General features: G+C 71.6%; 51 protein-coding genes (1 of these 51 cut by a window edge). 37 read left to right on the plus strand and 14 right to left on the minus strand.

Annotated elements, in window-relative coordinates; all coding sequences use genetic code 11:
* From ACIQNU_RS37030 to truA, 3 genes are all read left to right on the plus strand, one after another.
* Positions 1-453: DNA-directed RNA polymerase subunit alpha C-terminal domain-containing protein (locus ACIQNU_RS37030; RefSeq protein ID WP_351334669.1), on the plus strand; the 453-nt coding region annotated here is incomplete at its 5' end.
* Positions 454-611: 158 nt separating this feature from the next.
* Positions 612-1,133: a 50S ribosomal protein L17 gene (gene rplQ / locus ACIQNU_RS37035; RefSeq protein WP_401375032.1), complete on the plus strand. Its 522-nt coding sequence runs from the start codon at positions 612-614 to the stop codon at positions 1,131-1,133.
* Positions 1,134-1,219: 86 nt separating this feature from the next.
* Entirely contained in the window at positions 1,220-2,062 is an 843-nt protein-coding gene (gene truA, locus ACIQNU_RS37040; protein WP_401375034.1) for a tRNA pseudouridine(38-40) synthase TruA, read from the plus strand.
* A gap of 34 nt (positions 2,063-2,096) precedes the next feature.
* On the opposite strand, the gene ACIQNU_RS37045 is transcribed toward truA, so the two are convergent.
* Positions 2,097-2,981 (minus strand): hypothetical protein, encoded by an 885-nt coding sequence (locus ACIQNU_RS37045; RefSeq protein ID WP_401375037.1) that lies wholly within the window; start codon positions 2,979-2,981, stop codon positions 2,097-2,099.
* Positions 2,982-3,104: 123 nt separating this feature from the next.
* Here ACIQNU_RS37045 and ACIQNU_RS37050 point away from each other — a divergent pair, with 123 nt between their 5' ends.
* The 4 genes from ACIQNU_RS37050 to glmM all read left to right on the plus strand — a co-directional run bounded on the left by ACIQNU_RS37050 (position 3,105) and on the right by glmM (position 7,362).
* Positions 3,105-4,361 carry a glycosyltransferase family 87 protein gene (locus ACIQNU_RS37050; RefSeq protein WP_401375039.1) on the plus strand — a complete coding sequence of 419 codons (1,257 nt, stop codon included), beginning with the start codon at positions 3,105-3,107 and terminating at the stop codon, positions 4,359-4,361.
* Between the two features lie 313 nt (positions 4,362-4,674).
* Positions 4,675-5,118, plus strand: coding sequence for a 50S ribosomal protein L13 (gene rplM, locus ACIQNU_RS37055; protein ID WP_389880120.1), 444 nt, complete (start codon positions 4,675-4,677; stop codon positions 5,116-5,118).
* Positions 5,119-5,160: 42 nt separating this feature from the next.
* Positions 5,161-5,694 (plus strand): 30S ribosomal protein S9, encoded by a 534-nt coding sequence (rpsI, locus tag ACIQNU_RS37060; RefSeq protein WP_401375042.1) that lies wholly within the window; start codon positions 5,161-5,163, stop codon positions 5,692-5,694.
* Positions 5,695-5,994: 300 nt separating this feature from the next.
* Positions 5,995-7,362, plus strand: coding sequence for a phosphoglucosamine mutase (gene glmM, locus ACIQNU_RS37065; RefSeq protein WP_401375044.1), 1,368 nt, complete (start codon positions 5,995-5,997; stop codon positions 7,360-7,362).
* Positions 7,363-7,441: 79 nt separating this feature from the next.
* On the opposite strand, the gene ACIQNU_RS37070 is transcribed toward glmM, so the two are convergent.
* Complete coding sequence (locus ACIQNU_RS37070; RefSeq protein ID WP_401375047.1) at positions 7,442-8,386, minus strand: DUF389 domain-containing protein; 945 nt, start codon at positions 8,384-8,386, stop codon at positions 7,442-7,444.
* 88 nt (positions 8,387-8,474) lie between these two features.
* Positions 8,475-9,464, minus strand: coding sequence for a type I pantothenate kinase (gene coaA, locus ACIQNU_RS37075; protein ID WP_401375049.1), 990 nt, complete (start codon positions 9,462-9,464; stop codon positions 8,475-8,477).
* A 245-nt stretch (positions 9,465-9,709) separates the two neighbouring features.
* Between coaA and ACIQNU_RS37080 the strand changes: the two genes are divergently transcribed.
* From ACIQNU_RS37080 to ACIQNU_RS37115, 8 genes are all read left to right on the plus strand, one after another.
* Positions 9,710-9,946: a hypothetical protein gene (locus ACIQNU_RS37080; RefSeq protein ID WP_401375052.1), complete on the plus strand. Its 237-nt coding sequence runs from the start codon at positions 9,710-9,712 to the stop codon at positions 9,944-9,946.
* Between the two features lie 22 nt (positions 9,947-9,968).
* Positions 9,969-11,816 carry a glutamine--fructose-6-phosphate transaminase (isomerizing) gene (gene glmS / locus ACIQNU_RS37085; RefSeq protein ID WP_401375054.1) on the plus strand — a complete coding sequence of 616 codons (1,848 nt, stop codon included), beginning with the start codon at positions 9,969-9,971 and terminating at the stop codon, positions 11,814-11,816.
* Positions 11,817-11,820: 4 nt separating this feature from the next.
* Entirely contained in the window at positions 11,821-12,189 is a 369-nt protein-coding gene (locus ACIQNU_RS37090) for a holo-ACP synthase (protein ID WP_401375056.1), read from the plus strand.
* 53 nt (positions 12,190-12,242) lie between these two features.
* Positions 12,243-13,670 (plus strand): NAD(P)H-hydrate dehydratase, encoded by a 1,428-nt coding sequence (locus ACIQNU_RS37095; RefSeq protein WP_401375058.1) that lies wholly within the window; start codon positions 12,243-12,245, stop codon positions 13,668-13,670.
* Between the two features lie 358 nt (positions 13,671-14,028).
* Complete coding sequence (alr, locus tag ACIQNU_RS37100) at positions 14,029-15,225, plus strand: alanine racemase (protein WP_401375060.1); 1,197 nt, start codon at positions 14,029-14,031, stop codon at positions 15,223-15,225.
* A complete protein-coding gene (locus ACIQNU_RS37105; RefSeq protein WP_401375062.1) occupies positions 15,222-16,442 on the plus strand; it encodes an alpha/beta fold hydrolase in 1,221 nt (406 codons plus the stop codon). Before alr ends, ACIQNU_RS37105 begins: the two co-directional genes overlap by 4 nt.
* Positions 16,411-16,983: a tRNA (adenosine(37)-N6)-threonylcarbamoyltransferase complex ATPase subunit type 1 TsaE gene (tsaE, locus tag ACIQNU_RS37110; protein WP_401375065.1), complete on the plus strand. Its 573-nt coding sequence runs from the start codon at positions 16,411-16,413 to the stop codon at positions 16,981-16,983. Before ACIQNU_RS37105 ends, tsaE begins: the two co-directional genes overlap by 32 nt.
* A gap of 147 nt (positions 16,984-17,130) precedes the next feature.
* Complete coding sequence (locus ACIQNU_RS37115) at positions 17,131-17,301, plus strand: hypothetical protein (RefSeq protein ID WP_401375067.1); 171 nt, start codon at positions 17,131-17,133, stop codon at positions 17,299-17,301.
* Between the two features lie 67 nt (positions 17,302-17,368).
* On the opposite strand, the gene ACIQNU_RS37120 is transcribed toward ACIQNU_RS37115, so the two are convergent.
* The gene (locus ACIQNU_RS37120) at positions 17,369-17,923 is read right to left on the minus strand and encodes a hypothetical protein (RefSeq protein ID WP_401375069.1); all 555 of its coding nucleotides are present in this window, start codon (positions 17,921-17,923) and stop codon (positions 17,369-17,371) included.
* Positions 17,924-18,045: 122 nt separating this feature from the next.
* Here ACIQNU_RS37120 and tsaB point away from each other — a divergent pair, with 122 nt between their 5' ends.
* From tsaB to ACIQNU_RS37140, 4 genes are read left to right on the plus strand one after another with little or no spacing between them, the layout of a single operon-like run.
* Positions 18,046-18,708 carry a tRNA (adenosine(37)-N6)-threonylcarbamoyltransferase complex dimerization subunit type 1 TsaB gene (gene tsaB, locus ACIQNU_RS37125; protein ID WP_401375072.1) on the plus strand — a complete coding sequence of 221 codons (663 nt, stop codon included), beginning with the start codon at positions 18,046-18,048 and terminating at the stop codon, positions 18,706-18,708.
* 29 nt (positions 18,709-18,737) lie between these two features.
* Entirely contained in the window at positions 18,738-19,238 is a 501-nt protein-coding gene (rimI, locus tag ACIQNU_RS37130; RefSeq protein ID WP_401375272.1) for a ribosomal protein S18-alanine N-acetyltransferase, read from the plus strand.
* Complete coding sequence (gene tsaD / locus ACIQNU_RS37135) at positions 19,231-20,400, plus strand: tRNA (adenosine(37)-N6)-threonylcarbamoyltransferase complex transferase subunit TsaD (RefSeq protein ID WP_401375075.1); 1,170 nt, start codon at positions 19,231-19,233, stop codon at positions 20,398-20,400. Before rimI ends, tsaD begins: the two co-directional genes overlap by 8 nt.
* Positions 20,397-20,654, plus strand: coding sequence for a hypothetical protein (locus ACIQNU_RS37140; protein WP_401375077.1), 258 nt, complete (start codon positions 20,397-20,399; stop codon positions 20,652-20,654). The genes tsaD and ACIQNU_RS37140 overlap by 4 nt, the downstream gene beginning before the upstream one ends.
* 50 nt (positions 20,655-20,704) lie before the next feature.
* Here the strand turns inward: ACIQNU_RS37140 and ACIQNU_RS37145 are convergent, their stop codons facing one another.
* The 3 genes from ACIQNU_RS37145 to ACIQNU_RS37155 all read right to left on the minus strand — a co-directional run bounded on the left by ACIQNU_RS37145 (position 20,705) and on the right by ACIQNU_RS37155 (position 23,640).
* On the minus strand, positions 20,705-21,976 hold the full coding sequence (locus ACIQNU_RS37145) for an RNA polymerase sigma factor (RefSeq protein WP_401375079.1): 1,272 nt from the start codon (positions 21,974-21,976) through the stop codon (positions 20,705-20,707).
* Positions 21,977-22,035: 59 nt separating this feature from the next.
* On the minus strand, positions 22,036-22,392 hold the full coding sequence (locus tag ACIQNU_RS37150) for a YciI family protein (protein WP_401375081.1): 357 nt from the start codon (positions 22,390-22,392) through the stop codon (positions 22,036-22,038).
* Between the two features lie 123 nt (positions 22,393-22,515).
* Complete coding sequence (locus ACIQNU_RS37155; protein WP_401375274.1) at positions 22,516-23,640, minus strand: methyltransferase domain-containing protein; 1,125 nt, start codon at positions 23,638-23,640, stop codon at positions 22,516-22,518.
* A 236-nt stretch (positions 23,641-23,876) separates the two neighbouring features.
* Between ACIQNU_RS37155 and ACIQNU_RS37160 the strand changes: the two genes are divergently transcribed.
* The 4 genes from ACIQNU_RS37160 (at position 23,877) to groL (ending at position 28,085) form a co-directional block, all read left to right on the plus strand.
* Positions 23,877-24,851: a polysaccharide deacetylase family protein gene (locus ACIQNU_RS37160; protein ID WP_401375083.1), complete on the plus strand. Its 975-nt coding sequence runs from the start codon at positions 23,877-23,879 to the stop codon at positions 24,849-24,851.
* A complete protein-coding gene (locus tag ACIQNU_RS37165; RefSeq protein ID WP_401375085.1) occupies positions 24,848-25,690 on the plus strand; it encodes a polysaccharide deacetylase family protein in 843 nt (280 codons plus the stop codon). The genes ACIQNU_RS37160 and ACIQNU_RS37165 overlap by 4 nt, the downstream gene beginning before the upstream one ends.
* 349 nt (positions 25,691-26,039) lie before the next feature.
* On the plus strand, positions 26,040-26,348 hold the full coding sequence (gene groES, locus ACIQNU_RS37170; protein WP_055609712.1) for a co-chaperone GroES: 309 nt from the start codon (positions 26,040-26,042) through the stop codon (positions 26,346-26,348).
* 111 nt (positions 26,349-26,459) lie between these two features.
* The gene (groL, locus tag ACIQNU_RS37175; RefSeq protein WP_401375088.1) at positions 26,460-28,085 is read left to right on the plus strand and encodes a chaperonin GroEL; all 1,626 of its coding nucleotides are present in this window, start codon (positions 26,460-26,462) and stop codon (positions 28,083-28,085) included.
* A 198-nt stretch (positions 28,086-28,283) separates the two neighbouring features.
* Here the strand turns inward: groL and ACIQNU_RS37180 are convergent, their stop codons facing one another.
* Both ACIQNU_RS37180 and ACIQNU_RS37185 read right to left on the minus strand, forming a co-directional pair.
* Complete coding sequence (locus ACIQNU_RS37180) at positions 28,284-29,057, minus strand: SDR family NAD(P)-dependent oxidoreductase (protein ID WP_401375090.1); 774 nt, start codon at positions 29,055-29,057, stop codon at positions 28,284-28,286.
* Between the two features lie 17 nt (positions 29,058-29,074).
* Positions 29,075-29,743, minus strand: coding sequence for an MOSC domain-containing protein (locus tag ACIQNU_RS37185; protein WP_401375092.1), 669 nt, complete (start codon positions 29,741-29,743; stop codon positions 29,075-29,077).
* 79 nt (positions 29,744-29,822) lie between these two features.
* Between ACIQNU_RS37185 and ACIQNU_RS37190 the strand changes: the two genes are divergently transcribed.
* Positions 29,823-30,719, plus strand: a complete 897-nt coding sequence (locus tag ACIQNU_RS37190) for a LysR family transcriptional regulator (protein WP_401375095.1) — start codon at positions 29,823-29,825, stop codon at positions 30,717-30,719.
* Positions 30,720-30,775: 56 nt separating this feature from the next.
* On the opposite strand, the gene ACIQNU_RS37195 is transcribed toward ACIQNU_RS37190, so the two are convergent.
* Complete coding sequence (locus ACIQNU_RS37195; RefSeq protein WP_401375098.1) at positions 30,776-31,120, minus strand: WhiB family transcriptional regulator; 345 nt, start codon at positions 31,118-31,120, stop codon at positions 30,776-30,778.
* A 378-nt stretch (positions 31,121-31,498) separates the two neighbouring features.
* On the opposite strand from ACIQNU_RS37195, the gene ACIQNU_RS37200 reads away from it, so the two are divergent.
* The 4 genes from ACIQNU_RS37200 to ACIQNU_RS37215 all read left to right on the plus strand — a co-directional run bounded on the left by ACIQNU_RS37200 (position 31,499) and on the right by ACIQNU_RS37215 (position 35,815).
* The gene (locus ACIQNU_RS37200; protein ID WP_003948568.1) at positions 31,499-32,110 is read left to right on the plus strand and encodes a response regulator transcription factor; all 612 of its coding nucleotides are present in this window, start codon (positions 31,499-31,501) and stop codon (positions 32,108-32,110) included.
* Positions 32,111-32,365: 255 nt separating this feature from the next.
* Positions 32,366-32,941, plus strand: a complete 576-nt coding sequence (locus ACIQNU_RS37205) for a sigma-70 family RNA polymerase sigma factor (protein WP_401375101.1) — start codon at positions 32,366-32,368, stop codon at positions 32,939-32,941.
* 182 nt (positions 32,942-33,123) lie between these two features.
* Complete coding sequence (gene guaB, locus ACIQNU_RS37210; RefSeq protein WP_401375104.1) at positions 33,124-34,629, plus strand: IMP dehydrogenase; 1,506 nt, start codon at positions 33,124-33,126, stop codon at positions 34,627-34,629.
* Between the two features lie 61 nt (positions 34,630-34,690).
* Positions 34,691-35,815, plus strand: coding sequence for a GuaB3 family IMP dehydrogenase-related protein (locus ACIQNU_RS37215; RefSeq protein WP_401375107.1), 1,125 nt, complete (start codon positions 34,691-34,693; stop codon positions 35,813-35,815).
* Positions 35,816-36,539: 724 nt separating this feature from the next.
* Here ACIQNU_RS37215 and ACIQNU_RS37220 read toward each other — a convergent pair.
* Positions 36,540-37,796, minus strand: coding sequence for a nucleotide sugar dehydrogenase (locus ACIQNU_RS37220; RefSeq protein ID WP_401375109.1), 1,257 nt, complete (start codon positions 37,794-37,796; stop codon positions 36,540-36,542).
* A 280-nt stretch (positions 37,797-38,076) separates the two neighbouring features.
* Here ACIQNU_RS37220 and ACIQNU_RS37225 point away from each other — a divergent pair, with 280 nt between their 5' ends.
* A complete protein-coding gene (locus ACIQNU_RS37225; protein WP_401375112.1) occupies positions 38,077-39,786 on the plus strand; it encodes a glycerol-3-phosphate dehydrogenase/oxidase in 1,710 nt (569 codons plus the stop codon).
* Positions 39,787-39,796: 10 nt separating this feature from the next.
* Here the strand turns inward: ACIQNU_RS37225 and ACIQNU_RS37230 are convergent, their stop codons facing one another.
* The gene (locus ACIQNU_RS37230) at positions 39,797-40,843 is read right to left on the minus strand and encodes a serine hydrolase domain-containing protein (protein WP_401375115.1); all 1,047 of its coding nucleotides are present in this window, start codon (positions 40,841-40,843) and stop codon (positions 39,797-39,799) included.
* Positions 40,844-40,959: 116 nt separating this feature from the next.
* Here ACIQNU_RS37230 and ACIQNU_RS37235 point away from each other — a divergent pair, with 116 nt between their 5' ends.
* From ACIQNU_RS37235 to ACIQNU_RS37270, 8 genes are all read left to right on the plus strand, one after another.
* Positions 40,960-43,065 (plus strand): serine/threonine-protein kinase, encoded by a 2,106-nt coding sequence (locus ACIQNU_RS37235; protein ID WP_401375118.1) that lies wholly within the window; start codon positions 40,960-40,962, stop codon positions 43,063-43,065.
* Positions 43,066-43,208: 143 nt separating this feature from the next.
* Positions 43,209-45,776 (plus strand): protein kinase, encoded by a 2,568-nt coding sequence (locus tag ACIQNU_RS37240; RefSeq protein ID WP_401375120.1) that lies wholly within the window; start codon positions 43,209-43,211, stop codon positions 45,774-45,776.
* A 188-nt stretch (positions 45,777-45,964) separates the two neighbouring features.
* Positions 45,965-47,644, plus strand: a complete 1,680-nt coding sequence (locus tag ACIQNU_RS37245; protein ID WP_401375276.1) for a serine/threonine-protein kinase — start codon at positions 45,965-45,967, stop codon at positions 47,642-47,644.
* A gap of 40 nt (positions 47,645-47,684) precedes the next feature.
* On the plus strand, positions 47,685-49,430 hold the full coding sequence (locus tag ACIQNU_RS37250; RefSeq protein ID WP_401375122.1) for a protein kinase: 1,746 nt from the start codon (positions 47,685-47,687) through the stop codon (positions 49,428-49,430).
* Positions 49,431-49,561: 131 nt separating this feature from the next.
* The gene (locus tag ACIQNU_RS37255) at positions 49,562-51,217 is read left to right on the plus strand and encodes a succinic semialdehyde dehydrogenase (protein ID WP_401375125.1); all 1,656 of its coding nucleotides are present in this window, start codon (positions 49,562-49,564) and stop codon (positions 51,215-51,217) included.
* A 25-nt stretch (positions 51,218-51,242) separates the two neighbouring features.
* Positions 51,243-53,087 (plus strand): GMC oxidoreductase, encoded by a 1,845-nt coding sequence (locus ACIQNU_RS37260; RefSeq protein ID WP_401375128.1) that lies wholly within the window; start codon positions 51,243-51,245, stop codon positions 53,085-53,087.
* Positions 53,088-53,204: 117 nt separating this feature from the next.
* Positions 53,205-54,443 (plus strand): sensor histidine kinase, encoded by a 1,239-nt coding sequence (locus ACIQNU_RS37265; protein WP_401375131.1) that lies wholly within the window; start codon positions 53,205-53,207, stop codon positions 54,441-54,443.
* Complete coding sequence (locus ACIQNU_RS37270; RefSeq protein ID WP_401375134.1) at positions 54,440-55,108, plus strand: response regulator; 669 nt, start codon at positions 54,440-54,442, stop codon at positions 55,106-55,108. Before ACIQNU_RS37265 ends, ACIQNU_RS37270 begins: the two co-directional genes overlap by 4 nt.
* 122 nt (positions 55,109-55,230) lie before the next feature.
* Here the strand turns inward: ACIQNU_RS37270 and ACIQNU_RS37275 are convergent, their stop codons facing one another.
* Together ACIQNU_RS37275 and ACIQNU_RS37280 are read right to left on the minus strand one after the other, a co-directional pair.
* Entirely contained in the window at positions 55,231-56,238 is a 1,008-nt protein-coding gene (locus tag ACIQNU_RS37275) for an LAETG motif-containing sortase-dependent surface protein (RefSeq protein WP_401375137.1), read from the minus strand.
* A 236-nt stretch (positions 56,239-56,474) separates the two neighbouring features.
* Positions 56,475-57,070: the 3' portion of a hypothetical protein gene (locus ACIQNU_RS37280; RefSeq protein WP_401375139.1), read on the minus strand. 52 nt of this gene lie beyond the right edge of the window; only the last 596 of its 648 coding nucleotides appear in the window; its start codon lies off the right edge, out of view; it ends in the stop codon at positions 56,475-56,477.

The following is a 57,070-nucleotide window of genomic DNA, read 5'->3' on the forward strand; positions in this document are numbered from 1 at the left end:
AAGCTGATCGTCGACGTCGAGACCAAGCAGGCCATGCGTCCGCGTGACGCCATGGCGTCGGCCGGCAAGACCCTGGTCGAGCTGTTCGGTCTGGCTCGTGAGCTGAACATCGACGCCGAGGGCATCGACATGGGCCCGTCGCCGACGGACGCCGCCCTCGCCGCGGACCTGGCGCTGCCGATCGAGGAGCTGGAACTCACCGTCCGCTCCTACAACTGCCTCAAGCGTGAGGGCATCCACTCCGTGGGTGAACTCGTCGCCCGCTCCGAGGCGGACCTGCTCGACATCCGTAACTTCGGTGCCAAGTCGATCGACGAGGTCAAGGCGAAGCTCGCCGGTATGGGCCTGGCCCTGAAGGACAGCCCGCCCGGATTCGACCCGACGGCCGCCGCGGACGCCTTCGGCGCGGACGATGACGCGGACGCCGGGTTCGTGGAGACCGAGCAGTATTAGTCGCGGTCTGGCGGTTGAGGGTGGCTGAGGTCTTTGTCGGCCTGCGGCCTCGTCCTCAAACGCCGGACGGGCTGAAAAGATCTTCCGCAAGGCAGCCGCTTTGCGGGAACTGACCCCGGTACCTGATACGGCCGGGGCAGACATCGAGGAGAAACACCATGCCGAGGCCCACCAAGGGTGCCCGACTGGGCGGCAGTGCCGCGCACGAGAAGCTGCTGCTGGCGAACCTCGCCCGCTCGCTCTTCGAGCACGGCCGCATCACCACCACCGAGGCGAAGGCCCGTCGTCTGCGTCCCTACGCGGAGCGTCTGGTCACCAAGGCGAAGAAGGGTGACCTTCACAACCGTCGCCAGGTGCTTCAGGTCATCACCGACAAGAGCGTCGTCCACACGCTCTTCACGGAGATCGGCCCGCGCTACGAGAACCGTCCGGGTGGCTACACCCGTATCACCAAGATCGGTAACCGCCGGGGCGACAACGCGCCCATGGCCGTCATCGAGCTGGTGGAGGCGCTGACCGTGGCGCAGCAGGCCACGGGCGAGGCCGAGGCGGCGACCAAGCGTGCCGTCAAGGAAGACGCCATCAAGAAGGACGACGTTCTGAAGAAGGACGACGCCCCGGTTGAGGCGGCTGCCGAAGAGGTCGTCGAGGACGCCAAGCCGGAGTCCAAGGACGCGTGACGCTGCGCTGTGCTTGAGCGGGTCTGCCCCCTGCGGGGGCGGGCCCGTTTTCGCGTCCGCGAGTGTCGGCCTGAGGAGGAGAGTTCGTGAGTGTTCGGGTTCGACTTGATCTTTCCTATGACGGGGCCGGTTTTTCCGGGTGGGCCAAGCAGGCCGGGGGGCGGCGGACTGTTCAGGGGGAGATCGAGGATGCGTTGCGGACCGTCACGCGGGCTCGGGATGTGCCGTTCGAGTTGACCGTGGCCGGGCGGACCGATGCCGGGGTGCATGCGCGGGGGCAGGTGGCTCATGTCGATCTGCCCGATGAGCTGTGGGACGCGCAGCGCGAGAAGTTGTTGAAGCGGTTGGCCGGGCGGCTGTCGAAGGATGTCCGGATCTGGTCGGTCGCCGAGGCGCCTGCCGGGTTCGACGCGCGGTTCTCGGCGATCTGGCGGCGGTACGCCTATCGCGTCACCGATCATCCCGGTGGTGTCGATCCGCTGCTGCGGGGACATGTGCTGTGGCACGACTGGCCCTTGGACGTCGACGCGATGAACGAGGCGGCGCGGGCGCTGGTCGGGGAGCACGATTTCGCCGCGTACTGCAAGAAGCGCGAGGGCGCCACGACCATCCGTACGCTTCAGGAGCTGAGCCTGGAGCGGGGTGCCGACGGGATCATCACCGCGACCGTGCGTGCCGACGCCTTCTGCCACAACATGGTGCGGTCCCTGATCGGGGCGCTGCTGTTCGTCGGGGACGGGCACCGGGCGCCCGACTGGCCGGGGAAGGTGCTCGCCGCCGGGGTGCGGGACTCCGCCGTCCATGTGGTGCGGCCCCATGGGCTGACCCTGGAGGAAGTCGGTTACCCCGCCGACGAGTTGCTGGCCGAGCGCAGTCGAGAGGCCCGTAACAAGCGGTCCTTGCCCGGTGTCGCCGGGTGTCCCTGTTGAGCAGTGCTGTTACGGGTGTGGTCGGCGGGTGTCTTTACGGGGCGTTCGCTGCTGCTGATGCCTGGGCCTCGCCGCGCCTGATGATCTGACGGAACGTGAACTCGGCGATGTCGTCGCCCGTCTTGAAGACCGAGCTGTCCTTCTCCGTCACGCTCTTGCCGTTGGTGAAGCCGGCGATCGTGAAGTAGGCGTAGCGGCCGTAGGAGTTGGCGGTCGAGCGGCAGATCGACGTACGGCAGAAGGTGGGGACGCCGGAGCCGGGCAGGGAGATGACGTTGCCCTTGTCCGCCTGGGTCTTGGCCTTCGTGGCCTTCGCCTCGGTGTCGAACAGGGCGACGCCGACCGTCACCGCGATGCCGTCCTTGGTGTAGGTGGCGCGGATCATCCGGGTGCAGCCGTTGGACTTCAGGACCTTGCTCAGGTCGCCGCGGGCGATGTCGGGGCAGCTCGGGGAACTGCCCGTCTCGCCCTTCTTGTAGACCGCGTCGCCCATGGTCAGCTTGGTTCCGGGGTAGAGCGTGTCCGGGCTGAGCGGCGCCTTGTCCTTGTCGGCGCTGGAGATGAATTCCTTGGGATCCAGCGGTGGGGGCGCGCTCGTCTCGGCGAAGGACGGGCCGGGCTCGGTGGTGTCGCTCGGGATGTCCGCGGCGGTCGGTAGCTGGTCGGACGGCTTGTTGGACGCCTGGTCGCCGCTGTTCGCCGAGACGACGACGACCGCGACGGCCGCGGCGACGGCGACGGTCGCGAGTGCGCCGCCGCCGATGAACAGCATCTTCCGGCGGCGGGCGCGCGCCGCCGACGCGTCGGCCAGTGCCGCCCAGTCCGGGGTACCGCCCGCGCCGGGCCCTGATCCCCACCGTGGCGGCCGGCCGCCGGATGCGCCGGGACCCCACTCGGGTCCCCCCTGCCCAAAGCTCATGGGGCGCATCTTAGACGGGCCGTGCGCCGCCCGTTCACGCCGTGAGCCGCCCGGTCCGGCTGGAACTGGCCGACAGGGCCGGGTCCTTGAACTCGTCTCGCCGTGCTGCCTAGCGTGAGCCGTATGTATGCGGATGATTCGGGTAATTCGGTCAGTGCTGGGCAAAGGTGGTTGAGGGGTGGGGCGAGTTGGCATCTGTGGGTGGCGCTCGGTGCGGTGCTCGCCGCCTTCGTCGTGCACGCGGGGCGGGTGACGGTGGACGGCGGGATGGACAACGCGATCGTCGTGCACGCCGCCCGCACCTGGCTCGACGGCGGATCGCCGTACGCCGACCGGCACTTCCTCTATCTTCCGGCCGCGGTCCTCGCCGCCGTACCGCAGGCGCTGTTGCCGGTCGGAGTGGTGCGGTACGCGGTGCCGGCCGGGGTGGTCGCCGCGCTCGTCGTCGGGTGGGGGTGTGCGCTGCGGTTGCACGGCGAGTCGCTGCGCAGCCGGTTCGCGGTGCTCGGGCTGTTCGGGCTCGCCGTGGGCTTCGCGCCGTTCGGGCATCTGGTGGCGCTCGGGAACTGGACGGTGGCCGCGGTGGCGGTGCTGCCGTTCGCGCTGCTGCTCGCGCATCGGGGGTGGTGGACGGCCGCCGGGGTGGTGATCGGGGTGACGGTGGCGGTCAAGCCGCTGCTGGTGCCGGTCGCGTTGCTGTTCGTGTTCGCGCGGCGGCCGGGGGCGCTGGCCGCGATGGTGGGGGTGCCGATCGTCGGCTCGGTGCTCGCGGCGCTGGTGATGCCGGATCCGGCCGGGTTCCTCACCCGGACGCTGCCGTTCCTGTTGAGCGGGCGGGACGAGTTCGTACGGCTGTATGAGGCGTCGCCCGCGGCTGTGCTGCCGCGGCTCGGGGTGCCGGAGGCCGGGGCGGGGCTGGTGGCTGTCGTGGGGGCGGGGGTCGGGGTGTGGTGTGCGTGGGGGCGGTGGCGGCGGGGTGGGGGCGACGGGGCGCAGCGGGTGGGGGAGGCCGGGGCGATGGTGATGCTTTCCGCGTTTCTGGTGTCGCGGCCGTCGTACGACCACTATCTGCTGGTCGTGGTGCCGGTGCTGGTGGCCGGGGTGCTGCGGGAGGGGGCGGTGGCGCGGTCGCCGTGGTTCTGGCTGGCGATGGTGCCGCAGGTGCCGGGGGTTTCCTGGCCGGGGCTGGAGGCGGGGACTCGGCGGGCGTTCCGGGACGCGGTGACGCTTTGTGTTTTGGCGGTGACTGTGGCGGTACGGGGTGTTAGGGGTGCCGGTGTCGTGACGCAACGTGATTGTCCGGGGCGCCCGGCACTTGGGGCTGTGCCCACCCGTTCCGCCCCAGCGGAACAGCTGCCCACAGCCAGGTTGGACAGATAGCGTTGGCCGGGGCGGGCCGGGGCGGGCGGATGGTTCGGCTCGGTTTCTGCTGTGTCGGGTGGCCCCGTACTCTGGGCGGTGGTAGAAGCACTCGGCGCCGTTTTGACCCGTACGGGGCAGCGCGGGTATTCTGCATGTTCGTTATGTGTATTGGCTTTCTCATTCTCACGTGAGGGGCCCTTACACCGGTCCACCGGGCCGATGACCAGCGGCAAGCACTCGGTTGCGTCACCGACGTGCGGCCAGGGCTGTCGTGATCGTCCGTGGTGGCCTTGTCAGGACCCACTCACTGAAGAAGCGAAGGCTACGAACCGTGCGTACGTACAGCCCCAAGCCCGGCGATGTCACTCGCCAGTGGCACGTCATCGATGCCCGGGACGTCGTCCTGGGCCGTCTGGCGACGACTGCCGCCACCCTTCTCCGGGGCAAGCACAAGCCGATCTACGCGCCCCATGTCGACACCGGTGACTTCGTCATCATCATCAACGCGGACAAGGTGCACCTGTCCGGCAACAAGCGCACGCAGAAGATGGCGTACCGCCACTCCGGCTACCCGGGTGGTCTGCGCTCCGTGCGTTACGACGAGCTGCTCGACAAGAACCCCGAGAAGGCCGTCGAGAAGGCCGTCAAGGGCATGCTCCCGAAGAACACCCTGGGCCGTCAGATGCTCTCGAAGCTGAAGGTCTACTCGGGCGACACGCACCCGCACGCTGCCCAGCAGCCGGTGCCGTTCGAGATCACCCAGGTCGCGCAGTAAGTCCGGCCACCCCCTAAGACTGAACAGAATCTGAGGAGAATCGTGGCCGAGACCACCGCCGAGCAGCCTCTCGACGAGACCGTTGACGAGACTGTCGACGTAGAGCAGTACACCACCGAGACCGAGGTCCCCGTCGAGGGCGAGTACGCCGCGGAGTCCTCGGACCTCGCGGGCCGCTTCGGTGACCCCCAGCCGGCCGCAGGTCTGGGCCGTCGTAAGAACGCCATCGCCCGCGTCCGGATCGTCCCGGGCACCGGCAAGTGGAAGATCAACGGTCGCACCCTTGAGGACTACTTCCCCAACAAGGTGCACCAGCAGGAAGTCAACGAGCCGTTCAAGGTGCTGGAGCTGGACGACCGGTACGACGTGGTCGCCCGGATCGCCGGTGGCGGCGTCTCCGGTCAGGCCGGTGCCCTGCGCCTCGGCGTGGCCCGCGCGCTGAACGAGGCCGACGTCGAGAACAACCGCGGCGCCCTCAAGAAGGCCGGATTCCTCCGCCGCGATGACCGTGCGGTCGAGCGGAAGAAGGCCGGTCTGAAGAAGGCTCGTAAGGCTCCGCAGTACAGCAAGCGGTAACACTCCGCTCGGTTGCGCGGTTCGTGGGGCTTCTGTTGTCGGTCGGCTGCGGGTTCGCCGTGGCTGGGTGCGCAGTTCCCCGCACCCCTTAGGGAGGCGCCTGCGGCGCCTTTCACGGGGCGTCTGCCCCCTCCGTGCATCCAAATGCTTCATTCGCTCGCCCCGGCGGCACGCTGTGTGCTGTCGGGGCGTTCGTTTATCGCGGTTGTGGGCGTATAACGGCACAAGACGCTCAAAGGTTTGCATGCTCGGATGATTTCCGACGCTTCTTCGAGGATTGCGAAAGTTCGGAGGACACCAGTGGGACGACTCTTCGGCACGGACGGCGTGCGCGGTGTCGCCAACGCGGATCTGACGGCCGAGCTGGCGCTCGGGCTCTCCGTGGCAGCGGCACACGTACTCGCCGAGGCGGGCAGCTTTGAAGGACATCGCCCAACGGCGGTGGTCGGCAGAGACCCGCGTGCGTCCGGGGAGTTCCTGGAAGCCGCGGTCGTCGCGGGCCTCGCGAGCGCGGGCGTCGACGTGCTGCGCGTCGGTGTGCTGCCCACCCCCGCGGTGGCGTATCTCACCGGCGCCCTGGGTGCCGACCTCGGCGTGATGCTCTCCGCCAGTCACAACGCGATGCCCGACAACGGCATCAAGTTCTTCGCCCGCGGCGGCCACAAGCTCGCCGACGAGCTGGAGGACCGTATCGAGGCCGAGTACGCCCAGCAGACGGTGCAGCGTACGGGGGAGTCGTGGCAGCGGCCCACCGGCGCCGGCGTCGGCCGGGTGAAGGACTACGCCGAGGGCTTCGACCAGTACGTGGCCCATCTCATCGGTGTCCTGCCGAACCGGCTCGACGGGCTCAAGGTCGTCCTCGACGAGGCGCACGGCGCCGCCGCCCGGGTCTCGCCGGAGGCGTTCGCGCGCGCCGGTGCCGAGATCGTCACGATCGGCGCCGAGCCGGACGGCCTCAACATCAACGACGGCTGCGGCTCCACCCACCTCGACCTGCTGAAGGCCGCCGTACAGGAGCACGGCGCCGACCTCGGGATCGCGCACGACGGCGACGCCGACCGGTGCCTGGCCGTCGACCACACCGGTGCCGAGGTGGACGGGGACCAGATCCTCGCCGTGCTCGCGCTGGCGCTGCGGGAGCGGGGCGAGCTGCGCTCCGACACCGTCGTGGCCACGGTCATGTCCAACCTGGGCTTCAAGCTCGCCATGGAGCGCGAGGGCCTGGCGTTCGTGCAGACCGCGGTCGGCGACCGGTACGTCCTGGAGGAGATGAAGGAGCACGGGTACGCGCTCGGCGGCGAGCAGTCCGGGCATGTCATCGTCCTCGACCACGCGACGACCGGCGACGGCACCCTGACCGGGATGCTGCTCGCGGCCCGGGTCGCCGCCACGGGACGTACGCTCGCCGACCTCGCCGCCGTCATGCAGCGGCTGCCGCAGGTCCTCATCAACGTCCCCGACGTCGACAGGTCCCGCGTCCAGACCTCCGCCGAGCTGGCCGCCGCCATCGCCGAGGCCGAGCGGGAACTCGGCTCGACCGGACGCGTCCTGCTCCGGCCGTCGGGCACCGAGCCGCTGGTCCGCGTCATGGTGGAGGCCGCCGACATCGACCAGGCCCGGTCGGTCGCGGGGCGGCTGGCGGATGTGGTGAAGTCGGCGCTCGGCTGATCCGCCGACCGATGGAGAGGGGAGCGTCGTCGTACTGCGGCGGCGCTCACTTCATTCCGTTTGTTTCGTTCCGCGCGCCTCACGCCTCTCGTTCGGCGGCGCGGGAGCGCTGCACAGCCCAGAACGCCTTCTGCGCCAGCAGTGTCAGCGTTCCGGCGAGCACGATGCCGCCCAGGTTCGCCAGGAGCTGGAGGGTCGAGCCCCACGTCTGCTCGTAGTCGCGGTAGCTGAAGGCCACCGCCGCGTTCGCCGCGGCCGGCACCGTCGTCACCGAGATCGCGACGCCGATCAGCGCCCCTGACTTCGCCGAGGTCAGCGAGAGCGTCCCGGCGACACCGGCGAGGAGCGCCACGACGAACGACATCCAGTCCGGCTTCCAGATGAACGACGTGTTCGGCCGGGCCGCCTCCACCATGTCCCGCGTGAACAGACCGAGCGTGTCCAGCAGCCAACTGAATCCGGCGGTCAGCGCCATCGCCGCCGCGAACCCCGCGAGCAGCGCCCACATCGAGCGCGCCACCAGTTGGGGGGCCCGCTGCACCAGCGCCGTCGAGATCCCGGCGAGCGGCCCGAACTCCGGGCCGACGGCCATCGCGCCGACGATCAGGATCGCGTTGTCGAGCATCACACCGCAGGCCGCGATCATCGTCGCGACCGCGAGGAACGCCACATAGGTGACGGTGAGCGTCGACTCCTCGTGCGTCACTTCCCGCAACTGTTCCCACAGCACGGCGTCCGCGCCCTCGCCCGGCGCCTCCTCCTCCGCCTCGTCGGCCGCCTTCGACAGCGACAGGTCGATGGACTCGACGGCGATGGAACCGGTGTCGTCGACGCCCAGCGCGCGCAGCCCGCCGATGAGTTCGTCGCCCGCCTCGCGCGCGACATCGCACATCACCACGTCGCCCGACGGATTGCGGGCGGCCCCCGGGAGCACCGCGAGATGAGTCGTACCGACGGTGTCCTCGATCAGCCGGACCACCTCGTCGGTGCGGTCCGCCGGTGTGATCAGACGCAGATGCAGCATGGGGGCAGCGTAGACGTCACCGCTTGCGCGGATACGGCGGTCACCGCGTGCGCAGGTGCGGCGGTCACCGCGTGCGCAGGTACGGCGGTCACAGTTTGCGCAGGCTCAGCTTCTGCACCTTGTGGTCCGGGCCCTTGCGGACGACCAGGGTTGCCCGGCCGCGCGTGGGTGCCACGTTCTCCAGCAGGTTCGGTTTGTTGATGGTCCGCCAGGTCGTACGGGCGTAGTCCAGGGCCTCCTCCTCGGAGACCTGGGTGTACTTCCGGAAGTACGAGGACGGGTCCTGGAACGCCGTCATCCGCAGCTTGCGGAAACGATTCAGGTACCAGCGCTCGATGTCCTCGGGCCGGGCGTCCACGTACACGCTGAAGTCGAAGTAGTCCGCGAGACCGACCCGGGTGCGGCCGTCCTTGCCGGGGAGGGCGGGCTGGAGGACGTTGATGCCCTCGACGATGAGGATGTCGGGGCGGCGCACGGTCAGCCGCTCGCCGGGGACGATGTCGTAGATGAGGTGCGAGTACACCGGCGCCGTGACCTCGCTCCGGCCCGCTTTGACGTCCGCGACGAAACGGGTCAGCGCGCGGCGGTCGTACGACTCGGGGAAGCCCTTGCGGGACATCAGGCCGCGCGCCTGCAACTCCTTCATGGGCAGCAGGAAGCCGTCCGTGGTGACCCGTTCGACCCGGGGGTGCTCCGGCCAGCGGGAAAGGAGCGCCTGGAGGAGCCGGGCGACCGTCGACTTGCCGACGGCGACGGAGCCCGCGACGCCTATGACGAACGGGGTCCCGGACTGGGAGCCCTGCTCGCCGAGGAACGTGTTCAGGGCGCCGCGCAGCCCGTCGGTGGCGCCGACGTACAGGTTGAGGAGGCGGGACAGCGGCAGATAGATGTCGCGTACCTCGTCGAGGTCGATGACATCGCCGAGGCCGCGCAGCCGCTCCACCTCGTCGGCGGTGAGCGGCTGGGGCGTCTTGTCGCGCAGCGCGCTCCACTCCGCCCGGGTGAGATCGACGTAGGGAGTCGCCTCCGGCCGGGGCCGGTGGGCGCTTCGTGGCGGCGAAGAGACCGGGGAGATCACCCTTCATTGTTACGGCTGTATGGCGGGACGGCAGGGTGGGTTATGTCACTCGGTGCCGAGGCATATGGCTGAACTGTGCTGGTTCGGTGCCCGCGCTGTGGGGCTGCGGTGATGGCTCGGTGTGCGGTGCATGTTTCGGGACAGGTGTTTCCGGTCCGTCCGGGGGGTGGTCGGGCCCGGGGAGCGGCGGATACGTTCCCCGGAGCCGGGGTCGGAGCCGCCCCCGGAACTCTGGAAGGGGCGCCATGCCCGTACGCCTGCGTGATCTCGTACGCCGCAGACCCGTCACCGGGGCCCGTGCCCCGGACATCGCCGGGCTCGTGCACAGCGAACTGGCCGTCGAACTGCCCGACGAGGACCTGGGGGAGTACCTCGACGACTGTCTCGACCTGTATGTGAGGGGCAGTAAGCCGCGGTGCGAAGAGGTGGAGTACCTCACCCTGCTGCGGGACGCGCTCGACCGGATCGCCGAGGAGCGCTGAGCGGCGCCGTAGGCTGCGGGCCATGTGCGGAATCGTGGGATACGTGGGGTCGCAGTCGGCACTCGATGTCGTACTCGCGGGCCTGAAACGGCTGGAGTACCGGGGCTACGACTCGGCGGGCGTCGCCGTCCTCGCGGACGGGGGTCTTGCCGCCGCGAAGAAGGCGGGCAAGCTCGTCAATCTGGAGAAGGAACTCCTCGAACGGCCCCTGCCGGCCGGTTCCACGGGCATCGGGCACACCCGGTGGGCCACCCACGGCGGACCCACCGACCTCAACGCGCACCCGCACCTCGACAACGCGGGCCGGGTGTCGGTCGTCCACAACGGGATCATCGAGAACTTCGCCGCGCTGCGCGCCGAGTTGGCGGAGCGCGGGCACGAACTGCTGTCCGAGACGGACACCGAGGTCGTCGCGCATCTGCTCGCCGAGGAGTTCTCCGGCTGCGCGGACCTCGCGGAGGCGATGCGGCTGGTGTGCCGGCGGCTTGAGGGCGCGTTCACGCTGGTCGCGGTGCACGCCGACGAACCCGATGTGGTGGTGGGCGCGCGGCGGAACTCCCCGCTGGTGGTGGGCGTTGGAGAGGGTGAGTCCTTCCTGGCGTCGGACGTCGCCGCGTTCATCGCCCACACGCGGTCGGCGATCGAGCTGGGGCAGGACCAGGTGGTCGAGCTTCGGCGGGACGGAGTGACGGTCACCGACTTCGACGGCAGGCCCGCCGATGTGCGGTCCTACCACGTGGACTGGGACGCATCGGCGGCCGAAAAGGGGGGTTATGACTATTTCATGCTCAAGGAGATCGCCGAGCAGCCCAAGGCCGTGGCCGATACGTTGCTGGGGCGGATCGACGCGTCGGGTGCGCTGACCCTGGACGAGGTGCGGATCGCGACCGGGGTGCTCCGCGAGGTCGACAAGGTCGTCATCGTGGCCTGCGGGACCGCCTTCCACGCCGGGCTGATCGCCAAGTACGCGATCGAGCACTGGACGAGGATGCCCTGCGAGGTGGAGCTGGCCAGCGAGTTCCGCTACCGCGACCCGATCCTCGACCCGCGCACCCTCACCATCGCCATCTCGCAGTCCGGCGAGACCATGGACACCCTGATGGCCCTGCGGCACGCCCGCGAGCAGGGCTCCAAGGTGCTGGCGATCTGCAACACCAACGGGTCGACGATTCCCCGCGAGTCCGACGCGGTGCTGTACACGCACGCCGGGCCCGAGGTCGCCGTCGCCTCCACCAAGGCGTTCCTGACACAGCTCGTCGCCTGCTATCTCGTGGCGCTGTATCTGGGGCAGGTGCGCGGCACCAAGTGGGGCGACGAGATCCAGGCCGTCATCCGGGACCTCGCGAAGATCTCCGACGCGGTGGAGCGGGTCCTGGAGACCATGGAACCGGTCCGGGCCCTGGCGCGGTCGCTCGCCGACAAGGACACGGTCCTGTTCCTGGGCCGCCATGTGGGCTATCCGGTCGCCCTTGAGGGTGCTCTCAAGCTCAAGGAACTCGCCTACATGCATGCCGAGGGGTTCGCGGCGGGGGAGTTGAAGCACGGGCCGATCGCGCTGATCGAGGAGGACCTGCCGGTGGTGGTCGTGGTGCCGTCGCCGCGCGGGCGCTCCGTCCTGCACGACAAGATCGTCTCCAATATCCAGGAGATCCGGGCGCGGGGTGCGCGCACCATCGTCATCGCGGAGGAGGGCGACGAGACGGTCGTGCCGTACGCCGACCACCTCATCCGGATCCCCGTGACGCCGACGCTGCTCCAGCCGCTGGTGTCGACGGTGCCGCTCCAGGTGTTCGCCTGCGAACTCGCCACCGCCCGGGGCAACGAGGTGGATCAGCCCCGGAACCTCGCCAAGTCCGTGACGGTGGAGTGACGCCGTGATCATCGGGGTGGGGATCGACGTGGCGGAGATCGACCGGTTCCGGGCGGCGCTGGAGCGCACGCCAGGAATGGCCGAGCGGCTCTTCGTGGAGCGGGAGTTGCTGCTGCCGAGCGGGGAGCGGCGGGGGATCGCCTCGCTCGCCGCCCGGTTCGCCGCGAAGGAGGCGCTGGCGAAGGCGCTCGGGGCGCCGGGGGATCTGCGCTGGACGGACGCGGAGGTGTGGGTCGAGGAGTCGGGGCAGCCCCGGATCCGGGTGAGCGGGACGGTGGCCGCGCGGGCGGCGGTGCTGGGGGTGACGTCCTGGCATGTGTCGTTGAGCCATGACGCGGGGGTGGCTTCGGCGGTGGTCGTCGCGGAGGCGTGATTCCGGCGCCCCGGACAAGGCGGGGGCCGTCTTCGTACGGGAGACTCGGGGGTATGCGGACTGCGTACGGCGTGGAGACGGTTCGGGCTGCCGAGCGGGAGTTGATGGCGCGGCTTCCCGAGGGGGCCCTCATGCAGCGGGCGGCGGCGGGGCTGGCCGCGACGTGCGCCGACCTCCAGGGGGGCGTGTACGGGACCAGAACCACGCTTCTCGTCGGCTCCGGTGACAACGGCGGCGACGCCCTCTACGCCGGCACCCGGCTGGCGCGGCGCGGCGCGGCGGTCACGGCGGTCCTGCTCGCCGCCGACCGCACCCACGCCGCCGGCCTCGCGGCGTTCCTGCGCGCCGGCGGCCGGGTCTCCACGGACCCGGAATCCGACATCGCGGCGGCCGGTCTCGTGGTGGACGGCATCGTCGGGATCGGCGGCAAGGGCGGACTGCGCCCCCGCGCGGCCGAACTCGCCGACGCGGCCCACCGGTCGGACGCCGTCGTCGTCGCCGTCGACCTGCCGAGCGGGGTCGAGGCGGACACGGGCGAGGTCCACGGAGACGCAGTGCGGGCCGATGTGACGGTGACCTTCGGGACGTACAAGCCGGCGCTGCTGATCGATCCGGCCCGTGAGTACGCGGGCGCGGTGCGGCTGGTCGAGATCGGTCTCGAACTGCCGGGCGAACCGGAGCTGGAGGCGTTCCAGTTCGCGGAGGTGGCGCGGCTGCTGCCGGAGCCGGGGGCCGAGAGTGACAAGTACCGGCGCGGTGTGGTGGGGATCGTCGCGGGGTCGGCGCGGTATCCGGGGGCCGCGGTGCTCGCGGTCGCGGGGGCGTTGCGGGGTGGGGCGGGGGCCGTGCGGTATGTGGGGTCGCGGGCGGACGCGGTGATCGCGCGGTTCCCCGAGGCGCTGGTGTCCGACGGGCCGCCGTCGAAGGCCGGGCGGGTGCAGGCGTGGGTGGTGGGGCCCGGGATCGGGGACGACGCGGAGGCCGTGGCGGAGGTGCTGGCGGCGGATGTGCCGGTGCTGGTGGACGCGGACGGGTTGCGGCTCGCGGATCGGGCGGTGGTGCGGGGGCGGTCGGCGCCGACGCTGCTCACTCCTCATGCCGGGGAGGCGGCGGCTCTGCTCGGGGTGGAGCGGGGGGAGGTCGAGGGGGCTCGGTTGGGGGCGGTGCGGGAGTTGGCGGGGCGGTATGGGGCGGCGGTGCTGTTGAAGGGGGCGACGACTTTGGTGGTGGGGGCCGGGGGGAGGGGGGTGGTGCGGGTGAATCCGACCGGGACGGCCTGGTTGGCCACGGCGGGGAGTGGGGATGTGTTGTCGGGGCTTGGGGGGTCTTTGTTGGCGGCGGGGTTGGTGGCGGGGGATGCGGGGGCTGTGGCGGCGTATTTGCATGGGCTCGCGGGTCGGCTCGCCGCTGAGGGGGCTCCTGTCGGGGCGCATGATGTGGCTGAGGCGTTGCCTCGGGCTTGGCGGGATGTTCGGGGGTAGTTGTGGCGGCGGTAGGTGTGCGGGGGTGATGGGCGGGGGTGATGGGCGGGACTTGATTACGGGGCACCGTCGGATGGGGTTGTGCCCACCCGTTCCGCCGTGCGGAACGCCTGCCCACAACGGGTGCGGGTACGAGGGTGGGTGCGGGGTGCGGGGTGCGGGGTGCGGGGTGGGTGGGTGTCGTGCGGAACGCCTGCCCACAACGGGTACGGGGTACGACGGGTGCGGGTACGAGGTGGGTGCGGGGTGCGGGGTGCGGCCGGTGCGGGGACGAGGGTGGGTGCGTTTCGGGACGATTGCCGGGGTCCGGCAGGTCGGGGGCCCTTGGTTTCGGGTGGGCGGTGAGAGACTGAGGGGGATGAGTGGGAGTGGGAGTTTGCGTGCTGGGGCTTTGATCGATCTGGGGGCCTTGCGGGGCAATGTGCGGGCGTTGCGCGCGCGTGCGTCCGGCGCGGCCTTCATGGCCGTGGTCAAGGCGGACGCCTATGGCCACGGCGCGCTGGCGTGCGCGCGGGCGGCCGTCGACGCCGGCGCGACCTGGGTCGGGACGGCCACCCCGGAGGAGGCGCTGGCCCTGCGCGCCGGAGGCATCGGCCCCGACCGTGCCCGCGTGATGTGCTGGCTGTGGACCCCGGGCGGCCCCTTCCGTGAGGGCATCGAGGCCGACCTCGACATCTCGGTGAGCGGTCTGTGGGCGCTGCGTGAGGTGGCCGACGCCGCCCGTGCCGCGGGGCGCCCGGCGAAGGTCCAGCTCAAGGCCGACACGGGCCTCGGGCGCAACGGCTGCCAGCCCGCGGACTGGCCCGAACTGGTCACCGAGGCGCTGCGCGCCGAGTCGGCGGGGCTGCTGCGGATCACCGGACTCTGGTCCCACCTCGCGTGCGCCGACGAGCCGGGCCACGATTCGATCGACGCCCAACTGACCCTGTTCCGCGAGCTGGTGGCGTACGCCGAGGAGCGCGGGGCCCGGCCCGACGTGCGGCACATCGCGAACTCGCCGGCCACCCTGACCCGGCCCGACGCACACTTCGACCTGGTCCGCCCGGGGATCGCGATGTACGGGATCTCGCCGAGCCCCGAGTGCGGCACCCCCGCCGACTTCGGGCTGCGCCCGGTGATGACCCTGACGGCGTCCCTCGCGCTGGTGAAGCACGTCCCCGGCGGGCACGGCGTCAGCTACGGCCATCGCTACGTCACCCCGGGCGACACGACCCTCGGCCTGATCCCCCTCGGCTACGGCGACGGAATCCCCCGCCACGCCTCCGGCACCGGCCCCGTACTCGTCGGCGGCAAGTGGCGTACGGTCGCCGGGCGGATCGCGATGGACCAGTTCGTGGTCGACCTCGGCGGCGACGAACCCCCGGTCGGCGCCGACGCCGTGCTGTTCGGCCCCGGCGACCGGGGCGAGCCGACAGCGGAGGACTGGGCGCAGGCGGCCGGCACCATCGCGTACGAGATCGTCACCCGCATCGGATCCCGCGTCCCGCGCGTCTACGTCGACGAGGGCGCACCCACCGACGTGGGCGCACCGGGGGCGAAGGGGAGCGGCAGGTGAGCGAGAGCAGCGCGGATGTCGTCGCGGGGGCGGCCACGGCGGCCGGGAACTGGCGCCGGGCCGGTATCGCGGGCGCCGCGATCGGCGTGGTCGCGGCGGGCGCGGCGGCCGGTGTGGCGCTGGAGCGGATGACCGTGGGGCGCGGGATGCGCCGCAAGGCACAGCTCGCGCTCGACTCGACCGGGCCCTACGGAGCGCTGCGCGGCACGCCGGGCAAGGCGGTCGCCGACGACGGCACCGAGCTGTACTACGAGGTGGACGAGGTCGAGCCCGACGCCGGACTCGCCCCGCGCCGCCGGCGCCTCTTCGGCCGCCGCGCGCCCGCGCCCGTCACCGTCGTCTTCAGCCACGGCTACTGCCTGAACCAGGACTCCTGGCACTTCCAGCGGGCGGCCCTGCGCGGAGTCGTCCGTACGGTCCACTGGGACCAGCGCAGCCATGGACGGTCCGCGCGCGGGGAGGCGCAGACGCGGGACGGAGCGCCGGTCACCATCGACCAGCTCGGCCGCGACCTCAAGGCCGTCATCGACGCGGCGGCCCCCGAGGGCCCGCTCGTCCTGGTGGGCCACTCCATGGGCGGCATGACGATGATGGCGCTGGCGGACCAGTACCCCGATCTCGTACGCGAACGGGTCGTCGGTGTGGCGCTCGTCGGTACGTCGTCCGGGCGGCTCGGCGAGGTCAACTACGGGCTGCCGACGGCGGGCGTCAACGCCGTGCGGTGGGTACTGCCCGGGGTGCTCAAGGCGCTGGGGCAACGGGCCGAGCTGGTCGAGCGGGGGCGGCGGGCCACGGCGGATCTGTTCGCGGGGGTGATCAAGCGGTACTCGTTCGCGTCGCGGGACGTGGATCCGGCGGTGGCGCGGTTCGCCGAGCGGATGATCGAGGGCACGCCGATCGACGTGGTCGCCGAGTTCTATCCGGCCTTCACCGACCACGACAAGACGGCAGCGCTCGCGCACTTCGCGGAGCTGCCCGTGCTGGTGCTCGCCGGGGACAAGGACCTGGTCACGCCGAGCGAGCACAGTGAGGCCATCGCCGATCTGCTGCCGGACGCCGAGCTGGTCCTCGTACCGGACGCCGGGCATCTGGTGATGCTGGAGCACCCCGAGGTGGTCACGGACCGGCTCGCGGACCTGCTGACGCGCGTCGGCGCGGTCCCGGCGGGGGCTACCGTGGGCGGTTATGGAACGTCCACCACACCCGGCGCCGGCTGACCCCGTCACCCCCACCGCTCCCGTCACCCTCCAGCTCACCGTCGATTCGCCCGAGCGGATGAGCACGCTCGGCCGTCGGCTCGCCGGGGTGCTGCGCCCCGGCGACCTCGTGATGCTCACCGGCGAGCTGGGCGCGGGCAAGACCACGCTGACCCGGGGCATCGGCGAAGGCCTGAACGTACGCGGTGCCGTCACCTCGCCGACCTTCGTCATCGCGCGCGTGCACCCGCCGCTGGGCGACGGACCGCCGCTGGTGCACGTGGACGCGTACCGGCTGGGCGGCGGCCTGGACGAGATGGAGGACCTCGACCTCGATGTGTCGCTGCCCGAGTCCGTGATCGTGGTCGAGTGGGGCGACGGCAAGGTCGAGGATCTGTCGGACGACCGGCTGCACGTCGTGATCGGGCGGACGGTCGGCGGCGCGGGCGACACGGCCGATGTGCCCGATACGGCCGACACGGCGGACGAGGTGCGCGAGGTCACCGTCAAGGGGTTCGGGGCCCGGTGGACCGCCGGTGAGCTGGCCGGACTGGCCGTCTGAGCGCCTCAGGCTCGTACGTTCGCCCGAACGTTCCGACAAGGCGTCGGTAAATTCTTGCATTGCGGCGGCCGGGCGTGGTCGTATGGAGACCGGTACCTGGTTAGGTCTACCTAACCGCGTCTGCCCCCTCAGCTTCAGGAGGCATCCATGTCGGCCACCGAACACCCCGCGCCGTCCGGCGTGGCGATGAGCGACCTGCTGGCGTCCTGTGCCGCCGCGAAAGAGGTGTCGACGCCCCCGGCGCGACCCGAGCCCGAGCCGGAACCCGCGACCGAGTGCCCGGCGGAGCGGTCCGAGGAGCACCCGGAAGCCGCGTAACCGCACGGCCGCCCGCAGGGTCATCCGTACGCGTGATGTGTACGACCGACCCGCCCCTACGACCTGACTACGGGATCACGACGATCTTCGCGCCGACGCCCGCGAACTCCCACATCGCGTCGCCGTCCTCGCGGGTCTCGCGGATGCCGCCCGTCTTCTTGTCCGGGTCCGGCTCCGGCGTCGAGCCGTCGACCGCCGCGCTGAACCCGATCGCGACCCCGCCGACCGACGCGAACCGCACCACGTGCTCGATCGGCGTGCCGTCGGACCCCGCGACCGAGCCCGAGCGCGAGGTGACGCTGTAGGTGCCGGGCAGTGGGTCGACCGTGCTCGGCTGGACCTTGAAGGTGCGCCGGACCTTGCCGTTCCCGCCGACCAGCCACACCCGGTCGTCGTCCAGCGAGTACACCACCCGCTCGCCGGCGCCCGTCTCGGCGGGCAGTGCCGTCGGGTTCTTCTTGTCCTTGTGCGGCCGGGACTTGGTCGCCGACGGCGACTTGCCGGCGTTCGGCTTGCCGAGAGTGTCGGGCACCTGGGCCGACGCCTGATAGGCGAGGAAGGCGACCGCGGCGATTGCCACCGCGGTGAGCCCGGCCACGAATCCCGAGCTGCTCCTTGCCACCGTGCCCACCTCTCGTACCGCTCCCGTACCGCACCTGCTGCCCGTCAGCGCCGACGGTAGCAGCCACCACCGGGCAGACCGGGGCGGCCGTGCCCCCGCCGCCGGAGCCGTAGGCTGTTTGTGTGTTGTTGCTCGCTCTGGATACCGCCACCCCCGCCACCACCGTCGCCCTGCACGACGGTGCGTCCGTCGTCGCCGTGTCGAGCCAGGTGGACGCCCGCCGGCACGGGGAACTGCTGCTTCCGGCCGTCGACCGGGTGCTCGCCGACGCCGGGCTGAAACTCTCGTCGGTGACCGCCGTCGTCGCCGGTACGGGCCCGGGGCCCTACACCGGCCTTCGGGTCGGACTGATGACCGCGGACACCTTCGGGCTCGCCCTGGGCGTGCCGGTGCACGGCCTGTGCACGCTCGACGCGCTCGCGTACGAGGTTGCGCACAGCGGCCTCGGCGGGCCGTTCGTCGTCGCGACGGACGCGCGCCGCAAGGAGGTCTACTGGGCCCGGTACGCGGACGCCCGTACGCGCGTGTCGGGACCGGCCGTCGACCGGCCCGCCGACATCGCGGCCGAGGTCGCCGGCCTGCCCGCCGTCGGCGCGGGCGCGCTGCTGTACCCGGACACCTTCCCGGACGCGCGCGGCCCCGAGCACGTGTCGGCCGCCGCGCTCGCCTCGCTCGCCGCCGAGCGGCTGCGCGCCGGGGACGACCTGCCGCCGCCGCGCCCGCTTTATCTGCGCCGCCCGGACGCGCAGGTACCCAAGAACTACAAGGTGGTCACCCCGAAGTGACCGCCGAAGCGACCGTCGCCCTGCGCGAGATGCGCTGGTGGGACATCGATCCGGTGCTCGCCATGGAACGCGCCCTGTTCCCCGACGACGCCTGGTCCCGCGGCATGTTCTGGTCCGAGCTGGCCCACGCGCGCGGGGCGGGCTCCACCCGCCGCTATGTCGTGGCCGAGTCCGGCGGCGAGATCGTCGGGTACGCGGGGTTCGCCGCGGCCGGTACCGGGACCGAGGACGGGCCCTCCGTCGTGGGCGACGTCCAGACCATCGCCGTCTCCCGCGACCACTGGGGCACGGGCCTCGGGTCGCTGCTGCTCGCGGACCTGCTGAAGTACGCCACGGCATTCGAGTGCGCCGAGGTGATGCTGGAGGTGCGCGTCGACAACACGCGCGCCCAGCGGCTCTACGAACGCTTCGGCTTCGAACCCATCGGCTTCCGGCGCGGCTACTACCAGCCCGGCAATGTGGACGCCCTGGTCATGCGCCTGACCACGGCGCCCGGCACCGACGTACAAGGAACCGCGACCCATGGCTGACTCGCCCCCCGCCCCCCGTGCTTCCCGCCCCGCCCGCGCCCTCCGGGACGAACCGCTCGTCCTCGGCATCGAGACCTCCTGCGACGAGACCGGAGTCGGCATCGTGCGCGGCACCACGCTCCTCGCGGACGCGATCGCCTCCAGCGTCGACGAGCACGCCCGCTTCGGCGGTGTCGTACCGGAGGTCGCCTCGCGGGCGCATCTGGAGGCGATGGTGCCGACCATCGAGCGCGCCCTGAAGGACGCCGGGGTCGCCGCCTCCGACCTGGACGGCATCTCCGTGACCGCCGGTCCCGGGCTCGCGGGCGCGCTCCTGGTGGGCGTGTCGGCGGCGAAGGCGTACGCGTACGCGCTCGGGAAGCCGCTCTACGGCGTCAACCATCTCGCCTCGCACATCTGCGTCGACCAGCTCGAACACGGCGCGCTGCCCGAGCCGACGATGGCGCTCCTGGTGAGCGGCGGGCACTCGTCGCTGCTGCTGTCCACCGACATCACCTCGGACGTCCGGCCGCTGGGCGCGACGATCGACGACGCGGCGGGCGAGGCGTTCGACAAGATCGCCCGCGTCCTGAACCTGGGCTTCCCGGGCGGTCCCGTCATCGACCGGTACGCGCGCGAGGGCGACCCGTCCGCCATCACCTTCCCGCGCGGACTCACCGGCCCGCGTGACGCCCCGTACGACTTCTCCTTCTCCGGTCTGAAGACGTCCGTGGCGCGCTGGATCGAGGCGAAGCGGGCCGCCGGTGAGGATGTGCCGGTACGGGACGTCGCCGCGTCCTTCCAGGAGGCCGTGGTCGATGTGCTGACCCGTAAGGCGGTGCGCGCCTGCAAGGACGAGGGCGTGGACCATCTGATGATCGGCGGCGGGGTCGCGGCGAACTCGCGGCTGCGCGCGCTGGCCGCCGACCGCTGCGAGGCGGCCGGTATCCGGCTGCGGGTGCCCCGGCCCAAGCTGTGCACGGACAACGGCGCGATGGTCGCCGCGCTCGGCGCGGAGATGGTGGCGCGGGGGCGGGCGGCGTCCGACTGGGACCTGTCCGCGGACTCGTCGCTCCCGGTGACGGACCCGCACGTGCCGGGCCGCGCCCATGACCACAGCCACGACCACAGCCACGACCACGACCACGTGCACGAGGTGGCGAAGGACAACCTGTACTCATGACGGTCGCACTGATGTGGGAGGCCGCGGCGGCGCCGGGCCGGGGCGCGGAGCTGCTCGCGTGGGTACGGGAGCAGGGGCTCGCGGCGGAACCGGTGCGGCGGGAGACCTTCTCGGCCCCCGGCGACCGGGTCCTCGTCATCACGTGGTGGCACGCCGCGTACGAGGACGACCTGCCGGAGATTCCGGAGCCGGACGCGGCGCTGGTGCGGCGCGCGGTGCATCGGTGGCGGTTCGAGTCGGTGGGGGTGGAGTAGGCGGTCCACTGGGACAGCCGGGCGCACCCGGGGTGCCCCCGAATCGGCGTCTAGAGGCCCGTCAGGCGCGCCCGCAGGAGTTTCCGTTCCGGTTCGTTGCGGGTGAGCGCGATGGCCCGTTCCAGCTCGGTACGCGCCTCCGCGTCCCGGCCCAGCCGCGCCAGCAGATCCGCCCGTACGCTCGGCAGCAGGTGGTAGTCCTTCAGGGCCGGTTCGGCGGACAGGGCGTCGACCAGGGCGAGTCCGGCCGCCGGTCCTTCGGCCATCGAGACGGCGACCGCGCGGTTCAGCTCCACGACCGGTGAGGGCGCCCGTACGGCGAGGATCCCGTACAGCGCGGCGATCCGCCGCCAGTCGGTCTCCTCGTACCGCACCGCCCGCACATGGCATGCCGCGATGGCGGCCTGGAGGACGTACGGGCCCGGCGCTCCCTCGCCGGCCACGGACTCCGCGCGGGCCAGCGCCTCGTATCCGCGCCGGATCAGCGGCTGGTTCCAGCGGGAGCGGTTCTGGTCCTTGAGGAGGACCGGTTCGCCGCCGGGTCCGGTGCGGGCGGCGGCGCGCGCGGCCTGGATCTCCAGGAGCGCGGCGAGGCCGTGCACCTCGGGCTCCTTCGGCATCAGCCCCGCGAGGACCCGGGCGAGGCGCAGCGCGTCCTCGCAGAGCGCGGGCCGCAGCCAGTCGTCGCCGGCCGTCGCCGCGTACCCCTCGTTGAAGATGAGGTAGATGACGTCGAGCACCGAACCCAGCCGGGCGTCCCGGTCCGGTCCTGTCGGTACCTCGAAGGGCACGCCCTTGGTGGCGAGGGTGCGTTTGGCGCGGACGACGCGCTGCGCGACGGTCGCCTCGGCCGTCAGATAGGCGCGGGCGATCTCGGCGGTGGTCAGGCCGCCGAGCAGCCTCAGCGTCAGCGTGGTCCTGGCCTCGGGCGAGAGCACGGGATGGCAGGCCGTGAAGACGAGCCGCAGCAGGTCGTCGTCGATGGCGTCCGGATCGTCCACCAGGTCACCCGGGTCGGGCGCGGGCGGCGCGGTCTCCAGGTCACGGCCGACCTCGGCGAGCTTGCGGGCGTACGTCTCCCGGCGCCGTACCAGATCGATCGCGCGCCGCCTGGCCGTGGCCATGAGCCAGGCGCCCGGGTTGTCCGGGACGCCTGATTCCGGCCACTGCTCAAGGGCGGCGACCAGGGCGTCCTGCGCCAGCTCCTCCGCGATGCCGACATCCCGCACGATCCGGGCGACGCCCGCGATGATGCGGGGCGACTCGATCCGGAAGACCGTCTCGACGGCGTGGGTGGTGGGGGCCGTGGGTTCGGTGCTCACGGCCCACCATCAGACACCCCGGTACGCGAACCGCCAAGTTTTCCGGCCTCGTCGGGGCGTCAGCCCTCGACGACCTCCCGGACCTCACAGGTCACCGTCCAGTACGGCTCGTGCACCTGGAGGAACCGCTTGGTCCACTCGACCGCCTCGGCCCTGTCCTTGGCCTGGAGCATCGCGTACCCGCCGATGACCTCCTTGGTCTCGGTGAACGGGCCGTCCGTCACGGACGTCTTCCCGCCCTCCCAGTGCACCCGCACACCGTCCGACGTCGGCAGCAGACCGCCGGTGTCCAGCAGGACCCCGGCCTTGGTCATCTCCTCGATCAGCTCGCCCATGCGCTGCATCAGGGCCTCGCTGGGGCCATCGGCGGGCGCGTTGTTCTCGTCGATCCGGATCAGGGACAGATAGCGCGGCATGAGCCTCTCCACTTCGCTGGGGGGCGGGGTCGTTCCCCGCCTCTCACTCAACGCGTCGAACGAGGGCCACCGGGATCGACACGTCCGGAGAATTTTCTTCCGGAACTTTTCGAGAGGTCCTTCCTAGCGTGGCGCCGGGTGGCCCAGGAGCATCGTCGGGGCGGTGTCGACCCTGGTCAGGAAGACGGTGGCCGCGTGCGGGCCCTGGGGCTTCACCTTGCGGCGCAACTCCTCCGGCTCCACCGCTGAGCCGCGCTTCTTCACGGTGAGGACACCCACCTCCCTCTGCCTCAGCAGGGCCTTGAGACGTTTGAGGTTGAAGGGCAGATGGTCCGTGATCTCGTAGGCGGTGGCGTACGGGGTCGGGCGCAGGGTGTCGGACGTGACGTACGCGATTGTTTCGTCCAGGAGTCCGCCGGACACCTCGCGGGCGACCTCGGCGACGAGATGCGCGCGGATGACGGCGCCGTCCGGCTCGTACAGATACCGCCCGACCGGGCGCACCGTCGGATCGGGCGGCAGCGTCGCGAGGGGCGACCAGAGGGACGCGCCGCCCGGCAGGAGCGTGGCCCGGCGCGCTTCGGGGCCGCCGAGGCCGAACCACAGCACGGCCTCCTTCACGTCCCCGCCGTCCGAGATCCACTCGGTCTCGACGCCGTCGGGAAGCGCCTCGTGCGGCACGCCCGGCGCGATCTTCAGCGCGGCGCGCGGCGCCCGCCGGGCGGCCTGAACGGCCCAGGACAGCGGCGGCGAGTACGCCTCCGGATCGAAGACCCGGCCCCGCCCGCCGCGCCGCGCCGGGTCCACGAACACGGCGTCGTACGGGGCCGTTTCGACCTCGGTGACATCGGCCTCGCGGACGTCGATCAGGTCGGAGAGCCCCAGTGCCTCGGCGTTGGCGCGAGCGACCGCGCAGGTCAGCGGGTCGCGGTCGACGGCGAGGACGCTGATCCCGGCCCGTGCGAGGGCGATCGCGTCGCCGCCGATGCCGCAGCACAGATCGGCGACCGACCGGACGCCCTGCTCCCGCAGCCGGGCGGCGCGATACGCGGCGACGGTGGTCCGGGTCGCCTGCTCGACACCGTTCGGCGTGAAGAACATCCGCCCGGCGTCCCCGGCACCGAACTTGGCCACCGCGCGCTGCCGCAGCCGCGCTTGGCCGAGCGCCGCCGACACCAGGTCCGCCGGGTGGTCGCGGCGCAGCCGGGTCGCCACGGCCAGTTCCTGGGCGGGGTCGGTGTCCCGCACCTCGTCGAGGAGGGCGCGGCCCTCGTCGGTGAGGAGGGCCGCGAATTCGTCGAGAGGCGAGCGGGGGGAGAGGGGGGAGAGGGGACCAGGGGCGGGGGCGTTCACCGGGCCATTGTTCACCAGGCGGGCGCGTGCCCGGCCGCTGCCCGGCCGCTGTGGGCCAGTCGGTGGATGGTCGGCGCCGGGCGGCGGTGTCGGCGTCGCACCGCGCAGGGGCGCTGACAAGATGCGGCACCATGCAACTAGTAGGACAAAAGGAACAAGTTACCGTCGGAGTGGGGCGCCCGGGGGCCCGTACACCCACCCGTTCCCGCACGCGTCCGCGTACCCGCGTGGTCTGCGCGGCCCTGCTCGCCGCCGCCGTCACCGCCCTCGCGTCCGGCTGCGGGGACACCGGGGGTGGGGAGGCCGCGGGCGGCGGCAAGGTGAAGGGCGCGCCCGGTCAGGAGCGGCAACTGACCAAGGAGGAGGCCGCCGCCAAGCAGCGCGCCGAGCAGACGGCCCGCGCCGCCGCCGCGAAGCGCTGGGGCCTGGAGAAGACACCGCTGCCCGCGCCGCCGCCGCCCGCGCAGAAGCCGCGGCTGACCACCCGTGAGGGCTTCGAGGTCGAGGGCCAGGAGGAGTTGCCGCCGGTCTTCACCACGATCCCCACCAAGGAAAAGATCGTCTTCCTCACCATCGACGACGGCGCCGACAAGGACCCGGACCTGCTCAGGATGATGGACGACCTGAAGCTTCCGTACACCGCCTTCCTCAGCGACTACCTGGCGAAGGAGGACTACGGCTACTTCCGGAAGATGCGCGACCAGGGCGTCACGCTCAACAACCACACCCTCACGCACCCTTACCTGCCGGGCCTCGACTACGACGACCAGAAGCGCGAGATCTGCGGCATGCAGGACCTGATGCGCAAGGAGTTCGGCAAGCGGCCCGAGGTCTTCCGGCCGCCGTACGGCAACTACAACCAGGACACCCTGCGCGCCGCCAAGTCCTGCGGCATCAAGGCCGTACCGCTGTGGAACGAAGAGGTCTTCGTCGACCACTGGGAGTACCGCGAGTGGGACCAGAACCTGCGTCCCGGTGACATCGTCCTCACCCACTTCCGGGGCAAGAACGACTGGAAGGGCACCATGCCGGACGACATCCGCCGGTTCATGAAGCTGATCACCGACAAGGGGTACGCGGTGGCGAAGCTGGAGGACTATCTGTGACCCGCCGGGCGCAGGTACGCCGGTCGCTGGCCGGGGTGCTGGTGGCCGGGGTGCTCGCGCCCGCGCTGCTCGGCGGCTGCGCGCAGTCCGTCGACCCGATCGAACGGCTCAGCCGCAAGGCGGCGCAGAAGGTCGGCCCGCATGTGAAGCGGCCGAGCGCCGAGACATACCGCCGCTGGGGGCTGCCGGCGCCGCTCGCCCCGGCGCCGAGCCCGCCCGCGCGTCCGCCCACGGCGGGGGCGCCGGGCGGGAAACGGGCGGGGGCCAAGGGGCCGGGGCCGGGGGGTGGCGGCGACAGCGGCGATACGGCTCTGCCGCCCGTGGTCGACCGGGTCCGTACCACCGACAAGGTCGTCTTCCTCACCTTCGACGACGGCGCCGAGAAGGACCCGCGCTTCGTGGACATGGTGCGGGAGCTGCGGTTGCCGGTCAGTCTGTTCCTCACCGAGAGCGTGGTCGGGCCCGGGTACGCGCAGTTCGCCCGGTTGCGGGCGGTGGGCGCGACCGTGCAGAACCACACGCTGCACCATCCGTACCTGCCGGGGATGCCGTACGCCGGTCAGCGGGCGGAGATCTGCGGTCAGCGGGACAAGGTGCTGGCGCGGTTCGGGGTACGGCCCCGGCTGCTGCGCCCGCCGCACAACGCGTACGACAGGGAGACGCTGCGGGCGGCGGCGTCCTGCGGAGCTTCGGCGCTGATCCTCTGGCGCCCGGCCGCCCCCGACGCCCCCCTGCACCGCGGCGACATCCTCCTGGCCCACGCGGAGTCGACCCCGGCGCTCCTCCGCCGAATCCACGCGGAGGGCCTGACGGTGGCCCGCTTGGAGGACTACCTCTAGGCGCACCCGGCGTCTTGGGCTGTGCCCACCCGTCCCGCCCTGCGGGACGACTGCCCACAGCACGTTACGCAGATCCGGTGGCTGACCTCGTTGTGGGCAGGCGTCCCGCTGTGGCCGGGCGCGCAGCGCCGGAAGGGGACCGGGCAGGGGCCGCGATCCAGCCGCGAGGGTGGCGCGTTGGCACTCCGCTTGACCGAGTGCTAACCGCAGTCATAGTCTCGGCTCTGGCACTCCCCACTGGAGAGTGCCAATACGCGACGGGCAGGTCCGGCACCCGCGACGACGGATCGACCTGGTCGCCACCTCAGACAGTTAACCCCGTGAGATCTCCGAAGGGGGAGGTCGGATCGTGACGACCGCCAGCTCCAAGGTTGCCATCAAGCCGCTTGAGGACCGCATTGTGGTCCAGCCGCTCGACGCAGAGCAGACCACGGCTTCGGGCCTGGTCATTCCGGACACGGCCAAGGAGAAGCCCCAGGAGGGCGTTGTCCTGGCCACCGGTCCGGGCCGTATCGAGGACGGCAAGCGTGTCGAACTCGACGTCACCGTCGGCGATGTCGTGCTGTACAGCAAGTACGGCGGCACCGAGGTGAAGTACAACGGCGAGGAGTACCTCGTCCTCTCGGCCCGCGACGTGCTCGCGATCATCGAGAAGTAATTCACCACCTCTGCATGTGAGCTGCGCCCCTGGCCCCCGCGACCCCAAGGAAGCCGGGGGTCCGGGGCGCAGTTCGTTCACCACCGTTCCCGAGAGGGCTGGAACGCTCCCATGGCGAAGATTCTGAAGTTCGACGAGGACGCCCGTCGCGCCCTTGAGCGCGGCGTCAACAAGCTTGCCGACACGGTCAAGGTGACGATCGGCCCCAAGGGCCGCAATGTCGTCATCGACAAGAAGTTCGGCGCACCCACCATCACCAACGACGGTGTCACCATCGCCCGCGAGGTCGAGCTGGACGACCCGTACGAGAACCTCGGCGCGCAGCTCGTGAAGGAGGTGGCGACCAAGACCAACGACATCGCGGGTGACGGCACCACCACCGCCACCGTGCTCGCCCAGGCCCTGGTCAAGGAGGGCCTGCGCAATGTCGCCGCGGGCGCTTCCCCGGCCGTCCTGAAGAGGGGCATCGACGCCGCCGTCAAGGCCGTGTCCGACGAACTCCTCGCCACCGCCCGGCCGATCGACGACAAGTCGGACATCGCCGCCGTCGCCGCGCTCTCCGCCCAGGATCAGCAGGTCGGTGACCTGATCGGCGAGGCCATGGACAAGGTCGGCAAGGACGGTGTCATCACCGTCGAGGAGTCGAACACCTTCGGTCTGGAGCTGGACTTCACCGAGGGCATGGCCTTCGACAAGGGCTACCTGTCGCCGTACTTCGTGACGGACCAGGAGCGCATGGAGGCCGTCCTGGAGGACCCGTACATCCTCATCCACCAGGGCAAGATCTCCTCCATCCAGGACTTGCTGCCGCTGCTTGAGAAGATCATGCAGACGAACTCCTCGAAGCCGCTGCTGCTCATCGCGGAGGACGTCGAGGGCGAGGCCCTGTCGACGCTGATCGTCAACAAGATCCGCGGCAACTTCAACGCCATCGCGGTGAAGGCCCCCGGCTTCGGCGACCGCCGCAAGGCGATGCTCGGCGACATGGCCGCCCTCACCGGCGCCCAGGTCATCGCCGAGGAGGTCGGCCTCAAGCTCGACCAGGTCGGCCTGGACGTGCTCGGCTCCGCCCGCCGTGTGACGGTCACCAAGGACGACACCACCATCGTCGACGGTGGCGGCAACGCGGACGACGTGGCCGGCCGGATCAACCAGATCAAGGCCGAGATCGAGAACACCGACTCCGACTGGGACCGCGAGAAGCTCCAGGAGCGCCTCGCGAAGCTGGCCGGCGGCGTGTGCGTGATCAAGGTCGGCGCCGCCACCGAGGTGGAGCTGAAGGAGAAGAAGCACCGTCTGGAGGACGCCATCTCCGCGACCCGCGCCGCGGTCGAGGAGGGCATCGTCTCCGGTGGTGGCTCCGCGCTCGTCCACGCGGCCAAGGTCCTCGACGGCAACCTCGGCAAGGAGGGCGACGAGGCCACCGGTGTCGCCGTCGTCCGCCGCGCCGTCGTCGAGCCGCTGCGCTGGATCGCCGAGAACGCCGGCCTGGAGGGCTACGTCATCGTCTCCAAGGTCGCCGAGCTGGAGCAGGGCAGTGGCTACAACGCCGCGACCGGTGAGTACGGGGACCTGGTCAAGGCCGGTGTCATCGACCCGGTCAAGGTGACGCGGTCCGCCCTGGAGAACGCCGCGTCCATCGCTTCGCTGCTGCTGACGACCGAGACGCTGGTTGTCGAGAAGCCGGCCGAGGAAGAAGAGGCCGCCGGCGGTCACGGGCATGGTCACTCTCACTAGGCGTGTTGCCTGAGCCGGAGGTCCGGCGCCCCTTTTCTTCTGGGGGTGCCGGACCTTTGGTTTTCCTCGCCCCTGCGGGGCTTGGTGCGCAGTTCCCCGCGCCCCTGATTGCGCAGTTCCCCGCGCCCCTGATGGGTGGTCGGCCGGCCGCCGTGGCCCTGTCGCGCAGTTCCCCGCGCCCCTCAACAACCCGGTTGGCTACCTCGGGCCGTACTTGCGGCCCGTCTTTGTCGTGACTCCGCCCAGGAGGGATCTCGGGGTCACCTTTGCCACCCCCATCAATGCCTTGTATCTCGGGTCCGGGATGGAGATTGTTTTGCCCTTGGTGAGGTCGGTCAGGGCTGCTGCTACCACCTTGTCCGCGTCCAGCCACATCCACTTGGGGATGTTGTCGGTGCCCATGCCGGCGCGCTGGTGGAACTCGGTGCGGACGAAGCCGGGGCACAGGGCCATCAGCCGGACGCCCGTACCGGACAGGTCCATCGCCACGCCCTGTGTGAACTGGACGACCCACGCCTTTGACGCGCCGTAGGTCCCGCGGGGGACGAAGGCCGCTGTCGACGCGACGTTGATCACGCTCCCGCGCCCCCGCGCCCGCATCGCCCCGGCCGCCGCCGACGTCAGCCGCAGGACCGCCTCGCAGTGCACCTTGAGCATGGTCAACTCGTCCGCTACGGAGACCTCCAGATAGCGGCCCTTGTTGCCGAAGCCCGCGTTGTTGACGAGAAGGTCGACCGGGCGGCGCGGGTCGGCGACGCGGGTGGCGACCGCTTCGATGCCGTCGTCCGTCGACAGGTCGGCCGTCAGGACCTCGGCCTCCACGCGGTGCCGGTCGTGCAGTTCGGTGGCCTGGTCACGCAGCCGCTCGGTGTCGCGCGCCACGAGGACGAGGTCGTGGCCGTCGGCCGCGAGCCGGCGCGCGAACGCGGCGCCGATACCGGCGGTGGATCCCGTAATCAGAGCCGTAGTCATGGGCCAAGGTTAGTGAGCTACGACGCGTACTTCTCCATGTACGTCCTGGCCTGCTCGATCGATTCGGGGTGCAGGGCGTCGCCGGCCGCGAGGAGCCGGGGCAGCAGTTCACGGCGGGTGGTGACGGCCCGGAACTGGAAACCGACCGTCACATCGTGCACGGGCCGGTGCACTACCGCGATCTCGTCGCCCGCCCGGATCTCACCGGGTTCGATCACCCGTAGATACGCGCCCGGTACGCCCTTCTCGGTGAACCGCCGCACCCAGCCGCGCTCCCCGAGGGCGCCGGCGAACGTACGGCACGGGATGCGCGACGAGGTGACCTCCAAAAGCACATCGGGTCCGATCCGCCAGCGCTCGCCGATCAGGGCGCCGGTGACCTCGACCCCCGACGTGGTGAGGTTCTCGCCGAACGAGCCGTTCGCCAGCGGGCGGCCCAGCTCGCGCTCCCAGTCGTCCAGGTCCTCGCGCGCGAACGCGTACACGGCCTGGTCGTTCCCGCCGTGGTGGCGGGTGTCGCACACGGCGTCCCCCGCGACCCCGCTCGCGCCGATCCCCTTGGGCCCCGGAGCCGTGATCCGCACGGGCCCCTCGGTCGGCCGCTTGTCGATGCCCGTGACGCCGTCCCGCTGATCGGTGTACGCGGCGGACCGGGCGCGTCCAAGATTCACTGACAAAAGCTTCATAACGGCACGCTAGCGATACGAGGTCAAAGAGTCGACGCAATATTTTCCGTACTGTCCAAGATTCGCTTATGCTCGAAGGGTGATCGAGGCCCGACACCTCCGTGTCCTGCGTGCCGTCTCCGCCACCGGCTCCTTCTCGGCGGCGGCCCGTGAGCTGGGCTGCACCCAACCCGCCGTCAGCCAGCAGATGAAGGCGCTCGAAGCCTCCGTGGGAACCCCGCTGCTGATCCGCGCGGGCCGCGAGACCCGGCTGACCCAGGCGGGAGAGGCCCTGGTCAGGCATGCCGCGGGCATCCTCTCCGGGCTCACGGCCGCCGAGGAGGAGGTCGCCGCCATCGCCGGACTGCGCGCGGGCCGGGTCCGGCTGGTCTCGTTCCCGAGCGGCAGCTCAACGCTCGTACCCACCGCGCTCGCTGCCCTGCGCGCCGCCCACCCCGGTACGCGTGTCTCGCTGGTCGAGGCCGAGCCGCCGCGCTCGGTCGAGATGCTCCGCGAGGGCGACTGCGACATCGCGCTGTCGTTCCGTTACGAGGGTGCGTCGGCCGTCGACGACTGGTCCGACCTGGTGGTGCGGCCCCTGCTGGCCGACCGTCTGGTGGGTCTCGTACCCGAAGGGCATCCGCTGGCCAGGGCCGGTGCGGTGGGTATCGGGGAGCTGGCGGGCGAACCGTGGATCGCGGGGTGCCCCCGGTGCCGGCGGCAGTTGGTCGAGGTCTGCGCGAGTGCGGGCTTCGAGCCCCGGATCGACTTCGCGACCGATGACTACCCGGCCGTGATCGGCCTGGTCGGCGCCGGTCTCGGCGTGGCCGTACTGCCGGAACTCGCGCTGGAGTCGGTGCGGCCGAAGCGGGCCAGGACCGTCACGGTGGAACCGGCCGTGCGGCGCGAAATCGTCGCGCTCACGCTGCCGGACCTGGCCCAGGTCCCGGCGGTCTCGGCCACCCTCGACCATCTGACGCGGGCCGCGGGCTTGTAAGAAGCGTTACTGCGTTACGGACAACAGGTGTTGCTCGGCTCTGGAGAAACGTTCCTTCAGTGTGGTGGTGCCGCTCCGGCGCTCGACGTCGCCGACGCCGCCGCCGATGCCGTGACGAGCCGGTTGCGTGCGCGCCCCATCAGCTCTTCGCGTTCGTCCTCGGTCAATCCGCCCCAGACGCCGTACGGCTCGCGCACCGACAGGGCGTGGGCCGCGCACTCGGCGCGCACCGGGCACCTCATGCAGACCTCCTTGGCCGAGTTCTCACGTGCGCTCCGTGCCGCACCGCGCTCGCCCTCCGGGTGGAAGAAGAGCGAGCTGTCGACCCCGCGGCATGCCGCGAGGAGCTGCCAGTCCCACAGATCTGCGTTCGGTCCGGGAAGGCGGGAGAAATCTGCCATTGCTGGTCCCCTTGTAGCCGTTCTGACGCGGACAGTGCCCACGACCGTACATCTACTGTCTAAGGAGATGAAAATATGACTCTTTAGGAATCTAGCCTCAGACACCAAGGAATGGGAAGAAAAGCCGCCAAATGGGGCGTAGCTCTTGGTGAAAACTTTCAGTCACGCGCGGTGCCTGGGGTGTGTCCGCTCCCTCACGTAGAGTGCCGAAGGTGGCTGAGTGACCCGTAACTCTTTCGGGTGACCATCGTTGAGAGTGCCGGAGGCGGTTGAAGAGAGAAGTGCTCGGGCACATGTCCGAGTGCGTCAACCGCACAGGTGACGATTCGTACCAGCCTGGAGGCTCAAGGTGACGCGCATCAGCTGCGGAGGGCGGTCATGACATCCGTCCTCGTCTGCGACGACTCCCCGCTTGCCCGAGAAGCGCTCCGTCGCGCGGTCGCGACCGTGCCCGGCGTCGAGCGTGTGACGACGGCGGCCAACGGCGAGGAAGTCCTCCGCCGCTGGGGTGCCGACCGCTCGGACCTGATTCTGATGGACGTGCGCATGCCCGGACTGGGCGGCGTCGAGACGGTGCGCCGACTGCTCTCGGCGGACCCCGGCGCCCGCATCATCATGCTGACGGTCGCCGAGGACCTCGACGGGGTCGCACTCGCGGTCGCCGCCGGTGCCCGCGGCTATCTGCACAAGGACGCCTCGCGCGCCGAGCTGCGCGCGACCGTCACCCAGGCGCTCGCCGACCCCACCTGGCGGCTCGCCCCGCGCCGGCTGCGGTCGGCCGAGATGGGGGCCGCCCCCACGCTCACGGCGCGTGAGATCCAGGTCCTCGAAGGCATGAGCCACGGCCGCTCCAACGCGGAGATCGGCCGAGAGCTGTTCCTGTCCGAGGACACCGTGAAGACCCACGCACGACGGCTCTTCAAGAAGCTCGGCGCCTCGGACCGCGCGCACGCGGTGGCGCTCGGCTTCCGCTGGGGCCTGGTCCGTTAGGTGAGCACGTGAGCCGCCGCGGGGGTTCGGTGATCCCCGCCCGCCGGAGGGTGGGCGGGGCGGTTCCTGCGGTGCCCGCCGCTCGTTTCCCGTCGGATGTCGCATCCTTGAGGTGTGGAGTTCCCTGGGGACGAGTCGGACGAGCGGAAGGGGAGGGCGCAGGAGATGAGTTCCGGCGCACCTGCTCATAACGCTTCGGTGCACAACTACGGACCGGGTGCCGCGGAGCGCACGGAGCCAAGGCACCATGGACCGATGCGCGACGACGGGACGACGGTGATCGGTGCGCTCGTCCATCGTGCTGTCGACGGCGACGAGCAGGCCACGCACGACCTGCTGGCCCACGTCCACCCCCTGGCCCTGCGGTACTGCCGCACCCGGCTGTCCCGACTGCCGGGTGACGCGCGGCACTTCGTGGAGGACCTGGCGCAGGAGGTGTGCGTGGCGGTGCTGCTGGCCCTGCCGCGCTACAAGGACACCGGCCGGCCCTTCGAAGCCTTCGTCTTCGCCATCGCCGCGCACAAGGTCGCCGACCTCCAGCGGGCGGCGATGCGGCACCCCGGATCGACGGCCGTGCCGTCGGACGAGATGCCCGAGCGCCCCGACGACTCCCTCGGCCCCGAGGAGCGGGCGCTGCTCAGCAGCGACGCCGAATGGGCCAAGAAACTCATGGCCAACCTCCCGGAGAACCAGCGCGAGCTGCTTCTGCTGCGTATCGCGGTGGGGCTCACGGCCGAGGAGACGGGCCAGATGCTGGGGATGTCGCCGGGGGCGGTACGGGTCGCTCAGCATCGGGCGTTGAGCCGGCTGCGGGCTTTGGCTGAGCAGTAGCCCGCGGCGCCTGACCAGGACATGCCTGACCAGAACATGCCTGACCGGGGCACGGGCGGGGAGGCCCCCGCCGCCCCGACGCCTCCGGGTATCCGGGTGCGGGCTGGATACTGGGGAGGGGAGTCGTCGGATTCCCGTAGCATGGACATCCGTATCGAGCAAGGCCATTTGGGGAAGGTGTCATGACTGCCAACGTCGACGGAGTGCCCGAGAAATTCGCGACACTCGGGCTGACCTACGACGACGTGCTGCTGCTGCCGGGCGCGTCCGACATGGCGCCCGACCAGATCGACACCGCCTCGCACATCTCGAAGAACGTGCGGGTGAACATCCCGCTGCTGTCCGCCGCCATGGACAAGGTCACCGAGTCCCGGATGGCCATCGCCATGGCACGGCAGGGCGGCGTCGGTGTCCTGCACCGCAATCTGTCCATCGCCGACCAGGCCAACCAGGTCGACCTGGTGAAGCGGTCCGAGTCCGGCATGGTCACCGACCCGATCACCGTCCACCCGGACGCGACGCTGGGCGAGGCCGACGCGATCTGCGCCAAGTTCCGCATCAGTGGCGTACCCGTCACCGACGGTGGCGGCAAGCTTCTCGGCATCGTCACCAACCGTGACATGGCCTTCGAGGCGGACCGTACCCGCCAGGTGCGCGAGGTCATGACGCCGATGCCGCTGGTCACCGGCAGGGTGGGCATCTCCGGCGTGGACGCCATGGAGCTGCTGCGCCGCCACAAGATCGAGAAGCTGCCGCTCGTCGACGACGCGGGCATCCTCAAGGGCCTGATCACGGTCAAGGACTTCGTCAAGGCCGAGAAGTACCCGAACGCCGCGAAGGACGCCGGGGGCAGGCTCCTCGTCGGCGCGGCCGTCGGGGTCGCCGGAGACTCCTTCGAGCGGGCCCAGGCCCTCATCGAGGCCGGCGTCGACTTCATCGTGGTCGACACCGCGCACGGCCACTCCCGGCTGGTCGGCGACATGGTCGCCAAGATCAAGTCGAACTCGTCCGGCGTCGACGTCATCGGCGGCAACATCGCCACCCGGGACGGCGCCCAGTCCCTGATCGACGCGGGCGTCGACGGCATCAAGGTCGGCGTGGGCCCCGGCTCCATCTGCACGACCCGGGTCGTCGCCGGTATCGGCGTCCCCCAGGTCACCGCGATCTACGAGGCCTCGCTCGCCGCGAAGGCCGCCGGCATCCCCGTCATCGGTGACGGCGGACTCCAGTACTCCGGTGACATCGCCAAGGCCCTGGTCGCCGGCGCCGACACGGTGATGCTCGGCTCCCTGCTCGCGGGCTGCGAGGAGTCGCCGGGTGAGCTGCTGTTCATCAACGGCAAGCAGTTCAAGTCGTACCGCGGCATGGGCTCGCTCGGCGCGATGCAGACCCGGGGCGAGCGGAAGTCGTTCTCCAAGGACCGGTACTTCCAGGAGGGCGTCGCCTCCGACGAGAAGCTCGTACCCGAGGGCATCGAGGGCCAGGTGCCGTACCGCGGACCGCTCTCGGCCGTCGTGCACCAGCTCGTCGGCGGACTCCGCCAGTCGATGTTCTACGTCGGCGGACGCACCGTCCCCGAACTCCAGGACCGCGGCCGTTTCGTCCGGATCACCTCGGCGGGCCTCAAGGAGAGCCACCCGCACGACATCCAGATGACGGTCGAGGCGCCGAACTACAGCCGCAAGTAGTCGCGCCGGCCGGGTCGGGGATACTGGAAGGCGCTCCAGCGCAGAGGGAAAGGCCACACACGTGACTGAGATCGAGATCGGGCGCGGCAAGCGCGGCCGGCGGGCGTATGCCTTCGACGACATCGCCGTCGTCCCGAGCCGTCGTACGCGCGACCCGAAGGAGGTCTCGATCGCCTGGCAGATCGACGCCTACCGCTTCGAGCTGCCGTTCCTGGCCGCGCCCATGGACTCGGTCGTGTCCCCGCGCACCGCCATCCGCATCGGCGAGCTGGGCGGCCTCGGCGTGCTCAACCTCGAAGGGCTCTGGACGCGGTACGAGGACCCGCAGCCGCTGCTCGACGAGATCAGCGAACTGCCCGCCGAGGGCGCGACCCGGCGCCTCCAGGAGATCTACGCGGCGCCGATCAAGGAAGAGCTGATCGGGCAGCGCATCAAGGAGGTCCGGGACTCGGGCGTCGTCACCGCCGCCGCGCTGTCGCCGCAGCGTACGGCCCAGTTCTCGAAGGCCGTCGTGGACGCCGGCGTCGACATCTTCGTGATCCGCGGGACCACGGTCTCCGCCGAGCATGTCTCCGGTGCCGCCGAGCCGCTGAACCTCAAGCAGTTCATCTACGAACTCGACGTACCGGTGATCGTCGGCGGCTGCGCCACGTACACGGCGGCGCTGCACCTGATGCGGACCGGCGCGGCCGGTGTCCTCGTCGGATTCGGCGGCGGCGCCGCGCACACCACGCGCAATGTCCTCGGCATCCAGGTGCCGATGGCCACCGCCGTCGCGGACGTGGCGGCGGCCCGGCGCGACTACATGGACGAGTCCGGTGGCCGGTACGTGCATGTCATCGCCGACGGCGGCGTCGGCTGGTCCGGCGACCTGCCCAAGGCCATCGCCTGCGGTGCGGACGCCGTGATGATGGGGTCCCCGCTGGCCCGCGCCACGGACGCGCCGGGCCAGGGGCACCACTGGGGCATGGAAGCCGTCCACGAGGACGTGCCGCGCGGCACCCGCGTCGACCTGGGCGCGGTCGGCACCACACAGGAGATCCTGACCGGTCCCTCGCACATCCCCGACGGCTCGATGAACTTCTTCGGCGCCCTGCGCCGCGCGATGGCGACGACCGGCTACAGCGAACTCAAGGAGTTCCAGCGGGTCGAGGTCACGGTGGCGGACTCGCAGCACAAGCGGTAGCCCAGCGGATACACGGATACGGCGAGAGCCCGGACCTGAGTGACGGTCCGGGCTCTTTCGCGTGCTCAGGGCGTACCCAAGTGGGGCTGAGGGGGCGCGTGTTGCAGAGAGGGGGCGCACGGTTGCGTTTGGGACGAATCCGGGTCTGACAACCGTATTGCGCCGATAGTGTCCCTGTGTGGCGCCCCAGTTCTATGGAGCGCCCCCTTCCAAGGACTTCGTTCCGGACCTCGGCCCTCGGGGCCCGGCCCGAGTTCTGACGTGCCGCCTACCGGGTCAATGGGTGGCGATGTGGAAGGGGGCGCACCATGGGTCGCCACCGCAAGCCCACCCGCTGGGACCGGATCCGTCTTCGGATGGTTCAGTGCCGGAGGAGGTGGATTTTGCGGATTTACGGTCGATGACTGGCCGCCCCTATAAGAACTAGGGGCGGACACCCATGATTCGACCAGGAGCCTGCCGCAGAGGCCACTGCGGTGGGCTCCACCTATTTGAACGTTACCCGATCCGCCGACGGGCGGTGTGGTGCCGGAGGAGGTGGATTTTGCGGATTTTTGGATGGTGAGCGGCCACCCCTACAGGAATTAGGGGTGGACACTCCGTAAGCCATCAGGAGCCTGCCGCAGTACCCGCTGCGGTGGGCCCCACCAGCTTCCACGGTAGCTTCGGGGCCATTCCGGGCGCCAGCGGTCTCGGGGGCTCGGGGTGCTTCGTGCGCCCCCCTTCACAACCTGTGCGCCGCCCCCGTCGGGGTCGCTCCCCGGGTGTCCAGGAGGAGTTGGGCCTTGACCGACAGGCCCTGCAAGTCGTAGGTGCGGTGGTGTTGGAGGAGGAGGGTCAGGTCTGCTTCGGCCGCTGCTTCGTAGAGGGAGTCCGCGCGGGGGACCGGGCGGTCCAGGATGTTCCAGGCGGGGACGTAGGGGTCGTGGTAGCTGACGGAGGCGCCGAGTTCCATCAGGCGGGTGGCGATCTCCCGGGCGGGGGAGTTCTGTTGGTCCGCGAGGTCGGGTTTGTAGGTGACGCCGAGGAGCAGGACGCGGGCGCCGCGTGCGGACTTACCGTGTTCGTTCAGGAGGGTCGCCGCGCGCTGGATGACGTACTGGGGCATGTGGTTGTTGACCTGCTGGGCGAGTTCGACCAGGCGGAGGGGGCGGACCGTGTGGTGCGGGCCAGAGAGGTCCTGGGGGACGCCGTGGCCGCCCACGCCGGGGCCGGGGCGGAACGCCTGGAAGCCGAACGGCTTGGTCTCGGCGCAGCGGATGACGTCCCACAGGTCGACGCCCAGGTCCTGGCAGAGGACGGCCATCTCGTTGACGAGGGCGATGTTGACGTGCCGGAAGTTGGTCTCCAGGAGCTGGACCGTCTCCGCTTCGCGCAGGCCACGCGCGCGGACGACCTTGTCGGTGAGGCGCCCGTAGAAGGCGGCGGCCGACTCGGTGCAGGCGGGGGTGAGGCCGCCGATGACCTTCGGTGTCGCGGTGTAGCGGTGGGCGCGGTTGCCGGGGTCGACGCGGCTCGGCGAGTACGCGAGGTGGAAGTCGCGGCCCGCCCGCAGCCCGGAGCCCTGTTCCAGGAGGGGCAGCAGGAACTCCTCGGTGGTGCCGGGCGGCACCGGTGACTCCAGGATCACGGTGGTGTGCGGGCGCAGCCGTGCGGCGAGGGCACGTGCCGCGTCGCCCACTTGGCCCAGTTCGGGCGAACCGTCCGCGCCGCGTGGTGTCGGGGCGCAGATGACGGCCGTACGGACCCGGCCGAGGCCCGTCGGGTCCGCTGTCGGCCGGAAGCCCCCCGAGAGCATCCGGCGCAGATCGGCCGAGGTCAGGACGGAGCCGTCCAGGGCGTCCGCCGGGAGACGGGCCGCCGGGCGGTCGGGCGAGAGGCCCGGGTCGTAACCGAGCGTGTCGATGCCGGCGGCGACGGCTGCCTGGGCGAGGGGCAGGCCGAGGTGGCCGAGTCCGATGACGGCGAGATCTGCGGGCATGGCGGTGGGCCGTCCTTCCCAATAGCCGGGGCGGGAGGATCGCGCAAGCCCTGTGGACAAAGTGGACCAGCGCAATGTCACACTAGGAGTAAATATGACCGTTATGCGGTATTGGGCGCCCGAGATTCACCGAGTGTTGTCCACAGGCGAGCGATGAGTGGTGGCTGAAGTCGGGCGGCCCGGCAACAATCGGAAAAGGATGGGAACGAGATGGGAATCAGGGGGACGTGAGTACGGGCACCGCTCGGTGCGGCCGGCTCGCCTGTGACGGGAGGCAGCGGTGAGGACAGCGACACTGGGGCCGGAGGAGCGCGCCGAGGCGTTGGCGGCCATGGCCGATCGGGAGCTGGACATCCTGGTCGTGGGCGCGGGCGTGGTGGGCGCGGGGACCGCCCTCGACGCCGTGACCCGCGGTCTGAGCACCGGAATCGTCGAGGCCCGCGACTGGGCGTCGGGCACATCGAGCCGGTCGAGCAAACTGATCCACGGCGGGCTGCGCTATCTGGAGATGCTCGACTTCGCGCTGGTCCGCGAGGCGCTGAAGGAGCGCGGACTGCTCCTGGAGCGCCTGGCCCCGCACCTCGTGAAACCGGTGCCGTTCCTGTACCCCTTGCAGCACAAGGGCTGGGAGCGGTTGTACGCGGGCTCGGGCGTCGCGCTGTACGACGCGATGTCGATGGCGCGGGGCCACGGCCGGGGGCTGCCCAGGCACCGGCATCTGACCCGCCGTCATGCCCTGCGGGTCGCGCCGTGCCTGAAGAAGGAGGCGCTGACGGGGGCCCTTCAGTACTACGACGCGCAGATGGACGACGCCCGCTATGTCGCCACACTGGTGCGCACGGCGGTGGCGTACGGCGCGAAGGCGGCCAACCGCGCGCGGGTCACCGCTTTCCTCCGGGAGGGCGAGCGGGTCGTCGGCGCGCGCGTGCAGGACATGGAGGGCGGCGGGGAGTACGAGATCAGGGCGAAGCAGGTCGTCAACGCCACGGGCGTGTGGACGGACGACACGCAGGCGATGGTCGGCGAGCGCGGCCAGTTCCACGTCCGCGCGTCCAAGGGCATCCATCTGGTCGTACCGAAGGACCGCATCCACTCCTCGACCGGGCTGATCCTGCGGACCGAGAAGAGCGTGCTGTTCGTCATCCCGTGGGGTCGGCACTGGATCGTCGGCACCACCGACACCGACTGGGACCTCGACAAGGCCCACCCGGCGGCGTCGAGCGCCGACATCGACTACCTGCTGGAGCACGTCAACTCCGTGCTGGCGGTGCCCCTCACGCGCGATGACGTCCAAGGGGTGTACGCGGGCCTGCGGCCCCTGCTCGCCGGCGAGTCCGACGCCACCAGCAAGCTGTCCCGGGAACACACGGTGGCGCATCCGGTGCCGGGCCTGGTCGTCGTCGCGGGCGGCAAGTACACGACGTACCGGGTGATGGCGAAGGACGCCGTGGACGAGGCGGTGCACGGCCTGGACCAGCGCGTCGCCGACTCTGTCACCGAGGAGACGCCGCTGCTCGGCGCGGAGGGCTATCACGCGCTGTGGAACGCCCGCGCGCGGACCGCCGCGCGCACCGGCATCCATGTCGCCCGCGTGGAACACCTGCTGAACCGGTACGGATCGCTCAGCGAGGAAGTCCTCGACCTGATCGCCGCCGACCCGACACTCGGCGAACCCCTTCAGGGCGCCGACGACTATCTGCGCGCCGAGGTGGTGTACGCGGCGACGCACGAGGGCGCCCACCACCTGGACGACGTCCTCACCCGCCGGACCCGCATCTCCATCGAGACCTTCGACCGGGGTACGCGGTGCGCGCGGGAGGTCGCGGAGCTGATGGCGCCCGCGCTCGGCTGGGACAAGGACCAGATCGACCGGGAGGTGCAGCACTACGAGAAGAGGGTGGAGGCCGAGCGGGAGTCGCAGCGGCAGCCGGACGACCTGACGGCGGACGCGGCGCGCCTCGGCGCACCGGACATCGTCCCGCTGGGCTGACCCCGCCGGCTCACGGCGTGGAACCGTTCGGGCAGAACTCGGCGGTCAGCAGGGCCCGTTCCGTACTCGGGGCGACCAGGGCGTCCGAGTCGGTGCGGTAGGTGAGGACGTGGTGGCCGTCGCGGGTGGCGGCCACCCGGACGTAACTGCCGGTGATCCGGCCGTCGTGGCCCCAGACGGTCGTCCCGCACGGCAGGGTCACCGCGTCGATGCCCATGCCGTACGTGCCGTCGGTGGCGGTCGTGTCGAGCATGGCGCGCAGTTGTGCGGGCGGCAGGAGGTCGCCGCCGAGGAGGGCCGCGTAGAAGCGGTTCAGGTCGTCGAGCGTGGAGACGAGTTCGCCCGCCGCGCCCGCCACGCGCGGGTCGACCTCGGTGACCTCGCGCCCGCCGGCGGTGTAGGACGTGCCGTGCGGTGCGGGCAGCGTGGTGCGGGACCCGGGGAAGGACGTGCCCGTCAGACGCAGGGGGCGGATCACGCGGCGCTCGGCCTCCTCGGCGTACGAGTGCCCGGTGACCTCCTCGATCACCATCCCGAGTACGACGTAGTTGGTGTTGGAGTACGCGAACCGGCCCGGGGGTGACGGGGAGTGGGTCAGGGCGACGCGTATCGCCTGGCGGGGGGTCAGGGGGACGCGGCCCCGGGTGTCGGCGGCGAAGTCGCGCAGGCCGCTGGTGTGGGTGAGCAGGGAGCGCAGGGTGAGGGCGCGGCCGTCGTTGCCGTGTCCCCGTATCAGTCCGGGGAGGTGGCGTTCGACGGGGTCGGAGAGGGACAGTCGGTGTGCGGCGGCGAGTTGGAGGACGACGGTCGCGAGCAGGGTCTTGGTGACGCTGCCCGCGCGGAAGCGGTCGGCGCGGCGGATGGCCGTACCGGTGCGGGCGAACCGGCCGCCGGACAGGAGCGCGGCCGTACGGGCCTTGCCCTCGCCCGTGAACAGAGGAAGGGTGGCGTTCGAGAGCGGGGGAGCGTGAGCCGGCGAGCTGCCCGGGGCCAGGAAGAGCAGGGCCACGGCCAGCGACAGGGCCAGAAGCGTGTGGCGTATGTGGCGTACGGGCATCGGGGGTCCCTCCCAGTGTGCGGAACATCATGCGCGACGGCGGACCCTGAGCGCCGACCGGTCCCCGGGTAGGGGACAATGAAGGCTCTGTCAGGGCGGGTTGCATGAGGGGACGCATGTCGGAGGCGGAGCGGGACCGGGGGGCCGGTGGGACCGGTTCGGACAAGGGGGACGGTGTGTCCGGTGCGGATCCGCGGAAGGCTCGGCCGGATGAGGTGGCGGATCAGGTGCCGCGTCAGGGGGCGGACCGGGTGGACCGGGCAGACAGGCCGGCCGAAGCGGCCGGGGAGGACGTTCCCGTGGCGGAGGACGTCCGGTCCGGCACGGGCAAGGCCGCCGAGATCGCTGAGGGCGCTGAGGCCGCTGAGGTCGCTGAGGAAGAGTCGGACACCCCTCCCAAGGTTCCCCGGGACAGAGCCGCCGCCCACGACGGCCGCACCGATCGGCTCCTCGCCGGGCGCTATCGGCTCGGTGACGTGCTCGGGCGCGGTGGGATGGGGACCGTCTGGCGGGCCAAGGACGAAATGCTCGGCCGGACCGTCGCCGTCAAGGAACTCCGGTTCCCGGGCAGCATCGACGAGGACGAGAAGCGCCGCCTGATCACCCGTACCCTCCGCGAGGCCAAGGCCATCGCGCGGATCCGCAACAACAGCGCGGTCACCGTCTTCGACGTCGTGGACGAGGACGACCGGCCGTGGATCGTCATGGAACTCGTCGAGGGCAAGTCGCTCGCCGAGGCCATCCGCGAGGACGGGCTCCTGGAGCCGCGCCGCGCCGCCGAGGTCGGACTCGCGGTCCTCGACGTGCTGCGCGCCGCCCACCGTGAAGGCATCCTGCACCGCGACGTCAAACCGTCGAACGTCCTCATCTCCGACGAAGGCCGCGTCGTCCTCACCGACTTCGGCATCGCCCAGGTCGAGGGCGACCCGTCCATCACCTCGACCGGCATGCTCGTCGGGGCGCCCTCGTACATCTCGCCGGAGCGGGCGCGCGGCCACCGGCCGGGGCCCGCGGCCGACCTGTGGTCGCTCGGCGGACTGCTGTACGCGGCGGTGGAAGGCGTTCCGCCGTACGACAAGGGGTCCGCCATCGCGACCCTCACGGCCGTGATGACGGAACCGGTCGAACAGCCGAAGAACGCGGGCCCGCTGGAAGAGGTCATCTACGGGCTGCTCGCCAAGGACCCCGATCAGCGGCTCGACGACGCGGCGACCCGGACCATGCTGCTCGGCGTCATCAACGCGCCCGAGACCAAGCCGGAGCCCCCGGCCGACGCGACCCGAGTCGTCCCGCTGCCGCCCGTGCCGCCCACGCCTCCGGTACCGAAAGCCTCGCCCAAGCCGGTGCCGAGGCCGAGGACCAAGGCGCCCGCGCACACCCCCGTGGCCGCCGCGAACGCCTCCGTCGCCGCCCCGCCCACCTCGCCCGCCCCCAAGGCGTCCCTCACCGATGTCGTGCCCCGTCGCACCCTCGTCGTCATCGCCGTCGTCGTCGCGCTCGCGGTGCTCGGCGTCGTCCTGGCGCTCACGCTTCCGGGCGGGGACGAGGCGTCGGCCGACGGCGGGACCGGCGGGAAGCCGTCCGCGTCCAGTGGGGCCACCGCCGGGGGCGACCAGGGCAAGGACGACAACAGCGGCAGTGGCAGCGGCTCCGGGGACTCGGACGACAAGGGCAAGGGGTCGGACAAGGAGACCGGGGACAGTTCAAGTTCCGGCTCGGACTCCGGCTCCGGGTCCGGTGTCGGGAACAACCCCGCCGACCCCAGCGCGGACAGCAGCTCCGGAACCGACGGCGACGTGACCACGTACCGCCATCCGCAGGGCTTCTCGATCGGGCTGCCCAAGGGGTGGAAGTTCACGTCGACGGACGCGGCCGGCGCCCGCTTCGCCGGGCCCGACGGGCAGCGGCTGCTCGTCGGCTGGACGACCACGCCCAAGGACGACGCGGTGGCCGACTGGGAGAACCAGGAGAAGTCCATGCGCCGGGCGCAGTACGAAAAGATCCGCATAGAGAGTGTGGACTTCCGGGGCTGGGAGACGGCCGACTGGGAATTCACGTATGTCGACGGGGGCACCAAGTACCGCTCGATAGACCGTGGGTTCGTGGTCAACTCGAAGCAGGGGTACGCGCTGATGTACACGGCGAAGGCGGACAACTGGGACGACAAGGAACGGCGCGCCACGTGGCAGACGTTCACGCGGACCTTCCAGCCGAAGTCCTGAATCCGTCACTCTCCGTGAGTTCCGGGATCCCTCCGTGCGGGTACGCATGGGGCACGTATCGTGAGTGGTTGCCGACCGTACGCAGCCGTAACGGGTCGCGGAACGAACGGATTTGACCGCCGGGCGGACAGGGGGAAGGTGTCGTGGACGACTACGCGGGGCGCGTGCTCGCGGACCGCTACCGCCTGCCGCTGCCGCCGTCCGACGCGTACGAGCCGTCGTACACCCGGGCCTTCGACACCTACAGCGGCCAGGAGGTCCACGTACGGCAGGTGCCGCTGCCGGAGATCGTCGAGGCCGAGGTGCTCGACGCGGACGGGCTGCCCGAGGGGTTCGTGCGCCGTGACGGTGTGCCACCGGGCGGCGGGGCCGGGCGCCGGGGGCCCGACGCGGCGGCGAGGTCCGCCGATCCGGCGGTGCGGCGCGCGATCGAGGCCGCGCAGGCCGCCGCGCAGATCCCCGACCATCCCCGGCTCGACCAGGTCTTCGACGTGTTCGCCGAGGGCGGCTCGCTCTGGATCGTCAGCGAACTGGTGCCCGCCCGGCCGCTGTCGGCGCTGCTCGCCGACGAGCCGCTGACGCCGTACCGCGCGGCCGAGATCGCCGCCGACGTGCTCACCGCGCTGCGCGCGCTGCACGCACACGGCTGGGTGCACCGCAACATCACCATCCGGACCGTGCTGGTCTGCGACGACGGGCGCGTGATGCTCACCGGGCTCGCGGCGGGGGCGGCCGAGGAGGCGCTGTGCGGATACGACCCGCGGCCCGAGCCCGAGTACGGAACTGAGTACGGCCCCGGGATTGATCCCGGGTTTGGTCCCGGCCGGGGCGGCGGCGGGGCCGCCGGGCCCGGTTACTCCCAGGTCAACGGCCCCCCGGTGCCTGGCGGTTCGCTGCCCCCCGCGCGCGGTTCGGGTTCGGGGGCGGGTGCCGGAGGTGGCTTCGGGGGCGGTACGGGGGCCGGCCACGGAGGTGGTTTCGGGGGTGGTCCCGGGGGTGGCGCTCTGACGCCTCGGCTGCCGTCCGCCGAGACCGACGCCCGCGCCGCGCGTGCCGGTGCCATCGCCGCGTACCGGGCCGGGGCCAGGGCCGCCGCCCGGGTCAACGAGGAGCAGCGCGGCGGCGGATCCCCCGAGCTGCCCGCGGGGCTGACACCAGCCTCCGCGCCGGAGCCGGACGGCGCCGATCCGCATGGCCGGATCACCGATCCGTACGGGGTGCGCCGGCCGCCGGGTACGTGGCACGGGGCGCTGCCCCGGGGCGGTTCGGCCGCCGCGCTGCCACCGGGGTCCACGGCGCCGGGCGCGGCCCGGGGCAACGAGATCGCGCCCGTACCGGGCCCTGCCCCCGCCCCCGTACCAGGTGGACCCGTACCGGAAAGCCCCGCGTGGGACGTGCCGCACCCCCGGCGTGGCCCCGCCACCGCGCTCGCCGCCGAGCGGGCGCGGCACGCGCGGATGGCCGTCGTGGGGCCCGTCACCGAGCGGTGGGCGCCCGAGCAGGCCGGGCCCGTGCACGACAACTGGCAGCTCGCCGCGCCGATCGGACCCGCCACGGATCTGTGGGCGCTGGGCGCGCTGCTGTTCCGTGCCGTGCAGGGGCACGCGCCGTATCCGGAGGACAGCACCACCGAGCTGGTGCAGCTCGTATGTGCCGAGCCGCCCGCGTTCGCCGAGGAGTGCGGGCCGCTGCGGCCCGTCGTCGAGTCGCTGCTGCGTCAGGACCCGACCGAGCGGCCCGACTTCGAGGAGCTGCGGGGCTGGCTGCGGTCGCTGGTCCGGTCGGCGCCGGAGCCCGAGGCGGGTGCCGACGTGATAGCGGCACCGCCGGCCGACCCGCGCCGGCTGCCGATCCTGCGGCGCCGGGGCGAGCTGGTGCGCCGGCGGCGCCGATCCCGTCAGTCCACGACCACCGGCCCCCACGGGCGGCACAAGCGGGCCGGTGCGCGCGGGGGAGAGGGCGCGCGCAGGGGAGGCGATCGGACCGCGCCCGCCAAGCTGGGGCGGACCCTGCTGGTGCTGATCCTGCTCGGCCTCGTGGCGGCCGTGGCGTACGCGGTGGTGTTCATGCCGAAGGCCGACACGGCGGGCGGGGACAGCGGGGCGGCCCAGCGGACCGGCGCGACGGGGAGCGTGAGCCCCACGCCCGACCGGTCGTCCGCGAGCCCCGCCGGGGACGCGGGCGGAGGCACGGGCGGGGACGCGAAGCCGTCTAAGAGCCCCGGCTCGCAGCAGCCGCAGACCACGGGGCCCGATCTGCCGCGCGGATTCACGCTCCGCAAGGACCGCGAGGGGTTCCAGGTCGCGGTGGCCTCCGGCTGGGACCGCGCGCCCCGGAACGAGCGGGGCCAAATCGTCTACAGCGACGGCGACTTCCAGCTCATCGTGGTGCCGGGCCGGGACACCACCAAGGAGTACGGCTCCGATCCGATGACGTATCAGCGGGAGCGGGAGAGCGAGTTGCAGCCGTTCCGCGATTCGACGTGGGCCACGTCGAGCGGCATGCGGCGGATCGACGTCGGCGGACGCGCCATGGCCGAGGGCCAGTTCACCTGGCAGGACACGGACGGGCGTACGACCTATGTCCGCAACCTCGCCATGATCGTCGGCGGCCGGTACCACGTACTCCAGGTCAGGGGCCCGGACGCGGAGCGGGACGAGGTGACCCGTCTGTACGAGCAGGCGTCCGCCACGTACGAGCCGACCGGCTGAGGCCCGGGGCCTGTCGCAGGGCGACCGGTGAACCGCCGGTCGCGGCCGAACGTTGTACCCGGCGGTGGAGAGTTGAGGCTCCGGGAAGCGTCACAGAGCTGTTGCTGTCGGGGCCCCCTTGTTCCCTGGGGCCGACGGCATCCCTACGCTGATCCGTGCCAAGACCATTGCGGGGGAACGTGAATCAGATGCAGGGCCTGCTGCTGGCCGGACGGTACCGGCTCGGTGAGTCCATCGGGCGCGGTGGGATGGGCCGGGTGTGGCGCGCCCACGACGAGGTGCTGCACCGCGTGGTGGCCGTCAAGGAGTTGACGGCCGCGCTGTACGCACCCGAGAGCGAACGCGCCGTACTCCTCGCCCGCACCCGCGCGGAGGCCAGAGCCGCCGCCAGAATCACGCACCCCGCCGTCGTCACCGTCCACGACGTCCTCGAACACGACGACCGCCCGTGGATCGTCATGGAACTCATCGAGGGCCACTCGCTCGCCGAGGCCGCCAAGGAGCGCGAGTCGGGCCGCATGGAGCCCGCCGAGGTCGCCAGGGTCGGCCTGTGGGTGCTGCGCGCGCTGCGGGCCGCGCACGCCGCCGGCGTCCTGCACCGGGATGTGAAACCCGGCAATGTACTCCTCGCCCGGGACGGCCGGGTGCTCCTCACGGACTTCGGGATCGCCCAGGTCGAGGGCGACACCACCATCACCAAGACCGGCGAGATCGTGGGGTCGGTGGACTATCTGGCCCCCGAGCGGGTACGCGGCGCCGACCCCGGCCCGTCCTCCGACCTCTGGGCGCTCGGCGCGACGCTGTACACGGCGGTCGAGGGCCTGTCCCCGTTCCGCCGGACCACACCGCTCACGACGATGCAGGCCGTGGTCGACGAGGAGCCCGCCGAACCCGTCCACGCGGGCGCGCTCGGCCCCGTGATCACCGCGCTGCTCCGCAAGGACCCCGAGACCCGGCCGACGGCGTCCGAGGCCGAGCAGATGCTCGCGGAAGCAGCGGAGGGGCGCCGCCCGTCGGCCGCACAGGCGTATGTACCGACGCGCGCGGTCGCGGAGGACGAGGTCACGGCGGTACGCAGGACAGAGCCGGGGTTGGCGGGCGACGGCTCCGGTTCGTACCCCGGGCACGGCTCTGGTTCGTACCCCGGCCACGGCTCCGGTTCCTACCCCGGTCACAGCACCCACCCCGGCCCCGGCGCGTACCCCGGACACCCCGCGCCCCCGCCGGCCGCCCCCCGCCGCCGCCCCCGCTGGCTGCTCGTCGTCTCCGTGCTGGTCGCCGCCGCGCTCGTCGGTGGGGGCGGCGCGCTGGTCATGCGGTACGCGGACGGGCAGCGCGGTGACGAGGGCACCCCGTTGATCTCGGCGTCGGACGGGTCGGGGCAGCCCACTGCGGGCCCCTCCAAGGAGCCCACCGGTGCCATACCCGACGACTGGACACGTGTCCACGACGCCGAGGGCTTCAGCCTCGCCCTGCCGCCGGGCTGGAAGCGGCAGGTCTTCGGCAGCCAGATTGACTACACGCCCGACAACGGCGACCACTTCCTGCGGATCGCCATCGACGAGAACCCCGACTTCGAGAACGCCTACCTCCACCAGCTCGACCTCGAAAGGCAGCTCTCCCGGCTGCCCGAGTACCGGCGGAAGAGCCTGCGCTCCAACTTCTTCCGCGACCAGCCGGGCGCCCTCTGGGAGTTCACCTGGACGGCGTCCGAGAAGGACCCGTTCCCTGGCCCGCGCCGCGCCATCGAGCAGACGTACATAGACGGCGACGGTGTCGAGTACGCCCTCTACCTGTCCTCGCCCGCCGCCGACTGGGAGACCGCGCGGGAGCAGTTCGACGCGATGCTGCGCGGCTGGCGGCCCTGACACCGGGGCGGCCCGGCCGGGGTGCGGCATGATGGGTCGCATGGGGACCACGGGGGAGAACGTCCGTGTCATCGCCGGGCGTTACCGTCTTCAGGAACGGCTCGGCCGGGGCGGTATGGGCATCGTGTGGCGCGCCGCCGACCAGCTTCTCGACCGCGATGTCGCCGTCAAGGAGCTGATCCCCGACCTGTCGCTGTCCGACGACGACGCACGGCAGCAGCGCGAGCGGTCCCTGCGCGAGGCCCGCGCGGTCGCGCGGCTGCGGCATCCGCATCTGGTCGTCGTGCACGACGTCGTGGAGCACGAGGAACGCCCCTACATCGTCATGGAGTTGATCGAGGGCGGCTCGCTCGCGGACCGGCTCTCGGGGTCAGGCCCTGTGGACGCGGGCGAGGCCGCGCGGATCGGGCTCGCGCTGCTCGGCGCGCTGCGCGCCGCCCACGCGGCGGGCGTCCTGCACCGCGACCTGAAACCGGCGAACGTCCTCCTGGAGGCCGCCACCGGCCGGGTCGTGCTGACCGACTTCGGCATCGCGCGCGTCGCGGGCGCCACCACGCTCACCGAGAACGGGCAGTTCGTCGGCTCGCCCGAGTACACCGCGCCCGAGCGGATCTCCGGCTCCCGGACAGGACCCGAGGCCGACCTGTGGTCGCTGGGGGCGCTGCTGTGCGCGGCGCTGAGCGGTGCGTCGCCGTTCCGCAGGGACTCGCTCGGCGGCATCCTGCACGCCGTCCTCCACGACGAGATCCACCCGCCCGCCGAGGCCGAACCGCTGCTCCCCGTCGTACGGGGACTCCTCGACCGCGACCCGGACACCCGCCTGGACGCGGCGGGGGCGGAGAAGCTGTTGCGGGGATACCAGGAGTACGGGGAGTACGGGGAAGGGGGCGCCGTATCGGACCGGGTGGCCGACGGTGACCAGGCGGGCCAGCCGGACCCGCGCCCGGGGGACCGTACCGCCGCACCCCCCGCCCCCGCCTCCGGCTACACGCCCACCCGGCGCGACGTGCCCAGCACCCCGGCGCCGCGCGGAGCCGCCACCCCGCCGCCCGCCCAGGCGACCGGCGGTGGGACCGAGGCGCCCAAGGCGCCTGCGGGGCGCGGGCGTTCCCCGCGGCGGCTGCTCGTCACGGCCGCGCTGGTCGCCGCGCTCGCGGGCGCCGGGGTCTCCGGCGTCGCGCTTCTGATGGACCGGGGCCGGGTGGACGACCGGGTGGACGACCGGGCGGCGGGCGCCGCGTCGCCGGACACCCGTGGTCCGACCCCGACCGTGACGGTCACCCGCGAGCACCCGACCGCCGGTTCCCCGTCACCGGTCAGCCGCAAACCGCCGACCGCACCGGCCGGTTACCGCGTCGCCCGGGACCCCGACGGCTTCACGGTCGCCGTCCCCGACGGGTTCACGCGCAGCCCCGAGGGCCCCCGGATCTTCTATCTCTCGCCGGACGGCGTCTTCCGCATCGGTATCAAGGCGGCCGATACCGAGCCGGGCGGACCGGTCGCCGTGATGCGGCGCTCGGCCGCCAGGGGCCCGGCGAACAACCCCGGCTACCGCGAGGGCGAGGTGACGCCGACGACGCACGACGGGCGTACGGCGGCCCTGTGGGAGTTCACCTGGAACGGCTTCACGAAGACCGAGGGCCCCCGGCACACCTTCGACCTGTGCTGGGAGGAGGACGGCCGGATGTACGACATCTGGGTCTCGGCGCCGCTCACCCGGGTGGCGGAGGCTCGCGCGTACTTCGACTCGGCGGTGGATTCCTTCACCCCGGGCGATCCGCGGTGAATGGTTCGTAGCGAGTGACAACCCGCTGATCAGCGGCTTTGTTGCCAGTGATCGGTGGCGGTGTGTGTGGTCCGTGAAAGCTCGTTACCGACGGGTACCCAAAAGCGGGACAGGGGCTTACGCTCACGCCCATGACGGACTCGCAGGCCGCTGCTCCGCACGGCGCCATCCCGGACCCGAACGGCACGACTCCGGAGCCGATCGGCACGAACCCCCTCGCCCCCGCCCCGGCCGGCGCCCGCACCGCGGCGGACGTCGTGACGCCCGAGCTGGTCGCCCAGCTCACCCGGGACGTCGTCGGCTCCGGCCGTACCGCGAACCACACCCCGTTCACCGGCGAGAAGCTGGCCGATCTGCCCGAGTCGACGCCCGAGGACGTGGCCACCGCCTTCGAGCGGGCCCGTACCGCGCAGAGCGTGTGGGCCGCGACCCCCGTACGGCAGCGCGCCGCCGTCCTGCTGCGCTTCCACGACCTGGTGCTCGCCCGGCAGGCCGAGGTGCTCGACCTCATCCAGTTGGAGACCGGCAAGGCCCGGCTGCACGCGCACGAGGAGGTGCAGGCCGTCGCGGTGGCCGCGCGCCACTACGGCCGCAAGGCGCCCGCGTATCTGCGGCCCAGGCGGCACACCGGGGCCGTGCCGACGCTCACCAAGGTCACCGAGCTGCGCCAGCCGCGCGGGGTCGTCGGACAGATCGCGCCCTGGAACTACCCCCTCGAACTGTCCGTCGGCGACGCACTGCCCGCCTTCGTCGCGGGCAACGCCGTCGTCATGAAGCCCGACACGGAGACCGCGCTCACCGCCCTGTGGGCCCGTGACCTGCTGGTCGAGGCCGGGCTTCCGGCGGGCGTGTTCCAGGTCGTCCTCGGTGAGGGACCCGTCGTCGGGCCCGAGGTGGTCCGGCACGCCGACTACGTCTCCTTCACCGGCTCGACCCGCACCGGCCGCGAGGTCGCCCAGGGCGCGGCGGCCCGTCTGGTCGGCGTCTCGCTCGAACTCGGCGGCAAGAACGCGATGCTGGTCCTGGCCGACGCCGACCTGGACAAGGCGGCGGCCGGGGCGGTCCGCGCCTGCTTCTCGTCGGCGGGCCAACTCTGCATCTCCATCGAGCGGTTGTACGTCCATGAGTCGGTCGCCGACGCCTTTGTCGCGCGGTTCGCCGCCCGGACGAAGGCGATGCGGCTGGGCCGCTCGCTGGCGTACGGCGCCGAGATGGGCTCCCTCGTGGGCGCCCGGCAGTTGGAGACGGTCACCCGGCATGTGGACGAGGCCGTCGCGAAGGGCGCCACGGTCGTCGCGGGCGGGGTCGCGCGCCCGGACATCGGCCCGTACTTCTACGAGCCGACCATCCTCGACGGCGTCGAGGCGCCGATGGCCGTGTGCGGCGAGGAGACCTTCGGACCCGTGGTCGCCCTCTACCGCTTCACGGACGAGGACGACGCGATCGAGCGCGCCAACGCCACCTCGTACGGCCTCAACTCCTCGGTGTGGACGAAGGACGGCCGGCGCGGTCGCGCCATCGCCGCCCGGCTGCGCTCCGGCACGGTCAACGTCAACGAGGGCTACGCGTCGGCGTACGGCAGCGTCCAGGCGCCGATGGGCGGCATGAAGGACTCCGGGCTCGGCAGGCGGCACGGCTCCGAGGGCATCCTCAAGTACACGGAGGCGCAGACCGTCGCCCAGCAGCGCGTCATGCCGATGGCGCCCGCGTTCGGCATGGACGACGCCAAGTACGCCGCTTTCATGAGCCGCAGCCTGCGCGCGATGAAGGCCCTTCGACTGCGCTGACCAGCACCTTTACCGGGAGGTATCAGTGTCACAGGACAAGTCTGTCCCCGGCCGGGACGACCGCCGGGACGACCATGGCCACGACTATGACGTGGTCGTCGTGGGCTCCGGATTCGGTGGTGCGGTGTCGGCGCTGCGGCTGACCGAGAAGGGGTACCGGGTCGGCGTCCTGGAGGCCGGGCGCCGCTTCACCCGCGCGGAACTGCCGCGTACCTCCTGGGACATGAAGAACTACCTCTGGGCCCCGGCCCTCGGCCTCTACGGCATCCAGCGCATCCATCTCCTCGGCAAGGTGATGGTCCTCGCGGGCGCCGGAGTCGGCGGCGGGTCCCTCAACTACGCGAACACGCTGTACGTACCGCCCGCCGCCTTCTTCGACGACCCGCAGTGGAAGGACATCACCGACTGGCAGGACGAGCTGAAGCCGTACTACGACCAGGCGCGGCGGATGCTCGGGGTGCGGCTGAACCCGACGATGACCCCGTCCGACGTCCACCTCAAGGCGACCGCGCAGGCGATGGGCGTGGGCGACAGCTTCCACATGGCGCCGGTGGGGGTGTTCTTCGGGGACGGCGAGGACGCCGATGGCGGGTGCAGGGCCAAGCCCGGTGAGGAGGTCGCCGACCCGTACTTCGGGGGTGCGGGCCCCGCCCGTAAGGCATGCACCGAGTGCGGTGAGTGCATGACCGGCTGCCGGCACGGCGCGAAGAACACCCTCAACGAGAACTATCTGCACCTCGCCGAGCGGGCGGGCGCCGTCATCCATCCGATGACCTCCGTCGTCGCGATCACCGAGGACTCGCGGGGCGGCTTCGCGATCACCACCCTGCCCACGGACGCCAAACGCAAGGGCAAGGGCAAGGACGGGAGAAGGGGCGAGGGCGAGGGGCGTACGGTCACGGCCCGCCGCGTCGTCGTGGCGGCCGGCACCTACGGCACCCAGACCCTGTTGCACCGGATGAAGGACAGCGGTCTGCTGCCCGGGATCTCGGACCGGCTCGGCACCCTGACCCGTACCAACTCCGAGGCCCTGGTGGGCGCGCAGACCGACAACCGGCGCTACCGGAAGAAGCACGGCGCGGCGAAGGCCGACTTCACCCGGGGTGTGGCCATCACGTCGTCCATCCACCCCGACGCCCACACCCACATCGAACCGGTGCGGTACGGCAAGGGGTCCAACGCGATGAGCGGACTGACGATCCTTCAGGTGCCGTACGCCACCCGGCACCGCGTCGCCGGCTGGTTCGGCTCCATGGCCCGGCATCCGCTGCTCGCCCTGCGGTCGCTGTCCGGTCGGCGCTGGTCGGAGCGGACCATCATCGGTCTGGTGATGCAGTCGCTCGACAACTCCCTGACGACGTACCGCAAGACGTCCGGCGTCGGCAAAGGGCTGCTGACGGCACGACAGGGACATGGGGCGCCCAACCCGGACCAGATCCCGGCGGCGACCCGCGCCGCGACCCTGCTGGCCGAGGAGATCAACGGCTTCGCGGGCTCCAACATCGGTGAGCTGATGGGCACCCCGCTCACCGCGCACTTCCTCGGCGGCTGCCCGATCGGCGCGTCCCCGGAGACGGGCGTGATCGACCCGTACCACCGGCTGTACGGGCACCCCGGGATCTCCGTCGTGGACGGCTCCGCGGTCTCCGCGAACCTCGGTGTGAACCCGTCCCTCACGATCACCGCACAGGCGGAGCGGGCCATGGCGTACTGGCCGAACAAGGGCGAGCCCGATCCGCGCCCCGCGCAGGGCGCCGCGTACGAGCGGGTCGCGGCGGTCGCTCCCCGGACACCCTCGGTGCCGGAAGGGGCGTTCGGGGAGCTGCGGCTGCCGTTCCTGGGGATGCCGGCGGTGCCGCCCAAGAAGTGACCGGAGCGGAGGGGCCGGAGGGGAGGGGAAGGTGTCGGTGGCGGTGTCGCCCTCGGCCTGCGGGTTTACGCCCACGGGCCGATGACCCGCCCACCAGGTCCTGGCTACGCTCGCGCCATGGACGCCACCCCTTCCACCACCGCCGGCCGTCCGCGCGCCGCACACCGCGTGCGGACGGTGCTGCTGTGGGCCGGAGCCGCGCTGTTCACGCTGATCCTGTCCAATCTGGTGCTGCGGGTCCCGATCGGTCTCGGCAGCACGGTCTGGCAGCCGGGGCCGCTGCTCGCGATGTCCGGTGTCGTGCTCGCCGGGGTGCTGCTGTGGCGGTACCCGCTGACGACGCTCGTCCTGCTGCTGCTCATCCAGCAGACGCTCGTCTTCGTGACCCTGACGCCATGGCTGACGATCGCGGCGATGGCGCCGGCCGCCGTCGCGCTCGGCCGGATCGCGGGGACCAGGGCGCGCCGGTTCGCGGTGCCGGTCGGCTGTCTCACCGTGCTGGAGCTGATCGTCACGCAGCTCGGCATGCCGGGGCCCGGCGGTCCGACGGTGCTCGACCAGCTCCAGTTGCCCGCCGTCGTCCTCGCCTGGCTGATCGGCGACTCGATCCGCCGTGAGCGCGCCTTCGCCGTGGCGTCGCACGCGCGCGCCACCGAGCAGGCGATCACCGCCGAACGGCTGCGGATCGCCCGGGAGTTGCACGACATGGTGGCGCACAGCATCGGCATCATCGCGATCCAGGCGGGCGTGGGCCGCCGGGTCATCGACACCCAGCCCGCCGAGGCCAGGGAGGCGCTGCGGGCGATCGAGACGACCAGCAGGGAGACCCTGTCCGGGCTGCGGCGCACACTGGTCGCCCTGCGGCAGGCCGAACCGGTCGCGGGGGACGGCGGCGAGTCGGCGGCCCGCGCTCCGGCGCCGGGCCTCGCGGACCTGGACCGGCTCGCGGCGGCCACCGGGGACGCGGGCGTCGAGGTCGAGGTGGTCAGGGTCGGCGACCGGCACCCGCTGCCGTCCGACATCGACCTGTCCGCGTACCGCATCGTCCAGGAGGCGCTGACCAATGTGGTCCGGCACGCGGGCACCGGGCGCTGCCTGGTCACCGTCGACCAGGGCCCCCGCGAACTGACCGTGGAGATCACCGACGACGGAAAGGCGGTGCCGGGCGGCGCCCTGGGCGAGGGGTTCGGGCTGACGGGGATGCGGGAGCGGGTCGGGCTGCTGCACGGAGAGTTCAGCGCGGGGCCGCGTCCCGGGGGCGGGTTCCTGGTGCGGGCGAGGGTGCCGCTGCCGGAGCGGGCCGGTGAGCGTCCCGGGGACATCGTGCGCGGCGGAGAGACGGAGGCCGCCCGATGACGGCCCGGGTCCGCGTGCTCCTCGCCGACGACCAGCCCCTCGTACGCTCCGGGCTGCGCGTCCTGATCGCCGACCACCCGGATCTGGAGGTCGTGGGCGAGGCGGCCGACGGCACGGAGGCCGTCCGCCTTGCCCGGGAGTCCCGCCCGGACGTCGTCGTGATGGACATCCGGATGCCCGGCCTGGACGGTATCGAGGCGACCGCCCGCATCATGGCCGACCCGGGCCCGACGAGAGTCCTCGTCCTGACGACCTTCGACGAGGACGAGCATGTGTACGGGGCGCTGCGCGCGGGCGCGAGCGGATTCGCCGTCAAGGACATGGCCGTGGACGACATCCTCGCGGCGATCCGGGTGGTCGCCGCCGGGGACGCCCTGATCGCGCCGGGCGTCACGCGCCGGCTGATCGCGGACTTCGTGGAGCGTCCGGCGCCCGCGCCGCGCCGCCCGCACCGGCCGGTCGAGGGCATCACCGAGCGCGAGCGCGAGGTCCTGACCCTGGTCGGCCGTGGCCGCACCAACAGCGAGATCGCCGAGGAACTGTTCATCTCGGTCGCCACCACCAAGTCGCACGTGGCGCGCCTGTTCACGAAGCTGGGCGCCCGCGACCGGGTGCACCTGGTGATCACGGCGTACGAGATGGGCCTGGTGGCACCACCGGGCTGAGGCCGCGCCCGTAGGGGACGGCGCCGGACAGCCTTGAGGGACCTCGGGACAGACGGAAGGACCCGCACCCCCCTCCGAGTGCGGGTCCTTCCTGACGTGGGCCCGGTGTGACGCGTGAAGCGTTACGCCGGGACGCCCGCCTCCGACTTGCGGCGCCGGACGACGAACACCGCACCGGCACCGGCGACGACGGCGATACCGCCGACGAGCCCGATGACCGGGAGGGCCGACGAGGAACCGGTCTCGGCGAGGTTGCCGGTCACCTTCTGGGTGTTGCCGGCGTTCGGCTTCTCGGTCGGGATCGGGGCCTTGCCGCCTTCCTGCGGCTTGGTCCCGTCCGTGTCCGTGCCGGACTTGACGATGTCGATGACGTAGCCGACCTGCTCCGAGCCGATGCACTCGGCGGCCTCATCGAGGTACGCGCCGCCGCCGATGGTGAGCGCGGAGCCGATCGGGGCGTTCGACTTGACGTTCAGACGGAGCTGGTAGTTGAGCGTCTTCTTGGCGGGGATGGTCGACAGGTCGAGGAAGTTCATGGAGTAGCCCTCGTCGTCGACGACGTCCTCCCAGACGCCCCCGACCTTTGCCTGGAGGCTCACCTGGCTGGCGCGGAAGGGGTTCTCGGCCTCTTCGTCGTTCGGGCCGACGCCCGCGTAGAAGAAGGTGTCCTCGAAGGTGACGTCCGAGGAGTTCTTGACCGTCAGCGTGAAGGGGTGCCAGCCGCTGCCCACGGCGATCTTGCCGGGCAGGCCGGAGAGGCTGATCTTCAGGGGAGCCTTGTAGTTCTCGTCGTCCTGGCACAGGCCGGACGGGTCGGTCGGCTCGTCGGTCGGCGCCGGCGGTGTCGTGCTCGGGGTGCCGGTCGGGCCGGTCGGACTGTTCGACACGGGCGGCGTCGTGGCGGGCGTGCTCTCGGGGGTCGACTCCGGCTGCGACGTGGCAGGGGTCGACTCCGGCGCCGAGGTCGGCGGGGTCGACTCGGGAGTGGATTCGGGAGTGGATTCGGGCGACGACGTGCTCGGCGTCTCGGTCGGCGCGTCGGTCGCGAACGCGGCCGGTGCCGAGAGCAGGGCGAGCGGGCCTATGACAGCCGTCGCTGCCGCAGCGACCATGGCGCGGCGAAGCTTCATGAAGACCTCGAAGAGTCCGTCGTACCGCGGCGGGGCGGTACGAGATGCGGAAGCCTCCGCGTGTGGGGGCGCGGGTGTGGCGGTTTGTTCAGCAGGTGTGACATGCCGACGCGGCAAAGGGTTGTCCAAAAACTCACACAATTCTTATGTGGCCTGCATCACTTGTCATGCACCGGCCCCCCCTCGGGGCGGTCGCAGATCCGCGCCGAGGTCTTCACCCCTCCGGGCCGCGGCCCTCACCGTTCGGCCGGAAGGAACTCCTCGGTCAGCCGCGTCACCTGGTGTGCGAGGTCGGCGGTGGCGGGATCCGCGGCCACCGCGGCGCGGGTCAGCCGGGCGATGTCGTCGGCCCATACGCCGGTGACCTGGTCCGGCGCCCCGACCCGGTGCAGCCCCCTCGCGAGCAGGCCGACGGCGAGTTCCGGACGGTCCCGGCACACCGCCTTGACGGAGGCGACCGCGTTGGCGAGGGCGCTGGCGGCGGGCGACCAGTCGTCGCCCCGCGCCGCCGGGTTTCCCACGTCGAACCGATCGTCGTCCGCCACCGACGCGGCGCGCACCACGAGATCGAGCCGCCAGAACAGGGGCAGCCCGGTGAAGGTGACGAACAGCAGCCGGTGCTTCGCGGACCGCTGGAGGTCCGGGTCGGCGCGCAGCGACGTGACGGGCAGCACCTGCCCCAGACAGTCGGCGGCGCCGGCGACACAGGCGCCGAAGATCTCGTCCGGCACGACCCACAGCAGGTCGATGTCGCTATAGGCGTCCGCCGTACCGGCCGCGAGCGAGCCGAGCGGCACGGCACGGCAGCCGGGCCGGTACGCGCCTAGCGCCC

Source organism: Streptomyces sp. NPDC091292, from assembly GCF_044757265.1.
In the GTDB taxonomy this organism is placed as follows: domain Bacteria; phylum Actinomycetota; class Actinomycetes; order Streptomycetales; family Streptomycetaceae; genus Streptomyces.

Bases quoted from the DNA above. Each gene is read 5' to 3' on its own strand.
- rimI (WP_401375272.1), top strand. From the start codon at position 18,738: ATGCGCTGGTGGGACATCGATCCGGTGCTCGCCATGGAACGCGCCCTG.
- ACIQNU_RS37205 (WP_401375101.1), top strand. From the start codon at position 32,366: ATGCGCGACGACGGGACGACGGTGATCGGTGCGCTCGTCCATCGTGCT.
- ACIQNU_RS37050 (WP_401375039.1), top strand. From the start codon at position 3,105: ATGTATGCGGATGATTCGGGTAATTCGGTCAGTGCTGGGCAAAGGTGG.
- ACIQNU_RS37270 (WP_401375134.1), top strand. From the start codon at position 54,440: ATGACGGCCCGGGTCCGCGTGCTCCTCGCCGACGACCAGCCCCTCGTA.
- ACIQNU_RS37180 (WP_401375090.1), bottom strand. From the start codon at position 29,057: ATGACTACGGCTCTGATTACGGGATCCACCGCCGGTATCGGCGCCGCG.
- ACIQNU_RS37235 (WP_401375118.1), top strand. From the start codon at position 40,960: ATGTCGGAGGCGGAGCGGGACCGGGGGGCCGGTGGGACCGGTTCGGAC.
- ACIQNU_RS37070 (WP_401375047.1), bottom strand. From the start codon at position 8,386: ATGCTGCATCTGCGTCTGATCACACCGGCGGACCGCACCGACGAGGTG.
- rplQ (WP_401375032.1), top strand. From the start codon at position 612: ATGCCGAGGCCCACCAAGGGTGCCCGACTGGGCGGCAGTGCCGCGCAC.
- ACIQNU_RS37195 (WP_401375098.1), bottom strand. From the start codon at position 31,120: ATGGCAGATTTCTCCCGCCTTCCCGGACCGAACGCAGATCTGTGGGAC.
- glmS (WP_401375054.1), top strand. From the start codon at position 9,969: ATGTGCGGAATCGTGGGATACGTGGGGTCGCAGTCGGCACTCGATGTC.
- tsaE (WP_401375065.1), top strand. From the start codon at position 16,411: ATGGAACGTCCACCACACCCGGCGCCGGCTGACCCCGTCACCCCCACC.
- guaB (WP_401375104.1), top strand. From the start codon at position 33,124: ATGACTGCCAACGTCGACGGAGTGCCCGAGAAATTCGCGACACTCGGG.
- ACIQNU_RS37220 (WP_401375109.1), bottom strand. From the start codon at position 37,796: ATGCCCGCAGATCTCGCCGTCATCGGACTCGGCCACCTCGGCCTGCCC.
- ACIQNU_RS37185 (WP_401375092.1), bottom strand. From the start codon at position 29,743: ATGAAGCTTTTGTCAGTGAATCTTGGACGCGCCCGGTCCGCCGCGTAC.
- ACIQNU_RS37255 (WP_401375125.1), top strand. From the start codon at position 49,562: ATGACGGACTCGCAGGCCGCTGCTCCGCACGGCGCCATCCCGGACCCG.
- ACIQNU_RS37080 (WP_401375052.1), top strand. From the start codon at position 9,710: ATGCCCGTACGCCTGCGTGATCTCGTACGCCGCAGACCCGTCACCGGG.
- alr (WP_401375060.1), top strand. From the start codon at position 14,029: ATGAGTGGGAGTGGGAGTTTGCGTGCTGGGGCTTTGATCGATCTGGGG.
- ACIQNU_RS37275 (WP_401375137.1), bottom strand. From the start codon at position 56,238: ATGAAGCTTCGCCGCGCCATGGTCGCTGCGGCAGCGACGGCTGTCATA.
- tsaD (WP_401375075.1), top strand. From the start codon at position 19,231: ATGGCTGACTCGCCCCCCGCCCCCCGTGCTTCCCGCCCCGCCCGCGCC.
- ACIQNU_RS37150 (WP_401375081.1), bottom strand. From the start codon at position 22,392: ATGCCGCGCTATCTGTCCCTGATCCGGATCGACGAGAACAACGCGCCC.
- ACIQNU_RS37045 (WP_401375037.1), bottom strand. From the start codon at position 2,981: ATGAGCTTTGGGCAGGGGGGACCCGAGTGGGGTCCCGGCGCATCCGGC.
- ACIQNU_RS37095 (WP_401375058.1), top strand. From the start codon at position 12,243: ATGCGGACTGCGTACGGCGTGGAGACGGTTCGGGCTGCCGAGCGGGAG.
- ACIQNU_RS37245 (WP_401375276.1), top strand. From the start codon at position 45,965: ATGCAGGGCCTGCTGCTGGCCGGACGGTACCGGCTCGGTGAGTCCATC.
- ACIQNU_RS37140 (WP_401375077.1), top strand. From the start codon at position 20,397: ATGACGGTCGCACTGATGTGGGAGGCCGCGGCGGCGCCGGGCCGGGGC.
- ACIQNU_RS37160 (WP_401375083.1), top strand. From the start codon at position 23,877: ATGCAACTAGTAGGACAAAAGGAACAAGTTACCGTCGGAGTGGGGCGC.
- ACIQNU_RS37250 (WP_401375122.1), top strand. From the start codon at position 47,685: ATGGGGACCACGGGGGAGAACGTCCGTGTCATCGCCGGGCGTTACCGT.
- ACIQNU_RS37230 (WP_401375115.1), bottom strand. From the start codon at position 40,843: ATGCCCGTACGCCACATACGCCACACGCTTCTGGCCCTGTCGCTGGCC.
- ACIQNU_RS37265 (WP_401375131.1), top strand. From the start codon at position 53,205: ATGGACGCCACCCCTTCCACCACCGCCGGCCGTCCGCGCGCCGCACAC.
- ACIQNU_RS37115 (WP_401375067.1), top strand. From the start codon at position 17,131: ATGTCGGCCACCGAACACCCCGCGCCGTCCGGCGTGGCGATGAGCGAC.
- groL (WP_401375088.1), top strand. From the start codon at position 26,460: ATGGCGAAGATTCTGAAGTTCGACGAGGACGCCCGTCGCGCCCTTGAG.
- ACIQNU_RS37200 (WP_003948568.1), top strand. From the start codon at position 31,499: ATGACATCCGTCCTCGTCTGCGACGACTCCCCGCTTGCCCGAGAAGCG.